This is a genomic window from Trinickia sp. Y13 (genome assembly GCF_029522115.1).
In the GTDB taxonomy this organism is placed as follows: domain Bacteria; phylum Pseudomonadota; class Gammaproteobacteria; order Burkholderiales; family Burkholderiaceae; genus Trinickia.
The window spans coordinates 1-55668 of the sequence record NZ_JAKWFK010000018.1 but is presented as its reverse complement, the minus strand read 5'-3'; the positions used below and the strand labels follow the sequence as shown (position 1 = coordinate 55668).

The window sequence follows — 55668 nt, the reverse complement described above, 5'->3', positions numbered from 1 at the left end:
GGATGTCATGCTGAGCTTACGTGCGAGTTGCCGTTGATAGCCGGTTTCGAGGGCCACCTGCCAAACCTCGTCGATAACCAGCATCTCTTGCGCGTGCCGTAGCACCGCGGCAGCGTCGCGCCACTGGGCCTGCAATGCCGAAAACGCCCGGCGAGCATTCGAGGCCCCTTTGCTTTCGAGCAAGATCACGCCCCAAGCCAGGCGAATGGCCAGCAAGTCCCGCAAATGCGGGTCGGTTTCGCCGGCCAACTTGGCCTGCCAGCCAAGATAGGCGCACCATGAAGCCCAACCGTTGACGGTGAGCAGGACGGCTTCCAAATAATCGGCCCACACCTCGGGCGGCAAGCCCACGCGCTGCAAGACCCACGTTTCAGCTTGGCGGCGGTCGACGGGAATCTTGTCTAGCCACTTGCCGAGCTCGGGTATTCCCATCAGTGTTCCGATGCCATGATCGTGCGTGATCGTGTTGCGCCAAAAGGCATAGAGCCCGCCAGATCGATCGGGCTGCCACTCCGCCTGGCTGTCATCGAAGTAGGCGGCGCACGTTTGACCGATCTGATGCGTCACCGCCTGCCTGTAAGTTAAGCAATTGTCGCGCGTGGGGGCGTCATCCAGCACGTCGATTAGAAGCGGCAAACGCGGCGGATTGTCGTCGCAGTCCAATGCGTCGATGCACTGTTTTGCCGTCAACGCGTTCGCGCGCGCAGCCGGCAGCGAAGCGAGGGCATAGGCAAGATCCGCGTGTGCGATGCGCTCTTTGCTCCACGCATCCGCAATGTAGCGGCGAGACGGAAACAACCGAATGCCCCCCAGGACGGCCATGCGTGCCGCGACGAGCCGCACCGGCCGACCTGTCCGTGCCCAATGCGGATTGACGGCAATGGCGCGATCTAGCGGCCACGCAGGCGCAATCGACCCGCATGCGCGTTCGCAAGCGGCCTCGATTTGAGCAGTCAATTCGTGTCCGGGCACGCCCGCGGGCGCATGACGGTCGACCCACGATTCTTCCGGGTTGTGGCGCGAAAGGTCATCGCGCAATCCCAAGGCTTCCATATGATTTCCCAATGCTCAATGTCGTCTTTCACTCGGCCGCCACCGCGACCATCGAACCTTTCATCGTGTGCTCGCGCGCTGCTGCTATCGGGCCGGAAGCCCAACGCGTCGGCCAAAAGCGCAGAGCGAGGCGCGTGCAGAATTCGTCGATGTAGAACCCCGCATAGCTCCAGCGTCGCCAGGTATTCAGCCGTCCGGGGCACACCTGCAAGGCAACGAGAGACAGGTACATGACCGCCACGCCTCCCAACGCGACGACGCCTGCAGCATCGTTTGGCGCATCGGAGACGCCAAGCGGCAGCGCATGTCCAATAGCGGTGATCGTCGTCAGGGCGGCGGCGATACTCCATCCGAACAGTGCGCGCCATAAGGCCGCGGTCGCGCCGTCTTGGCGCAGGGCGGGTAGCCAAAAGAGGGGAGCCCAGGCCAGCGCCAGCGCGCCGCTCCACCACCACGGCCACGCAAGATGCCCGACGAAGAACTGGACCGCGGCGACGCTCGATGCGGCGAAGGCGGGCGCCGCCATCAAGCTCGTCCGCGAGAACGACGTCTTGCCACGCATCGTCTTCAGTTTGCTCTCGCGCACGATCGTCGAAGCGGAGAGGAAAGCGTGAGCCTTGTACAGCGAGTGGCCGATGAGATGGAGCGCCGCCATCGTGTAGAGGCCCAATCCGCATTCGAGCAACATGAATCCCATCTGCGCCACGGTCGACCAAGCGAGCCGAACTTTGATGCTGGTTCGGGTGAGGAGCACCAGCCCCGCTAGCACGGCGGTCCCGAGCCCGAGGGCCACCAGGAGCCAACACGCTGTCGGTGCATGTTGAAGCAGCGGAGCGAACCTGATCAGCACATAGCCGCCCAGATTGACGACACCCGCGTGTAGTAGTGCGGACACTGGGGTCGGCGCTTCCATGACCTGAATCAGCCACCCGTGCATCGGTAGCAAGGCTGTCCGGAAAACGGCCGCCAATGCGAGGCAGACCGCGCTCATTTGCAGTGGGAGCGAAGCGCCGTCGCGCGCAAGATGCAGCCACAGATCCGAGAAGGAACCGCTGCCTACCGTCGACCATGCGAGCGTGGCCGCGGCTAGCAGGAACATGTCGGCGAGCCGGTCTGCCACGCGCTTCTTGTGTGCTGCCAGCATCGCAAGCGGCCGATCGCGATAAAAACATAGCAGGCGCCGCAAAGCAGAACCGGCGAGCGACCACGAGACGATAAGCACCAGCCAGTGGTTTGCAAGCAGCAGGAGATGAACGCAGGCCAGCACACTGGCGAGCGCTGCGATATAGCGCTGCTGATCGTCTTCGCCGTCCAGGTAGCGCGACGAGAACACGCCAATGACGGTGGCGAGGAGTTGAACCAGGAGGGCCACGCAGGCGCCGAACGGTTCAACGGCAACCCAGCGCGACAGTTGAGCCGGCACGACGTGTGGCGATAGAAACTGCAGCACGACGGTCGACAGCGCTGCCAATAGTCCCAACTGGGCGAGGAAAGCAAATCGCTTCCACTGCGTGGTTGGGTTTCGCACCCCGACGAGAGCGGAGAGGGCGGCCATCGACATCAGGCCAATTGGCGTAAGCGCGCACGCGAGCGCCATCAGGTTCGCAATCTTCATGATCCAGTGGAGGGTGACGGAGTGTCACGATGTTGCGCTTCATTGTACGTTCTGTAAAATTCATTGATTGGAACCATTTGATCTATAAAACAGAATGATTGACTTGGACCAACTGAACTTTCGCCACCTCTTCTATTTCTGGAGAGTGGCGAAGACGGGCCATCTGACGCGTGCGGCCAACGAGTTGCACGTATCTCAGTCCGCTCTGTCCGCGCAGATCAGGCAATTGGAGGATCGGCTGGGCGAGCCGCTGTTCGAACGAGAACGCCGGCGCCTCAGCCCAACGCATACCGGACAACTCGTTTTTTCGTATGCCGAAGACATCTTCGGGCTCGGGCAGGAGATGCTCGGACACGTTCATGGGCAACGCGAGGGGATGGTGCGGATGCGAGTGGGTAGCGTCGCCACCATGTCGCGCAACTACCAGGAGAACTGGATTCGCCCGCTGCTCATGGACCCCGGGGTGCTGTTGACGTTGGAGTCGGGTTTGCTCGAAGGATTGCTGGACCGCCTGCTTGAGCACAAACTCGACGTGGTTCTCGCCAATCAGCCGGTGCCGTCCGACCCTGACCGCCCTTTGCAATCTCGCTTTTTAGGCAGCCAAGCGATCTCGCTCGTCGGCCCGGCCAAGGCGTGGTCGCAACGCACCCTGCGTGTTCCCTACGACCTCGATGGCGCCGATATTGCGCTGCCTGGTCCTCGGAACGTCTTTAGAGCTCAGTTCGATGCCATGTGTCTTTCCGCCGGAGTGAAACCGCGGGTGCGGGCCGAAGTCGACGATATGGCGATGCTGCGGCTCATCGCGCGCGACAGCGGCTGGCTCGCCGTGTTGCCTGAGGTCGTGGTACAGGACGAGATTCGGTCCGGGAGCCTGGTGATAGTGGGGCAATCCGCAGACTTGCAAGAACGCTTCTACGCGATTACGACACCGCGCCGCCAGCGAACCGAATGGCTGGACCGTCTGATTGCGGGGGCAGCCCCGGCGCGTTGACCGTCCCGCTCAGGGGCAACGACTGTGAAGTCTTGAGCCCATCGAACCGTTCGAAGGCTTGTTTGTTTCCCGCGGCGAACAATTGGACGATTGCATTTAGACGGCGCGAGGTGACGCGTCGTCATCATGTACGCGATGAAGCGCCTGGGCGTGAGTCGGTCCGGAAACAGATCGCCGTTTCAGCGATCGCGGTGTTGGCGGCGCAATGTCTCGAAGGCATCGAGCGCGCGTGTGCGAGCTTGCTGATGATCGACGATCGGCCGCGGATAGGTCTCGCCCAATCGTACCGAGGCGGCCGCAAGCTGGTCGGGCGCCGCCTGCCACGGCGCGTGTATCGAAGCGGCGGGCAAGCGGTGAATCTCGGGCAACCAGTGCCGCACGTAGTTCCCTTGCGGATCGAACTTCCGGCCTTGCAACACCGGATTGAAGATTCGGAAGTACGGCGCCGCATCGGCTCCGCTGCCGGCGACCCATTGCCAGCCAGCCGGATTGTTGGCTTCGTCTGCGTCGACGAGCGTGTCCCAGAACCATGACTCGCCTTCGCGCCAGTCGATCAGCAAATGTTTGACGAGAAACGAAGCGGTCACCATGCGCGCTCGGTTATGCATCCAGCCGGTGCGCCACAACTGGCGCATGCCCGCGTCGACGATCGGGTACCCCGTCATGCCGCGCTGCCATGCGCGAAGCGCTTGCTTATCGGCTCGCCACGGCATCGCGTCGAACTGCCGTCTGAAGTTCTCTTGATGCAGCGGCGGGAAATGGTAGAGCAGATGGTAGGAAAACTCGCGCCAGCCGAGTTCGTCTTGAAACTTGCGCAAGTGCTCGCTGGCGAGGGGCTCCGCCTGCGCGGCCGCCAGTGCGGCATACCAAATTTGCCGCACCGACAGGTTGCCGAAGCGAAGGTAAGGCGACATCTTGCTCGTTGCGTCGCGCGCCATCGCATCCCGATTCGTTGCGTAGCCGTCCAATTCCTGGGCAACAAAGTGCCGCAACCTTTCCTGTGCGCCGTTTTCCCCACATTTCCAGGTTTCTCGCAATCCGGCTGCCCAGTCTGGCGTATCGGGCTGAAGCTTCAGATCGGCAAGGCCTACCGCTTGCGCGCGGGCGCTTTCGGGCACGCGAAAGAATCGTAGGGCGTCGGGCGAAGGACGAGGCGGCTCGGGACAGATGTCTTGACGCGCCGCGCGCCAGTAGGCGCCGAACACCTGAAAAGGCTCGCCATTTCGCGTGGCGACTTTCCATGGCTCGCGCAGCAGGTGTCCATTGAACGTCGATACCGAAACTGCCCTTGCTTCGAGAGCTGATTTGATCGAAGCATCGGTCTGCCGCTGAGCGAGGGAGTAGCGGCGGTTCCAACAAACCTCGACGGGTCGGATCGCCTTCACGAACGCTAGGATTGCTTCTTGTTCTTCCCCGCGAAGCAAGACGAGCCCCCCGCCAAGCGATCGCAGCGTACCGTCCAGTTCACGCAGTGACTCGTGAAGCCACCAGCGCACGGCCGCGCCGAGGGTGCGGCCGTGCCGCGGCTCCGGGTCGTGAACGTACACGCAGACAACGGGGTATCCGCTCGATGCCGCGCGAGCAAGAGCGGGATTATCGGCCAGCCGTTGGTCGTCGCGGAACCAAACGACGATCGGTTGGTTCGGATGGGGTGGTGGGCGATCTCTCATTGTCTTGAATCTATGGCGATGAAACGAAAGTGTACCGCGTTTGTGCCTGAATTCGCATTTATGATGCCTTAATGAAACGATGTTGGTGGCGAATGCTGTGATGCGCACTACGCCGTACGCCGTACGTCATGCGACAGGGGAGGTCTTTATTTTGCACTCGGTTCTGATGGGCTGTGAACCGAAACCAGGAGCCTGGCGAGCGCTGCTATTGTACGATGGCGCTTGTGGTGAATCAGGAAGTCGATACAATGTCGTTTCGTGGTTCGCGTCAAACCCATTGACAAGAGGAAGCGCATGAAGAAAAACGCCGCCAGGGCGGCAGCCGAGCCGAGAGGTCTGAAGGTGCAGCCGAGCGACGAGCATCGCTATCGAAGCGGCGAGGCTGCGCGGCGGGCGAAAATGCCGCCCACCACGCTGCGCATGTGGGAGCGACGCTACGACGTCATCAGTCCCATGAAAAGCGAGGCGGGCCAGCGGCTCTACTCTGAGGAGGATGTGCGCCGGCTGGTCCTGCTCAAGGCGCTGGTCAGGCAAGGACACTCGATCGGCTCGATCGCGCGTCTGCCGCGCGAGCAGCTCGAGTCACTGTTGCAGGTGCGTTCGGAACCCATTGCATCGGAACCGCGAGCAAAAGATGGCGCGACCGAGCGAGTCGTCCGGATCGCAGCGGTGGGAGCCGGGGTGCAGCGTCGGCTCGCGCTCTCGTTTGCGCAAACTGGGCGCGCCGAGCACGTCGACTTGCTCGAATTGGCGAGTCTCGGCGAGGCAGGGGCCGCGGCCGACAGAGGCGAGGAGGTCGATGCTTTGGTGGTCGACGTGCTTGCGCTAACGCGCGATGTGGCGGCGCAAATGCTCGAGATGCGAGGCCGTCTGCATGCGCGAATCGCGGCTGTATCGTATGCCTACGGCAACGCCGAACCCACGGAGACACTGCTTTTGGCGGGGGTGCGGCTGTACCGGGCGCCGCTCACCGCGGTGGAGAGCCGGCAACTCGCGGAGGACTTGCAGGCGGGTGTCGCAGCGATGGATGCGACTGGCGCCGATGCGATCGGCGCTCGCGTCCCTCGCCGCTTTGGCGACGAGGAGTTGGAGCGCTTGATGTCGCGTTCGGCGATTGTTCAGTGCGAGTGTCCCCAGCACCTGGGCGAGTTGATCATGCGACTCGACGCGTTCGAGCGTTACAGCAACGATTGCATGTCGAGATCGGTCGATGATGCCGCGCTTCATCGACATCTGGGCGATGTCACGAACCGCGCCAGAGCCATGCTCGAATCTGCGCTGGTACGCGTGTTGGGCGCGCAAGAGCACGAGTAGAGGTTGCGTCGACGCAGAATTCCTTGGGGGTCCTATGCATTGGTCGGTGCTGAATCGTGCGCTGGTGATCGTATCTGGCGCGCTAGCGGTTTGCGCTTTGTTGGGCGGTTGCGCTTATTTGGCCGGTGGTAAGGTGGGAAATTCGAGCGTTCCCCAGCCGGCAAAGCCTGTCGACATTGCCCGTTACTCGGGCAAGTGGTACGAATTTGCTCGCTACGAAAACCGCTTCGAGCGCGGATGCGAGGCGGTGACCGCCGAATACGCTGTCGCCGAGGATGGACTCATCTCCGTGCGCAATACATGCCACGAACGGGGAGTTGGCGGGCGCGAACGCGCCTCGGTCGGCCGCGCAAAGGTGGTGTCGGGCACCGAAGGAGCCAAGCTGAAGGTCTCGTTTTTCGGTCCTTTTTTCATTGGCAACTACTGGGTGCTTGATCATGCCGACGATTACTCTTGGTCGATCGTGGGTGAGCCGTCGGGGCGCTTCCTTTGGATTTTGACGCGTGCCGCGCGGCCGACGGATGCGCAAGCGCAGGCGCTCTACGACCGGGCTCGGGCGCTTGGGTACGACGTGACCATGTTGCGGCGTACGGTGCAATGAGACAGCGCATGGGCGCTGCCGGCTTCAATGTTCCTGCGGTGCCGGGCGAAGCTTTCTCGAGGTCGTACGCGGCAGCGCTTAGTCAACTACAGCTTCCAATACCTCGCGCGCGGGCAGCCCCTCTTCTCATCGGTCGCGATATAAGGCGGCGAATGCGAAACCGGCCGGCTGTCACCAACTCTCGGTGAAAAAGAGCGAAGGCCACTACTTCACATATACGCGCGAGCTCGGTGAATGGATGTGTGCTGCTGTGCTGCGGGAAGTTCGTTGACGTGCGTCAACGCGTTCGCACTCGTTGGGCGTAGCGTTAGCGCGAGGCTGCGACGAATCGCATTCAGCCTAAGCGCGCGTTGGTCGGCGATCGGCTCCGGCACACCCGCAAACTCGATTGAGGTGGCGCCATGGGTAGCAGTCTTCGCTGTATGGTGGTCTTTACGGCATTTGCGTCTGCCTTCGTCTTGAGTGGGTGCGTGCTCGGAACTCGCAACCCGACTCTTAGCTATCCGCCCGCGAGCAGTGCCGATCGGACGTCGGTCGCTCATGCGGCCGAAACGCCGCCCTCGCGCAATGTGCAAATCTTTCTCAAACCTTTTGCGGACGAGCGATCGAACACAAAGACCGTCGGCACGACAAGAAATGCGTTTGGAATGCGGATGGCCGACGTGATACCGAGCAACAGCGTATCGAACTGGGTGACTCGCGCGGTGCGGGCGGAACTAGAGAGCAACGGGTATAGCGTCATCGAAGCGAAACCAGGCGAAAATGCGCCGAGCGCAAGCGTGATCGTGTCGGGAGAGGTACTAAACGTCTTTTGCGATATGTATATGAGCTACACCGGGCAGGTTTCGCTCGTCATTCGCTTGAATAGAGACGGAAAAGAGTTGCTCAATAGGCACTATGCGGGGGAAGGGTCTGCCGGCTTGGCCGTTGCGGCGACGAGCGAATCGTATTCCCGATCTTTGGCGCTGGCCTTGCAGGCTTCCCTGCAGAAATTTATTTCGGATTTGAATAAGACCCTTGCTGCCGAAAAATAGGTTCGCCGATTCGAAGCGTGATGCCCGAGGGCGCCAGCAAAATGCCACCAAGATTCGAGTGAACGGACGGGACAGTCGCTTATGCTCACGCAGATTGATGTCGTGGTGATCGGGGGTGGTCAGGCTGGGCTCGCCACCGCGTACTTCCTTCGCCGTGCGGCGATCGCGTATGTCGTATTGGATGACCAGAGCGCACCGGGGGGCGCATGGCGGCATACGTGGGACTCACTGCACCTGTTCTCGCCGGCGCAATGGAGTTCGCTGCCGGGCTGGCAGATGCCAGCGTCGAAGGACGAGTACCCTTCGCGCAATGAGGTAATCGACTATCTGGCGAAGTATGAAGCGCGCTATCAGATTCCGATCGAGCGTCCCGTACACGTTGAATCGGTTTCACGTGTAGAGGAAGGACTAGTTGTCACGACCGACCGCGGACAATGGCTAGCCAAGGCCGTCGTTAGCGCAACCGGCACCTGGAGTGAGCCGTACATCCCCAGCTACCCCGGCCGCGAACTCTTTCGTGGTCGCCAGATTCACTCGGCGGAATATCGGAATGCAGAGGAGCTGCGCGGGCAGGAGGTGCTGGTGGTCGGTGGCGGCAACTCCGGTGCGCAAATCTTGGCGGAAATTTCCAAGGTGTGCAACGCTACATGGGTGACGATGCATGAGCCCGTGTTTCTTCCGGACGACGTGGATGGTCAAGTACTGTTCGAGCGCGCGACGCAGAGGTGGAAGGCGTTGCGCGACGGACGGACGCCACCGGTTCCGGTAGGCGGTTTGGGTGACATCGTCATGGTGCCGCCCGTGCAAGAGGCGCGTACGCGAGACGTGTTGCATGCCAGGCGCCCGTTTGTCAGTTTCGATGTAGACGGTGTGGTGTGGGATGACGGTGGACATTCCCGCGTGGACGTTGTGATCTGGTGTACCGGGTTTCGCCCCGCACTGCACCACCTTGAGCCGCTGCAAATCCGAAACGTCGATGGCGTGCCGACGACCGATGGAACCCGGGCCAGGGACGAGCCGCGCTTGTGGCTCGTGGGCTACGGCGAATGGTGTGGCGCCGCGTCGGCCACCCTAATCGGCGTGATGCGCGGTGCCCGAGACACGGCGCAGGAGATCGCGCAACTGCTGGGGGCAGCCCGCATGGGCGCTGCCCCTGCGTTGCCTATGTCGGGCCGCTCAACGCCGTGATCGCAGGCGCACGGTAGATCGCTTCGGCCCGACGCACCGTGCCCCGTACGGGTATCTACCGCATCTGCAGCGCTAGCGCGATACCCGAGGCGTGGCGGGCGTCGTGACGGCGTGAGTCGGAGGATGGAAGCGAAGGACGGCGAAATTCATAGAAGCGGCCCCGATCTTCCAGCGCGCCGTTCACGCTTGATATGTCGGTACTCGTGCCACGTGAGCACGATAACGAGGACATCCAATGCCGTGATGAGCAGGAGCCAAACCGAGTGTGTAAACGTGTATCGATAAAGCTGGTAGACGATAAACAAGCCGAAGATAGACATTGCCGCGGGGTAAAGCCAAAGCCTCTTTTGCAGCAGGCCCGCGATCAACCACAGCTTTATCACGCCATGCCCCAGCAGATAGATCGCTGCGAACTTTTCGGCGCTGGCGGGAAGGTGTTGAACCGTGCTCAGGAGAAGATTGGCGACGAGATCCCGCGGATCCTCGACGAATTCGTCCTTGGTGACCCAAAGGACAAGCGTCAGCAATCGCTGCGGCGGCACGAAGTACGCGGCCAACCCAGCGATGATTTCCAACAGCGCAAAAGCCCCCTTGCACCACAAGCTCAACTCGAACGCAAGGTGAAGCGTCTTTTCGTCGAGAAACGTTTTAGCACTATTCACGGACGGATAAGCGTTCCGATGAGATACGTCGATAGCATTTGATCGGCACGGGAAGAGTGCGGCCGACCCTTGGTCTTCGTATGGTAAGCCTCGGTCGCTTCCTTGCCGCACCACGGCAAGATGACGGCGGGATTGGACGGGTGCTCCGGCAGGTAAGCGGTGAGGTTGTACACGGCTCCGTCAATTGCCATCCAGCAGTCCTCGGCTGTGTCGTGCTGGGAAATCTCAACGAGTGTCCACGTTTTATTCGCCGCCACCGAGTCGGGGCGGGGCGCTTCGTCAGGAAGCCAGACGTCGGCGGCCCAAAACACCGCGACGGCGAGCCAAAACGTGACCGTCGAAAAAATGAAGAAATTGCGCATCATCAGCGGAAGTCGAAATGCTCGTAGTGAATGGACCGGGGCGAGACTCTGAGCTCCAGGAGCTTCTGCACCAGCGTGTCGACCATCGCCGGCGGTCCGCAAAGATAAACCCGACGGTCGGGCAGGTGCGTCACCTTCGCCAGGAGCGGTTCCGGGTTTGGAGGGAGATCGCCTGTCGCTTGGGCTAGGAGTTCGAACTTCGAATCGTTCGCGGCGAGCTGGGAGAGTTCGTCGAGAAAGGCCGCGTCTGCGGCAGCTCGGTAAAGGTAGATCAGCGTCGTGGGCTGGTTGCGCGGCTGCGCGCGCAGCGTTGCGATGAACGGCGTGACCCCGATACCGCCTGCGATCCACAACTCGGGACCGTCCGCGATGTCAGACAGAAAACTGCCGAAGGGCCCCTGCAAGCGGACCAGCACCCCCGGTTCGAGCGTTTGCAGGCGTTGTGAACACTGGCCAAGTGCCTTGACGGTGAGCCGCAGCTGGTGTGCTGCTTCGATTCGGCTCACAGTGAACGGATGGTACTCGCCGCAGCCATGGAAGTGTGGGCCGTCACCAAAGGCCGCAAGCACGAACTGGCCGGGTGCGACGGCAAGCGGGGTGGCGCAAGGCGAGACGGTGGCTTCGATCGTCGCCCCTGTCGGATGTGTCACAGCCGTCACTCGATAGGGTCGCGCGGCGAGGCCGAGATTGCTTACTACTACGCGCCAAGCGAGGGCAAACACGCCAAGGCCCAGTATGCCAAGTGACGGCGCAGTATGTCCGAGGAGTACGCCGACGTGAGAAAAGGCGAGCAAGGTCCCGACCCCCAGCAACGTGTGGAGGCCACGCCAGCGACGGTATGACAACTGCGGAGCGAAAGTGGTAGCCAGGCCGATCATCAACAGAACGAGCGCGCACCAACCGAGCCAAACAGGCCACGCCTGCAGCCAGGGAGCAAGCGACTCCCACGCTACATGCGGCGATTCCGCAACGCCGTCCATGGCTAGGGCGAGCGGGTGCGCCAGCAGCGCGAAATAGGCGGCGACACCGGCGCGATGATGCCAGCGGTAGCAGTGCTCGAGTCCGCCCAGCGCATGGGTGAGATGCGGCTCGCGCACCATGAGAACCGTGGTGGTGGTGAGCAGGCCGGTGCCGATCCAGGCGCTGACGATGCCGATGCTGCGCCACGGGGGCAGGCCGCCTGGAAACGCCCACCACGCAAGCAGTAGGGTTGACGCCACAAGAACCGCGGGTACCGTCACGCGCCGTTGCCAGTGTTCGATAGCGTGCGAGCTCATTGGAATCGGCCTTGCGCGCGCAACCGTTCGCAGCCGGAGTCCGCGTGAGGCTTGAGCGGCACGCCTGCCTGTCGCGCGCGCTCGGCCATGAGGGCGTGATGCTCGGCTTGATAGGCCTTGCACGCCTCGTACGAGCTGAAGCTGCGCATGCGGCGCTGATGTTCCTCTCGTTCTTCCGGCGTCATGAGCCGCCAGCCATAGGTGTTGGGCGACGCTGCGTGCCAGGGTCCCGCCATTGTGGTGGAAAGCGTGGCGCCAAGCAGAATGACGAATAAGATGCGGGCGAGGAGGCGCTTCTTCATGCGATGGACTCGATACGGCACGGGTTGCCGGACACGCCTTTGGTGCCGGCGATTTCGTGTGGGTGGCGGCCGGACGCGACTCTCAGGCTAGCTCATCGAGCCCTGCACTACGTTGATTCAAATCAGGGTCTGCGCGCGTTTCGGCGGTGGGGCGCCCTTCTTGCGCCACAGTAGGAAATATCGGTTCTATCTTTAAGAGGAAGCCCGCCGAATGAGGGCGCTGACGCTGTGCTCCGAGCCGGGAACTACACCGCCAGCAGCCCCAAATCGATCGCTGCGGGTTCGAACTCGAACACGATAGCGGGATCGGGCCGCACGAGCGTCTCATCCTTATCGCTATAGTCGAGCCGAGACAGGATGTCGCGGATCAAATTCAGGCGCGCGAGCCTTTTATCGTCGGCACGCACGATCCGCCACGGCGCAACAGGTGTGTGAGTCCGCAAGAACATCGTGTTCCTGGCCTTCGAGTAGGCGCGCCAGTGCCGAACGGCGACTTCGTCGATGGGACTGATCTTCCACTGTTTGAGCGGGTCGCGTCGGCGAGCCTCCAACCGTTCCGATTGCTCGCGGCGAGAGATGTCAAGGTAGTACTTCAGTAGCCGAATACCGGAGTCGACCAGCATCGCTTCGAATCGTGGTGCGGATTGAAAGAACTCTTCGACTTGCTCCGGCGTGCAGAACCCCATGACGTGTTCCACGCCGGCCCGGTTGTACCAACTTCGGTTGAAGAGAACGAGTTCCTCGGCGACGGGAAGATGCGGAACGAAGCGCTGAAAGTACCATGCGCCGAGATCCCTGTCCGACGGCCGCCCGAGTGCGACGACGCGCGTGTCGCGTGGACTCAGGTGTTCGACGATGCGTTTGATCGCGCCGTCTTTTCCCGCCGCGTCTCGTCCTTCCAATAGCACGAGTATCTTGTTCTCGCAGCGGATGAAATGGCGCTGTAGTTTGACGAGTTCGATTTGAAGATCGTGCAGTTGGCTTTCGTATTCTTCACGCGAGATCGATTTTTGAACGGGCGGCGCACTATCCTTCGGCAAGCGGCGTGGGCGCTTTGATAGCCGGACCTCTTCTTGTTTGTGGCTCATCGCGATACCTGCCTGTTCCGTGAAGAATATGCCGCGCTTGTCCATCGATCGCCGGAATCAGCACCCGCTGTGGCGCTTGTGCGATCGGATATGAGAATAACGCTTACGATCCCGGTTGAATGCGGCTCGCGTTTGCTCAGATTCCAAATAGTAGGTCTGTCCATCGAATGTCGCGGTGAACGCGTGATTCGTATCCACCGAGTGTCCGTTGACCGGGTCGCGCGGCGGTTCGTTTTCTCGTGCCCGGTGTTCGTCGGGACGACGACGATGCCCTCCCATGCCGCAACCCATTCCGCCGCGGCAGCTCTAATACCGGTTGCGCAATATCACGCTGTTAGCCGGCTAAACCTTCCATTTGGATCGTAGAACAGGCCTCGGAGCACGCGTTGATTGAGATCAATTGGATCCACGGCCGGGCCAGCAAGACGCAAATTGCGCACGCGCACTCAGATCCAATAGGGGTGCGAGTGCGTGGCAAGCGATCGGCGACGGCGTGCGACAGCCCGCTTCGTGCGTCCATGCGAGCGGTGTTTGAGTTGGGTCAAAGTTCGAGAGACGGAACCGTGCATGATCGAATTGCATTCTTCGTGAACATTGTTCGCAACGATTGGGCGCGTGGCATGTCATCGATGCGGATAATCGGCCGTCCAGGGCCACTCCTCGGCCGACCAGCACTGGAGACACGAATGGAATTCTGCAACCACAATCACAAGACGGAGGGCTTCAGGCCGTCGCGCGCAAATATCGTCTTGGTCGCGTTCATTGCGATCGGGGGTCTCTACCTCGTGACCGAGCATCGTGCGCATCTGCTGGGTTGGCTGCCGTTTCTGCTCATCCTTTCGTGTCCTTTGATGTACCTGTCCATGCATCACGGACACGAACACGGGGAATCCGATGAGGCTGAGGATCTCCTGGCGAAAAAGCATGCCGTCGAGAAGGACGGCGTAGCCGAAGCCGGCAGCGGGGCTATCGCCGAGTGACCACGGGAATGAGGAAACGCGATGAAATATCTGATTCTGTTGATTGCGCTATTGGCGACGACGGCTGTTGCCGCCCAAGGCAATGCCACTAGCCAGCACCTGCTGATTGGCGATACTGACGTCTATTACGGCCTCGCCGCACCGGCCACGCTGGGCGGTCGTCAACCGTCTCACGCAGGGTCGACGATGCATGGCGCCATTCCCGGCAGTCGGCACAAATACCACCTTGTTGTCGCGCTTTTCGATCATGCGACGCACAGACGGATTGACGACGCGAGGGTAACGGCCGCGGTGCAGGAGATTGGCATGGGCGAAACGCGCCGCAAGCTCGAACTGATGGGCAAGGACGACACCGTCACGTACGGAGCCTACTTCGATATGAGCGGCCCCGGGCCCTATCGAGTCAAACTCGAAGTGCGGCGGCGGGATCGGCCCGGAATAGTTTCGGGCCAGTTTGAATACCGGGTGCGGTGACGCGTCGGTGCGCCGGCTGAACGTGGCCGGCGCTTCGAATTGCAGCAGCGCCATCGCGCCGTTGGTTGAAGATCAGCCGGAGACGTCCGAGCTTCCCCGAGGCCATGCCATGAATGCGAGTATCCAAAGCCCGAGCACGTTCAGTAGCGGAACGAACGCAAGAACCGCCCAAAACGGCGATAGCCCCATCCGCATGAGGATTCGCCCAGTCGGGTAAATCAACAGCACTGCCACGACGGCGAACATGATCCAATGGGCGAACCCGTATCCGGCGGCGCCGGTCCAGTGGTACATCATGATGAACCTCCCATGTGCAGGTGGATTGCGTCGGTCGACGCGTCAGCCAACGCAGAGATTGAATTCACTCGACCACGAGCCGCCCGCGAAACATCCCCATCGGGCAGCCGAATGCGTACTCGCCGGGCTTCTCGGGCATCAATTCCACGGATACGAGCTGGCCGGTCGGCAACTCCGCGCTCTTGTCGAAATCGGCGAAGATGACCTTGTCCGAGCAGCCGGCGGTTTCCTCGCGCCGGAAAGTCAGCCGGACGGGTCTGCCATGCCGGACGACGATCGTATCCGGCGTGTAGCCGCCTTTGACGACGATCATCGCTTCCTGGTAGCCGCTTCCGGCCTGCGCGGCCAGCGTCCCCTTCGAGCGCTTCAACCAGAAGAACCAAACGATGAAACCGACCAGCGCGAGTCCGGTAAGAAGGACGATCCAGCGATCGGGTGTCATGACGCGATCCTCCGTGATTTGAACAAGCGCAAGCGATTGGCGTTGGTCACGACGGTCACGGAACTGAACGCCATCGCAGCGGCGGCGATGATGGGGGATAACAGAATGCCGAAGAAGGGGTAGAGCACCCCCATGGCTACGGGTAGTCCAAGGCCGTTATAGCCGAATGCGCCGAGCAGATTCTGACGAACATTGCGCATGGTCGCCCGGCTAATTTCGATAGCGGTCGCGACACCCGTCAGGCTTCCCTTGATCAACGTGACGTCGCTGGCTTCGATTGCGACATCGGTGCCCGTTCCGATCGCAAAGCCCACATCGGCCTGCGCAAGCGCCGGCGCGTCGTTGATGCCGTCGCCCACCATGCCCACCTTTTTGCCTTCGAGTTGGAGCCTTTGGATTTCGTGCGCTTTGTCGTCCGGAAGCACTTCGGACAACACACGGTCGATACCGACTTGCCGTGCGATGGCATCTGCGGTGCGCTTGTTGTCGCCGGTCAGCATGATCACTTCGATGCCAAGCTGCCGAAGGGCCTCGATGGCGACCTTCGAATCGGGCTTGACAGTGTCGGCTACCGCGACAAGTCCGGCAGGCTGCGCGTCGATCGACACGTACATCGGCGTCTTTCCTTCCGAGGCAAGCCGTTCCCATGCGCCTTCGAGGCTTTTCACCGCGATGCCTCGATCGGCCATGAGCCTCGCGTTTCCAAGCAATACGTCATGACCGTCAATGCGCCCACTCACCCCGAGACCGGGGATGGCCGCGAAGCCGGCCGTCGACGCAAGCGCGATGCCTCTTGCCTCCGCGCCCTTGACGATCGCCTCGCCGAGCGGGTGTTCCGAACCCTGCTCGAGCGAGGCGGCCAGGCGCAGCACGTCGCCTTCGCTTTGCTCGCCCGCCACGACGACGTCGGTCAGTGCGGGCTCGCCGCGCGTGATGGTGCCGGTCTTGTCCAGAACGACGGCGTCGAGCTGTTGCGCGCTTTGCAGCGCGTCGCCCGATCGGATCAAGATGCCGTTTTCGGCGCCTTTGCCGATGCCGACCGTCAGCGACGTCGGCGTCGCGAGCCCTAGCGCGCACGGGCAGGCGATGATCAGCGTCGTCACGAAGACGATGGTCGCGTAGACGAACCTCGGTTCCGGGCCGACGAGGTACCAGACGACAAAGGCCAGCACGGCAAGGATCATCACAGCTGGAACGAAGTATCCTGAGACGGCATCCACCACGCGTTGGATCGGCGCCTTCGAGCCCTGAGCGTCCTTGACCATCCGTACGATGTTCGCCAGCGCCGTATCCTTTCCGACCTTGGTTGCGCGGAACCGGAAGCTGCCCGTCTTGTTCAGTGTCGCGCCGATGACTTCGTCGCCTACGCGCTTCTCTACCGGAATCGATTCGCCGGTAATCATCGATTCGTCCACCGCGCTTGCGCCGTCGGTCACCGCGCCGTCGACGGGAATCTTCTCTCCTGGTCGCACGATGACGGTATCGTTCACCAGCACCTCTTCCACCGGCAGGTCGAGTTCCTTACCGTCACGGATGACGCGCGCTGTTTTTGCCTGCAAGCCGATGAGCTTCTTGATCGCTTCCGAGGTGCGGCCCTTGGCTTTCAATTCGAGTGCGAGTCCCAGCACAACCAGCGCGATGACTACGTCGCTGACGTCCCAAAAGACCTCCGCGAGCGACATGCGAGGAAACAGCTCCGGCCAAGCCACCGCGACGATCGAATAGAGAAAAGCCGCGCTGATACCGATCGCGATCAGCGTATGCATATTGGCGGAGCGATGCTTGAGCGCGTCCCACATGCCGGTGTAAAACTGCCAGCCGGACCAGAACATGACCGGCAGGCTCAGTACGCCCAGCAACGCCCATACGATGCGCCGCATATCGCTGCCGGGCGGGATCCAGTCGCGAAGTGCCGGAACGAGTTCCGGGTAGCTCAGCCCCATGACCGGTATCGAGATCGCCGCGGCAAACCAGAACTTGCGCATCAGCGTGCGATATTCGGCTTGCTGCAACGCGTCTTCGGGACTGGCCTGCACCTCGTCCTTGGTTGCAGGTGGTTTGGCTTCGGCGATTCGATATCCTGCCGATCCGATCGATCGACGGATCTCGGCGAACGACGTTTTTTCGGGCAGATATTCGACATCCGCGGCACCGGGCACGAGGCTGACATGTGCCGCAATGACACCGGGCGTTGTTTCAAGCGCTCGCTCGACGCGGGTCGTGCAGGAGCCGCAGTGCATGTTCGCGATCGGGATGCGTGCTTGTGCGGTCCCGGCCGTATAGCCGGCGCTACGGATTATCCGCAGCAGATCGGCGATCCCGACTTGTGAGGGATCGAAATCGATCCTGGCGATGCGGCTGGCGAGGTTGACCTGTGTGTGCTGCACCCCCGTCGTAGCGCGCAATGCCTTTTCGATTGCGACGGGGCAGTGTGGGCACGTCATCCCGCCGATGGAGAGTTCGATGTGCTCCAGCCGATGGCCTGGGGCGGTCACGACAATCGCAGCGGGGGCGACACGAAGCGGCTTTGCCGTCGAGACTTGCTCATTCATGGAGGCCCCTTTCCGCTGCGCTTGATTGGACCAGTTCCGCACCATTATTTCGAACTGTGGCGCTAACTTAAGGCGAACCAATTGATCTGGGTTAACGTTTGCCTCTTTGACACCGACGAGCCACAGATCACGGCAGTCGATGTCTGTGCTGCCCAAGGCTTGTCCGATGCACAGCGCTAATCGAAAACGGCAACGCGTCGTGCACGGACACGCCGAAGTGCCCGCGCTGACCGCGGATTTGTCTGCGGGATTTGTCTGTCGACGCCTGCATTGTCGACATTCCCGCGGTGGGAAGGTCAAGGCCCGCGTGACGCGAATGCGAACGGCCGACCTGCAGGTTACGCGGCGATACCTTCTCGATCTTTTATACGGCGTAGTCGCATGCTAGACTCCGCCTCTATGTCGATTTGCCGCAGATTCCTGATCGTCCTATTGCTGGCGCTGAGCCTTCCGGTTCAGTCGTTCGCGGCTATCTCGGCGAAATACACCGCCGTGCACGCCCCAAGGATGGAGATGGGCGCGTCCCATCAGGAGCAGGTCGAGGCGGATCAGCACGTCCTCCATGTCGGCCAGGACGCCACGCTTGCAGGCGATCACCACGATCGACATTGCGCCAATGCGCATCACACCCACTACACCCATCACGCGCATCTCTGTTCGACATGTGCGTCCTGCTGTTTAGGCGTGGCATTGCCGTCTACGCCTGCGGTCGCGGTATGCGCTGACGTGAGCCGTGCAATCGTTCCCCTTCCGCCCGCTGCCGGTGTCGTGTCGTTCCTGACCGACGGCATCGAACGTCCTCCTCGCCACCTATCCGTCTGATGCTCGCTCGCGACAGACATGTCGTGGCCTGAAATTCACACTGGCTGTTCCGCTCGGGATCGCCAGTCGACTCACGACGAGAAAATAAATGCGATCGATTACTGCGGCGCTGTTCGTCGCGGCGGCTACTTTGCCGTCGCTCGCGCGCGCCACGACTACGCTTGCCGACCCGGCGGATCCGTCTGCGTCCGTGCCTGCGCTCACCGCGCCGTCCGCCTTCGACGGTTACCAGCCCTATCGCGATGGCGAGGGGCCTAGCTGGCAACAACTCAATCGTGCCGTGACGGCGAAGCCCATGCGGGGCGCAAGCAAGAACGGAATGCAGAACGGGATGACGGGCGGCATGAAGCACGGTACGCTTCCCGCCGAGCCCACGACCGACGGCCGCGAGAGCCCCTCGATGCATGAGGCGTCCCCGAAATGAAGAAACGATTCATCTTGACTCGGATCAGCGCCGGCATCGCCGCGATGGTTTTCCTCGCAGGCTGCACGACGTTCTCGAAAGACGGCGGATTCAATGCCGTCTCGTCCACCGCCTCGGAGCGAATCGGAAAGGATGCCGTCATTGTCAAGACCGACGCCGATCGCGAATCGGTCGCCAAACGGACGCAAACGTTACTGGCAAAACCGCTATCGATGGACGCCGCCGTTCAGGTTGCGCTGCTGAACAACCGCGGGCTCCAGGTTTCCTATGCGGAGTTGGGGCTGTCGGAAGCAGATCTGGTACAGGCCGGCCGACTGCCCAATCCGGGTTTCACCTTCAGCCGGACGCGCGCGAGCAATGGCGACCTGAGCATCGGCCGCATGTTTTCGGCGAACGTGCTCGCGATTCTGACGCTTCCCGTTGCCGCTCATATCGAAGCGCGCCGGTTCGAGCAAACGAAGCTCGAAACCGCCGATGCGATGCTCAAGGTGGCGGCCAATGCGCGCCGCGCATACGTCGAGGCGGTCGCCTCCGAGCAGGCTGCGAAATATGCGGAGCAAGTCAGGGACTCCGCGGAAGCGAGCGCCGAATTGGCCCTGCGCATGCGCCAGGCGGGCAATTTCAGCAAGCTCGACCAAGCACGCGAGCAGGCCTTTTATGCCGATGCCGTTGCGCAGCAGGCGAGGGCGCGTCAGCAAGCCGTCGCTGCACGCGAGAAGCTCACCCGCATGATGGGCCTGTGGGGCGCGCAAACCGAATACCGGCTTCCGGATCGCCTACCCGACCTACCGAAGGACCGGCCGGACCTGAAGGGCCTGGAAAGCTACGCCATGCGCAATCGCTTGGACATTCAGGCGGCAAAGCTGCGAACGCAAGGCGTAGCGTCCTCGTTGGGCTTGAGTCAAGCGACGCGATTCATCAATGCGCTCGATGTCGGCTACCTCGACAACTACGAGACCGACAAAGGACACGAGCATGGCTATGAAATCAGCGTGGAAGTTCCGATTTTCGATTTCGGTAACGTCAAGGTCGCCCGCGCGCGAGCAACCTATATGCGTTCGGTGAATCAATTGGCGCAGACGGCCATCGACGCTCGTTCGGAGGTGCGCGAATCGTACTCGGCGTACGCGACCAGCTACGACGTGGCGAAGCACTATCGGGACGAGGTCGTTCCTCTGCGAAAGACCATCTCCGACGAACTTTTGCTTCGATACAACGGCATGCTGGCCAGCGTGTTCGAGTTGCTGGCCGATTCGCGCGATCAGATAGCCGCGGTCAACGCCTACATCGATGCGCTGAAGGACTACTGGCTGGCGGAAACGAATCTTCAGCAAGCGCTGGGCGGACGCCTGCCGCAGGCGGGCGAGGCTCAAGCATTGAAAGCCGAACGTCCGCTCAACGAGGCCGAGCCCACCGCACAAGCTGCATCGGTGCCCGTGAAGCAACCATCGGCGCCGACAACGACTTCAGAAGGTAATTGACATGGTTTCCCGTCGACAATTTCTAAGCGGCTCCGGGGCTGCGCTCGTTGGCGCCGCGATGGTCAGCAAAGCCGGCGCGGCATCGCTGCCTGAAGCGCCGACAATGGCGAAGGCCGCGACGCAACCGCCGCTGGCACCGCACGACGGACGTCCGTACACGCCCGTCACGACGCTCAACGGCTGGACCTTGCCGTGGCGAATGAAAAACGGTTGGAAAGAATTTCATTTGACGGCCGAACCGGTCGTGCGCGAAATGGCACCAGGCATGAAAGCGAACCTGTGGGGCTACAACGGTCAATCGCCTGGTCCGACCATCGAAGCCGTCGAGGGCGACAAGGTGCGCATCTTCGTGACAAACAAGCTTCCCGAGCACACGACGGTGCACTGGCACGGCATGCCGCTGCCGAGCGGGATGGACGGCGTAGGCGGCCTCACGCAGCCGCAGATTCCACCGGGCAAGACGTTCGTCTACGAATTCCAGCTCGAGCGGCATGGAACGTTCATGTATCACCCGCATGCCGATGAAATGGTGCAGATGGCGATGGGGATGATGGGCAGCTTCATCGTTCATCCGAGGGAGCCCAGCGTCATGCCGTTCGACCGCGATTTCGTTTTTCTACTGGCCGCGTACGACATCGACCCGGGCAGTTACACGCCGCGCGTGAACGAGATGACGGATTTCAACATGTGGACGTTCAACTCGCGCGTGTTCCCCGGCATCGATCCGTTGCCCGTGCGTGCAGGCGATCGCGTCCGGATTCGATTCGGCAATTTGACGATGACAAATCACCCCATTCATCTGCACGGCTACAGCTTCGAAGTGGCCGGCACCGACGGTGGATGGATTCCGCCCGGGGCGCGCTGGCCTGAAGTGACGACGGACGTGGCCGTGGGCCAGATGCGGGCCATTGAGTTCACCGCGAACCGGCCGGGCGACTGGGCGTTCCATTGCCACAAGTCGCACCACACGATGAATGCGATGGGGCATAAGGTTCCGAATTTGATCGGCGTGCAGCAGCAGGATCTGGCCAAGCGCATCAACAAACTAGTGCCCGACTACATGGCGATGGGCAGCACGGGCGGCGCGATGGGCGAGATGGAGATGCCGCTGCCCGACAACACCTTGCCGATGATGGCCGGCACCGGCCCGTTCGGCCCGTTGGAAATGGGCGGCATGTTTACGGTCGTGAAAGTTCGCGAGGGCTTGGGCCGTCACGACTACCGTGACCCGGGCTGGTTCAAGCACCCGAAGGGGACGGTGGCCTATGAATATACGGGCGAGCTGTCCGATAGCTGAATTTCACTATGGATCGCGATTTCCGCGATCATCGATTTCATTCCTTCAGACTTGGAGAAAGCATGATGAAGAGAACATATGTTTCGATTGCGATGGGTTGCGCGCTGGCGTTTTCCGCTGCTTCTTATGCAGCGGACGATATGAGCAACATGGACATGAGCGGCGGTACGAAGCAAAGCGCCGATGCAAAGAACGCAATGTCGCACGGCGAAATCAGGAAGGTCGACACCGCGAACGGCAAGCTCACGATCAAGCATGGCCCGCTGGAGAACCTTGGCATGGGCGCCATGACGATGGTGTTCAAGGTCGAGGATCCGGCGATGATTTCCCAGGTCAAGGTCGGCGACAAGATCGATTTTGTGGCCGAGAACATTGACGGCGCGCTCACGGTCGTCAAGCTGCAGAAACACTGACGAGATTTGGTGGGACATGATCGCGCCGGCATGGGCTTTGGAGCGCTATTCATGCTCGCCGTCTCGGGAGCGCTTGGGCTGCGTTGTCTTTGACGCGAATCAAGGAAGACGGGGCAATGCGCGCTTGATTGCGGTCAGGCGCACACATGCAAGAGACCATGCCGCAGGCGGCGCGAGACCGTGGCGCAAACGGCATTTTCTGGAGCGTTCCCGGAAATTTCGCCGGGTTCTCGCGCTCGCGTGGACTTGCACCTGCGCCCCCGCGATGACCGTGCGAAAATGGCCGTTCGCATCGCATACCCTGACAACAAGGAGAGCCCGATGACCGCATCAGCCGCCGTTTTCGCCATTCTTGCCGCTTTATGGCTAGGCGCCATGATTCCGGGGCCGAGCTTCGTGCTCGTCGCCCGCAACGCCATCGGGTTGTCTCGCAGGGATGGCTTGGCTACCGCACTCGGAATGGGCGCGGGAGGCATCCTGTTCGGCGGCGTTGCGCTGGCTGGGCTCTACACGCTTTTGCAGGCGGTCGAATGGCTTTACATCGGTTTGAAGATTGCCGGCGGGGCCTATCTAATTTTCATGGCGTCTAAAATATGGCGCGGCGCGGACCAGCCAATCACGGTCGATAACACGCTTGCAAGTCAAGCTCACAGTGGGCGCAAATCTTTCTGGATAGGCTTGACTACGCAATTGAGCAACCCTAAGACGGCCATCTGGTATGGCAGTATCTTTGCCGCATTGCTGCCTCAGCATCCGCCGCTGTGGTGCTATTTTGCCTTGCCGCCGATGGTGTTCGCGGTCGAATGCGGGTGGTACACGATCGTCGCGCTGTGTTTCTCGAGCAAGGCGCCTCGCGAGATGTACCTGCGCGCGAAAAAATGGGTGGATCGGATTGCTGCCGTTGCCATTACGGGGCTTGGCGTACGATTGATTCTTACCGCGCCCAAAGCCGGCATTTGATTTGGCGCGAGGATGGCATTCAGTGCGCGCCTCTGTCGCTCGCGCGAGCGACAGAGCAAGTCCCGCACCAACGACGAGACTTGAACGTGGACACTAGGCGCGCGGCGTCAAGTGCGCGTGGATACCTTTGGCCGCAGGCGGCTGGGCAACGGGCTGATTCGCGGCAGGACGTTCTCGGAGTTCGACAGCCAATGAACGATGGCCGCTAGTGCATGCACGCCGATCAGCAACGCCAGTCCATATGCGGTCAACGCATGAAGCTGGCCAAGCAGGTTCGACAGCTCGCGGCTCTTGTGCACGAGTGTCGGGAGTGAGAATACGCCGAAGCAGTTGGCGACGTGGCCTGCCGCATTCGTCTTCAGCCAGCCCAGGATAGGAATGGCAAGCATGAGAACGAGGAGCAGGTAATGGACGGCTTTCTCTGCAAAGTAGCTCGGCGAGCCGGCCACGTTGATCGATGGCGGCAGTCGGCGTCGCATGCGCAGCCGATTCGCGATACGGAGCAATGCGAGGCCGAGAATGGCGACGCCGATCGACTTGTGCACGGCGATCAGCTCCTCGTGATCATCGAGCAGCCATCCGATGATCAGATTGCCGATCAGCGCGACGGCGAGCAGCCAGTGGAGGAGGCTGATCGAAAGCGGATAGCGGAACGCGTGCCTCATCGGCGGTACTCCAAAGGGTAAGGGGCTGACAGCCTAGTTCAGCAGATCGTGGTAGTGCTTTTTCGTGGCGTTGATCTTGCGCAGATCCTGCTTGGCCTCGTTCATGTCGTTCGCGCGAATGGCTTCGTCGACAGCAGCCAGTTGCAGCTTCAGTTTCCGCATTCCTTCGTCGTAGGTTGCCTGATCGCTACGGTAGGGCTGGCGGCTCGCCTGATCGGCGTCTTTTTCCAACTGCGCCACGTAGCGGCTTAGCTCAGGCATCGTGGTACTGGCCATTGCGCCTCGCATTGCGCGTTTCATATCTTTCATCGCGATCTTGATCTCGCCGGCGTACGTCGTCTGCGCGCCGATCACGAGTTGTGCGCAGACCAGTAGCGCCAGGAGGTAAATCCGGGGTAGGAGCTTGGACATCGGCAATCATTGAGTGGTGGATGAATGCCGCAAGACTAGTCCAGAGACGCTTAACCGCAGCTTAAGCGATGGGGCTAGCCCTCATTCCCGTGATCGATTGGGGGCGCGCCGGTATTCGCGGGAGGGGGGCGTTCGCGTGCGAAGCGCAGCCCCATGCGACGCTTGGCTCACGAAACGAAACGTTGGGGCCGCAATCCGCGCCTATTGAATGCAAATGCGGCTCAGGTCCACTGTTCTGCGAAACACGCTTCGATTCAACGACGGTACGAACGTGTACTCGTAATAAGCGTGAGTGGAAACATGGATCCAGTGACTCAAGACCTTCGGCATAGTCCTCACCCGTCGATTGACCCGCCTCGTCGAGCGCGTTCTGCTTCGGGATGCCGAGGTCGCCCTCGGCCACGTTGCGCAAACTGTCGATCCGTCGTTGAGGCATCGCGGCCGGCCTGCGCCGCACTTGCCGTCCATGGCGTCGCGGCGCATCGGCCATGATTCAAAGATAGGGTTGCCGAACCTTTCGCGCCATCCTACGAACGAGTCCCTTCGCTAGTGCATCGGCATGGCGCTGTCATACGTCGGTATATCCGGGCCGCGCCGGTGCTCATCGCTTACCCACGGAAATGCGATCGGCCGCGCGGCCGTTGTACAGCGAGCACATGAGCGGGACATAGACGATGCGGGTGCCCAACTTCGCGAGCGCGACGGGCCGGGCTCGACCACGCAGGTCGATGATCGGAAAACGGCGCCGGTTTCGATCATGACGGGCGCGACCCCGCTGAGGTTGGGTCGACATGAGGCGTTCCGAGCTATACGCTCTATTCGAGCAAGGGCGCGACACACACCTGCGTGTTTCGTCGCTGACGAGTGAGTGGAGTGAATGCCGCCTTCCGGTTTTCATGGTCGGGCTCCGTCGGTCGCCGTTGAGCTGCGACCTTTTCACGATATAGGAGCGGCATGCAAGTTACAAACCTACGAACAAGTGGTTCTGCATGAACGAGAGGGTGAGCCGATCATCCTTTGGTATAGGTCGCCGACCGATACTTTCGTATGATGTCCGTTCCGTCGCTCGCGGCCTAGACTGGTTTCGAGAGCGTGTCCCAGATATCAAGCTGATGATGACGCTGCGTTCGTTGGCGCGGCGAGGAGCGCCGTATGGGTGCGGGCCGAACCGTTTCGATCGTCGACGATGACGAAGCCGTCCGGCTTGCCGTCGCGAGCCTCGTTCGTTCGCTGGGATGGGCGACGCAGCTGTTCGCGTCGGCCGAGGAATTCCTCGCTTCCGCGCATTTGAGCGATACGACTTGCGTGATATCCGACGAGCGCATGCCGGGCATGTCCGGCGCGGCCATGCACGATCGTTTGGTGCAACTGGGGTATGCGCCCCCCATGATTTTCGTGACGGCGTTTCCGACGCCCGAGCTATGCGCCAAGGTCGGCGCGCACGGCGTGCTCGCCGTCATCGAGAAGCCCCTCGACGCGCAAACGATCGAACATTGGCTCAACGTTGCGCTGAGCCTGCCATGACGTTCGGTTTGACTTGCCGCGGCTTAACGTGAAGCGCCTCCGCCATTCTGACGAGTTCGGCCAGCGAGCGGGCGCCCATCTTCCTCATGAGCTGACCGCGGTGAATCTTCACGGTGATCTCGCTCAGGCCGAGCGCCGAGGCGATCTGCTTGTTCAGCATGCCGGACACCACGTATTCCATGACTTCCCGTTCACGCGGTGTGAGCGATTCGTAAGCGGCGCGCATCGAAGCGGTCGATCGTTCGGCGGCAAGACGTTCGCCGTCTCGCGTCAACGCATTCGACACAGCATCGAGCATATCCTGATCGCGAAACGGCTTGGGTAGGAAGTCGATTGCGCCGGCCTTCATCGCCTTCACCGTCATGGCGATATCGCCATGCCCCGTCATGAACACGATCGGCATGCGCAGCGCGCTTTTCGCCAGTTCGTCCTGAAATGCGAGACCGCTCTCGCCGCGCAACCTCACGTCGAGTACGAGGCAACTCGGTGCATCGTATTTGGGGAAGGCTAAAAACGCCTGCGACGAATCAAACGTCTCCACGCGCAAGCCAACGGAGCGAAACAGACTGCTGAGCGCTAGTCGCATCGCTTCGTCATCGTCGAGGATATAGACGACCGACAGCGCATTGCCCGCCGCGCTGCCGGCCGGCGTCGGATCGGTACCCAAGTTCATCGAACGCCCCTTGCGAGTGGGATCGTGGCTCACGATGGCGGCGCTCGTTCAGGGCGGCGCGAGGCCGCGAGCCGATGCGCGTGCGACGGGCCTACCCGCCGAATCGCATCACGGTCGATGCTTTCGTCTGATGTTTGCGCTGTAGCCGAGCCTACATTGCAGGTCATTCTACGCCCAAGAAATGTGCGGAAGCAGTGTCTTTCGGGGCGGCCGCTGGATTAGTATTTATCGGCGGGGCAGTCCACCGACGTCGTTTGGACGCGCCGTTCGATCGTAGTCAATCGACCCCGATGGGGTAGCTGGGGATCGCATGAAGGGCTGGTTTTCGGGACCGATATGGGCATGCGCGTTCTTTGCCTTGTGCGCAGCCATGCACGGCGTGTCCGCGGCTTCGGCGCCGAAGGCGCAGGCCGTCTCGGGGCGCGGCGATCTGGAGCAAGCCCAACGCATCGTCGACGCTGCGGCCCAAACGGCCGCGCCATGGAGCGGTCCGCGCACCGGGCCGCCGGGGCAGCCCGGCAAATACATCGCGGTCGTTGCCGAGGACCTGCGCAACGGCGGCATTCTCGGTGTCGTCGACGGCGTGGTGCAGGCGGCGAACGTCATCGGCTGGAGCGTCAAGATATTCGACGCCGACGGCGCGCGGGCGCTGCGGTTCAAGATGCTGTCCAATGCGCTGGCAAGCCGCCCGGACGGCCTGATTCTGGTCGGTGGCGACGCCCACGCGCTGCTGCCGGGCCTCGAGCCCTTCGCCCGGCGCGGCATCCCGATCGTCGGCTGGCACGTCGCGGCGAAGGCCGGGCCGGTGCCCGGCACTCCCGTGGCAATGAACGTGTCGACGGATCCGTTCGAAGTCGCGCGGGTGACCGCGTTGGCGGCCATCGTTCAGTCGGGCGGGCACGCGGGCGTGGTCATCTTTACCGATTCGAATTTTCAGGTCGCGCAGGACAAAGCCAATGAAATGGCTGCCGTCGTGCGCGCGTGCGAGGGGTGCACGTTGCTCGGCATCCGTGACGTGGCCATTTCCCAGTGCGAGGCGTTGATGCCCGGCGTGACACGCTCGCTGCTCGCGCAATACGGCAAGCGTTGGACGTATGCGCTGACGATCAACGACATCTACTTCGACTACGCGGTGCCGGTGCTCACCGAAGCCGGGATTCCGAACGGCGCGATGGCCATGTTGTCCGCCGGCGACGGGAGCGAATCCGCCTTCCTGCGTATTCGAAGCGGCACCTTTCAGACGGGCACGGTAGCCGAGCCGCTCAACTTGCACGGCTGGCAGCTGATCGACGAGATGAACCGGCTCGTAGCCGGGGAAGGCGTGACAGGCTACGTGTTTCCGGTGCATCTCGTGACGGCGGAGAACGTTCGCAAGGACGGCGGCGAGCGCCTGATTTACGATCCCTCCAACGGTTATCGCGACGTTTATCGGCATATCTGGCAACGCCCGTGAAACTTCAGCTTCCTCAGTCGTTGACCGCGCAATTCACGCTGGTCGCGTCATGCCTCGCGGCCCTGGTGGTCGCGGCGGGCGCGACGACCCTTTACTCGCTGACCGACTCGTCGCGCCAGCTGCGTCAGTTGGCCGAAGATCGGCTCGAGCGCCTGCAGGATGCACAGGATCTGGCGCGGCAGACGCTCACGATCGAACGCATGGCGTTGCAGCTATCAACCGACTCGACGGTCGATGCCGTACGCGATACGCAACGACACATGATCGAACACCTGACGTCGTTCGACCGCCTGGTCGACCGGCTCGCATCGGCTTCCCCCACGAGAAAGGACGTGGGCGTCGATACGCTTGCGCTGCATCGCTCGAGTCAGCGCTTTCGCAACACGATCAACACCGAGGCGCAGATACGCGAACGGGCGTTGGCGGACGCTGTCTCGCGCGGGGCCGCCGCGCCGATGCCTCGCTTGGGCGAGGATTTACCTAGCCAGGCCGAGGCCCTTGCAATGGCGGCGCGCGCGCAGTCGGATCGCTTCACGCGCGAATACCGCGAAGCGGTCCAGCTTCTGGCTCGTCGCGCCGATCGCACGCGCGCGTGGGTTGCCGGCGAGGTGGCGGTGAGCTTGCTGCTTGCTTGGTTGATCGCTCGCATCTTCCTCGGCCGACGCGTGATGGGGCGGCTGGGTCAGGTGAGCCACGCCTTGCGGCACGGTCAACTCGGCGACGCGCGAACCGGCGTGCCGGTGCACGGCCGTGATGAGATCGCCGACATGGCCCGCGCGGTCGAGCAGTTTCTCGAAGACCGGCATCGGCGCAAGCAAGCCGAGGACGCGCTCAAAGTGCTGAACGCCGAACTCGAGGCGCGCGTCGCGCAGCGCACGGCCGAGCTCAGTAAGGCGCTGGCGGGTCAAACGGCGGAGATCGTCGAACGACAGCACGCGGAAGAGGCTCTCCGTGCGAGCGAGCACTTCCTAAACAGCATCATCGAAAACATTCCGGACACGATCTTCGTCAAGGATGCGGCGACGCTACGCTTCGTGCGTTTGAACAAGGCGGGCGAGCAACTGCTCGGCTGCCGGCGCGAAGAGCTTCTCGGCAAATCCGTCCACGATTTGTTTCCGGCAAGGGAGGCAGGTTTTTTTGCCATGAAGGATCGGGACGTGTTGCGGTCGCGCCAGATGGTCGACATTGCCGAGGAGCCGGTGCTCACGCGTCGCGGATCGCGCTTGTTGCATACGATGAAGATTCCGATCCTCGACTCGCGCGGCGAGCCGCAGTTTCTGCTCGGCATCTCGCGCGACATCACGGAATCCAAGCGCGCGGAAGCCGAATTGCGCGAGAGCGAGCGGCGCTACCGGGAAGTGCAGATGGCCCTGGCTCACGCGAATCGCGTCATGACGATGGGTCAGCTGACGGCTTCCATCAGTCATGAAATCAAGCAGCCGATCGCGGCGAGTGCGACCAATGCCCAGGCCGGGCTGCTGTGGCTGCGGGCTCAGCCGCCCAATCTGGAGGAGGTTCGCCAAGCGTTCGAGCGCATCAACAAGGATATGAAGCGCGCGAGCGAAGTGATGAATCGGATTCACGGCCTCGTCAAGAAGGCGCCGCCGTCGATGGAGACGCTGCGGATCAATGCCGCGATCGACGAGGTGATCGCGCTCATGCGCAGCGAATTCGTGAGGAACGGCGTCGGTGTTCGGTTGGCGCTTGCGCAGGCATTGCCGCTCGTAGAAGGCGATCGCGTCGCGCTGCAGCAGGTGATGCTCAACTTACTCATGAACGCCGTGGAAGCGATGAGCGCCGTCGACGGCGAGGCGAGAGCCATGACGATCGGTACGCGGCGACACGAGACGGGCGAGGTGCTCGTGTCGGTATCCGATTCGGGGCCCGGCGTGGCGGCGGACGATGCCGAGCGATTGTTCGAGCCGTTCTTCACGTCGAAGGCCGGCGGGATGGGCATGGGGTTGGCGATTTGTCGATCGATTGTGGAGATGCATGGGGGACGATTGTGGGCGGGCCCCAACGTGCCTCGCGGCGCGGTGTTTCAGTTCACCGTGCCGGCATCGCCCGCGGGCGGCGTGGAGTGATGCTCTCTCGACGAGAACGCATGGCGCCCGTCGACGAACCTTTGATTTAGCTCATCGATATGATCCATTCAAATGCTCAAGATAGCTGTGTGTAGACCTAATCCGACGGCCATCGTGCGCCTGTGCCTGGACCTGATGAGGCACGAGGCGGATCTCAGCGCTTCTTGCACAGAAGGTTCGTCTCTAGCCTTGCTCGCTCGAAGGATTCTGGGTTCGAGAAGAAGGGGAACGGGAGAGGGATTCAAAACGTTGCAAGAAAATCAGCGGGTCCAGTTTGAAGTGCGCATGGGCCCCAAGGGCAAGCAAGCGGCGAGTGTGTCGCCGCTCTGATTTGTATGCCTACGTTTGGGCCTTGCGTGCTGCGCGCGTCGCCCGAACGCGATCCGTTCGCTAACGCCGGCGGCTCGGCCCTCCGGTAAGACGTTGGGGTTCTGCGCCCTGTTCGGTTGCAGCCAGAGCCGGGGCAACGAAGCGAGATGCCTGCTTATGTCTGCGGGGGCGTCGACCGGTTGTTCCCGGTGCGCGCTTCGCGGAGTTCTCGAGATGTCCCCTTCACGGCGCTCTATGAGGTGCTGACGCTTGGCGCCAGCGCCGGACGAAGACGGCATCAAGGAGGTAAACCATGCGGGTCAAGGATGTCATGCACCGAGCCGTCTGCGTCGATCCGCAGGCGAGTGTTGCCGCTGCGGCGCGCAAGCTCAGAGACGAGAAAGTCGCCTGCCTGCCGGTTTGTCGGGGCACGCGGCTGATCGGCATGCTGACCGACCGCGATATCGCGGTGCGTACGGTCGCGCAGGGTCGTGCTCCAGAAGAGATGACGGTGCGCGAGGCAATGAGCGCCGACGCCCTCAGTTGTGGACTGGACGACACGCTGGAGCAGGCCGCTTGCTTGATGCGCGAGGGCCACGTCAGGCGACTCGTCGTGCTCGATCATCACGCGTGCGTCGTAGGCATTGTCTCGGCGAACGATATCGGTGCCGAGGATATCGGCGCAGGCGAGTCGCACGCTGTGCCGTTCGAAGTCGTTTTTTACAAAGACGTGCTCGATCATTTCGGGCGAACGCACCGCAGCGAGGTCATGCGTGTGCAGGTAGCCCGAGGCACGCGCGATGAGGCGATCCGCACAGCGATGCGCGAATTCGAGCAAGTGCGGCAGGTTGGTCGATGGGATGCGCTCGCGGATGGCTATGAAGTGGTCTGTGCTTTCGGCGAACTATGACTGGACTGCCTTCGCCGCTCGGTGTACAGGACTGTCGCGATGGTTTCTGCGTCGCGGTATTTAGCCGTCACGCTGAGCAAAAAGCGCCTAGCCGAGTGCAGGGCTAGGCGAAACCGCCGATGATCGGCGGCGGAGGTATCGATGTGAAAGCGGCTTGCCTCTTTGACGATGAAGCAAGCCGTATTCCCTGCGAATCAGCGAGATGACTGTTATGTCGCGGGGCTGCCCGTTCGGGGCGCCCACTGGCTTTCATGTGGCGAGATTAATTGCCGAAGAAGATCGGCTTGACGCCATCGGCTCGGGCGGGAGCACCCGACGCAGACGAGCCGGCTTGCACGCCGCCGAAACCTTGATTGTTGCCGTTTTGGGCATTGACCCTTGCTTGCGCGATTTGCGCGTCTTCCGGGTAGCGCGGATCGTTGCTGAAACTGCGCAGGCCACCCGCTTGCTCGAACTGCACAAGCTCAGCCTTCACTTGGGCGCGGGTCACAGGCGCGCCCGATTGCGCGAAAGCGGCGACAGGAGCGGCGAAGGCGGCGGCGATGGCGACGGCTTGAATGAGCGATTTCATGATTACTACCTCCAAGAGTTGTTTATGTTTGCTGTTGCATCGTGTTCGTTGCGTTGAACCGATGACTGCAGTGTAGTGACTTGAAGGCCTAGGGTTAATACCTATCTTGATAACTTATCGTTGCAGATTTGTTCATAATCGCGAACGGCGAATGGCGCCGACATCAACTAGCGGCGCCTTCCTCTTGCTCGCGCACCAAGCCATCGGCGCTCTGCGGGGCCCGCGTCGTCACGGTTCGTGGTTGTGCTTGCCGAGCCGAGAGCACGCGCCGCAGCCACTTCCTGCCGGGCAGTTCGATGAGCCGATGCGTCCAGTGGCTCACCACGAGCAGCGTCGCGAGCAACACGAGCAATTGCACGAGCGGTGAGCCTGCGAGCGCGGCGCTGGCCTTGCGCGCGAGCGATAGGCCCTCCATCGGAAAGCGTTGCACCATGTACAGGCAGTACGAAATCTCGCCCAAGTAAACGATTGGGCGAAACGCGAGCAGGGGTGCGACGAGATCGGCATCCGACGACAACGCGAAGATCAGGAGGCCCAAGCCGACGACGGTCAGCGTATCGCGCTGCACGACGATGCCGAGCGCGATAACGCCGAGTGCCGCGAGACCCAGACCGCGCGGCAGCGAGGCGAATCCCGAACTGCGGCGCAGCCGAAACAGCAAGACGCCGGCATAGAACTCCGGGATCAATCGCGCGAGTCCGCCGGGCAATGACAATGCGGTGGAGGAGCGCCACTCGAGTATGGCTAGCGCGCCGGCCGGGACGAGCAGCAGCACTGCGCCAAAGAGCCGGTTACGTGCGGGCGCCAGTGCTACGAAGAGCGGGAAGAAGACGTAGGCGAACCATTCCGCGCTAACCGACCAGGCGACGTCGTTCCAACCGGTCACGAATTTGAATGACCAGGCGTTGAGCAAAACGAAATTGGCCGCCAGTGCCGGATAAGTGTTTTGCTCGGTACCGATCAGGTGTTTGTGCAATATGAACTGCTTGACGAACACGAGGCCGATAGCGCCTAGCAACGTCACGAAATGGATCGGATAGATGCGCGCGAACCGGGCGCCGATGAAAGCCCGATAGTCGAGCGGCTTGCCGTTGGCATAGTTATACGCGAGGATGAAGCCGCTCAGGATGAAGAAGCCGTCGACGCCGAGATAGCCGTGGTCGAACGCCGCGAAGCGGGTACCGAAATCGATGAAAGCGCCGCTCTCGAACGGGTAGAACAGGTGGCGAGTGACCACCCATAAAGCAAGGAAAGCACGCAGCCCCGTCAGTTGATCGATTTGCCCAACGGTGTTGCCTTGATTCATTCGCGGATCCCTGTTCGATGTGTTGTCGATTCGAGCGCCGCTTCCGACGACGCAAGTCAGCGTCGCGTCGCGCCTTGCGCGCCTACCCTCGATCGTTTCGATATCGGTCAATGATGGCCGATGAGTTCCGTGCGTGCTCAGGAGAATGGCGGCGCGATCTCGCCAATCGTTCGTCAATATCGGTCGCCAAGGGGCGTACGCCGTCGAATGAAAGAAAAGCGAAAGGAAATCGGCGGCGTGTAGCGTTCGGTTCGGGGCGTTTGCTTCGTCAATCGATGCGGCCACATGCGAGACGCACTATTTCCTCGATTGACGCGATACCCACGCACCATTTACCGGGGCCGTTCCCTTTCTCGCTGCGGCCGGCGCAATGTAAGCCGCGAGGGCGGTCACCGCCCGCCCAAACAACCCGCGGCTCAGCCCCCTCGGTCCTGCTTGCGCCACACACTGGCAAGCCACGGCTGTCGCTCGCGCGGCAAGCCCGCGGGCCGATAATAATGCTCGAGTTCGACGAATCCCGCCTCGGTCATGTATCGGCGCCATGCTTCGAGATCGTGAAATGCGCCATAACGCCCATTGGTCCAACCTTCCTGGTTCGCGCCGCGTGGATTGGAACTGAATAGCACGCCACCGGGCTTGAGCGTCGCGTGCAACTGCCGCAGCACGCGCGCCAAATCCCGACTCGGGACATGGAACAGCGAGGCGTTGGCGAAGACGCCGTCAAAGTGGGCAGCAGGCAAATCGAGGTGGAGGAAATCCTGCTGCCATACCTCGCAGCCGGTCGCCTCGCGTGCCATCGCGACGAAGCGTTCGGCGCCGTCCAGGCCCACCGCGCGATGGCCCAGCGAAGTTAGTGCTTTGAGATCCCGCCCTGGCCCGCAGCCGAAATCGAGGATCGTAAATGGCGGCTCGCCGACGATATGACGCAGCAGCGCATCGATATTCTGCGAGACGTCGTGGTCGCGCGTGCCTTCTCGGAAATCTTCCGCATGTGCGTTGTAATGCTGCAGCGTGACGGTACTGATTGGTTCAAGCTCGCGATGTGTGCGTGTCATACGGGCGAGGCTCCAATGCGTGGCGGAAAAAGTTCGCGATTGTCGCTGTGTTTCCGCGCAACGCCATTTTGCCGATCGAAGGCTATCGATCGTATGGGGGAGCGTGCGCAGTGGCACACCGTCGTGCTGCCCGTTGCGCACGTCGTTCCTTGCGGGCAGGGCAGCAGTGCCCGGTATTGCGATCATCGGCTCGCGGCAATCGTGTGCAAGTTGCGTCGTTGCACAGCCAACATGTTCGGCGCTACTTTAACGCTTTATTTGGATCTATTGTCATGCCACGCTTCGCCGCGAATCTCACGATGATGTACAACGAGCATGCGTTTGTCGATCGCTTCGCTGCCGCCGCTCGCGACGGCTTCAAAGCGGTCGAGTACCTGTTTCCGTACGATTTTCCCGCTGTGCAGTTGAAGACGCGCTTGGACGAGCAGGGGCTCACTCAGGCGCTCTTCAACGCGCCACCCGGCGATTGGGCCGCGGGCGAGCGCGGTATCGCGTCGCTTCCGGGACGCGAAGACGAGTTCCGCCGCGGCATCGATACGGCGCTCGCCTACGCACGAACGCTTGGCAACGACAAACTGCACGTGATGGCGGGGCTGTTGCCCGCGCAAGCCGATCATGCTCAACATCGTGACGTGTATCTGCGCAATCTCGCGCATGCGGCGCAAGCAGCGCGCGCGGACGGCGTCACGATTCTGATCGAGCCGATCAATCCGCGCGACATGCCTGGCTTTTTTCTCAACCGGCAGGACGATGCCCAGGCGATCTGCCGCGAGGTCGGTGCGCCGAATCTGAAGGTGCAGTTCGATTGCTACCACTGTCAAATCGTCGAAGGCGACCTTGCCAAGAAACTCGAGCGCGACATCGCCGGTATTGGCCACATACAAATCGCGGGCGTGCCCGAGCGCCACGAGCCCGATACCGGCGAAGTGAACTACCCGTACCTGTTCGAGCGAATCGACGCACTTGGATATGACGGCTGGATCGGATGCGAATATCGTCCCCAAGCCGGCACGTCGGAGGGTCTCGGCTGGCTCAGATCCTATTTGTGATTTCCGTACTTTCGCGAGGCGATATCCCATGAAGGTGCTCATCACCGGCGGCGCTGGCTTCCTTGGCCGGCGATCTCGTCGAACGCGGTGGCGTTCGCGTCACGCAGATTGAAACGACGCGGAGGGTGAAGGCGCTGGTACCGTTCCACCAACATGCGCCACATGTCGTGAGCATGCGATTCCGCAGATATGCTATGCTAACGATAGCATTTCATTCAATGGCAAGAGGTAATTTCATGCCCGCACCCTATAAAGTTGCCGTGTTGGTCGGAAGTTTGCGCAAGAAATCCTTCAACCGGATGTTGGCCAATGCGCTATCGGAACTCGCGCGCCCCGAGCTTTCGTTGGACATCGTCGAAATCGGCGCGCTACCGTTCTACAACGACGATTTGGAGGCGGACGCGCCCGCTCCTTGGCTCGCGGTGCGCGAGCGATTGGCAGCCGCGGATGCGGTGCTGTTCGTGACGCCTGAATACAACCGTTCGGTGCCTGCGGTGTTGAAGAACGCGGTGGACGTTCTTTCGCGACCGTTCGGATCGAGCGTTCTTCGCGGTAAGCCGGCTGCGGTCGTGAGCGCGTCTCCGGGCGCCATGGGCGGGTTCGGCGCCAGTCATCACTTGAGGCAGTCTTTGGTTTGTCTCGGAGTGAACGTGATGGCAAGCCCGGAGGCATACGTTGGCAACGTGACCGCACTCTTCGACGATAACGGTGCGCTGAACCATGCCGCTACGACCGAATTCCTGAAGCGATTCGTGGGCGCATTCCACGCGTGGATCGCGCGACTTTCAAAGAGCTAAACAATGTCGTGATTCGGTTGGAGGGGAGGGTGACACGACGGTGACACGGGGCCCGAAGAACGCTCGCCGAACGCGGACCGCAAAATTGCCATGGATACACTTCACTGTATGCGCGTCTTTGCGAAGGTCGCTTCGGAGGGCGGCTTTGCAGCGGCAGCGCGCAAGCTCAACCTCACCACGTCCGTGACGTCGCGCGCCGTCTCGGCGCTCGAAAATCATCTGGGCTCCCGATTGCTGTATCGAACCACGAGACACACGGCGCTGACCGAAGCGGGCGAACGATATTTGCACCGATGCAGACAGATCTTGGCCAACATCGACGAGGCCGAAGCAGAAGCGAATGCGGCTCGCCAGCATCCGTCAGGCTGTTTACGCGTGCATGCGCTGTCGAGCTTCGGACATCATCTCGTCGTCCCCGCCGTGCTGCGATATCAGGAGCAGTTTCCTTCGCTGCGCATCGAGCTCACATTGTCCGGCGCGGTGCCCGATATTCTGACCGAGGGGTATGACGTATCGATCGTGGTTGCGCCCGGCTTGCCGGATTCGGGGCTGATCAGCGTTCGGCTTGGAAGCACTTCGGGCATCGTCTGCGCGGCGCCGCGCTACCTTGCCTCGCATGGCGAGCCCGAGACGCCCGCCGACTTGCGTCGTCATTCGTGCCTGCAACTCGCCACGCCGGTATTTCCGTTCAACAAGTGGATCTTCGAAGGCGCGGACGCACCCGTTGCCGTGGAGATCGGCGCGCCGCGCTATGCCGTCAACGTGATCGAGGCGCTCGAACCGGCGGTCAGGAGCGCCCTCGGGATCGGCATTTTGCCCGCCGCCGTCGCGCTGCCCGGCCTGACTTCCGGCGCGCTCGTCAGGGTTCTGCGCGGCTATGACGTGCAGCCCGTGGTCGTCCACGCGCTGTACCAATCGCGGCATTTCGTCGACGCGAAGATCCGCACGTGGATCGCTTTCCTGCGCGAGGAACTCCCCGCGGCGTTCGAGGCCGATCATCGGGCGTTGGCGGCGATAGACCGCCCGCGCTGACGGTTGCGCCATGCTTTGCCCTCGTGCATGGCACGCATCTCGCGCTGACGATCCCCGGGCCATGACCTATTGTGATCCTAGTCGCCTACGTACAGCGAGCCGGCGTTGCCGAGATAAAGCGATTTCGCGGGTGCGGCGGCGCGCGAACCCGCTTCGGTCGATCCTCCCGGCTTGCCGCCATAGGTCGTCGCCTCTGCGTCGTTCGCCTGAGCGCCGGCGCGCGCCTCGGCCGACTGCAGGTCGCCCGGATAGTCGATGTTGCTGCCGAGCGGCGAGTAGCCGGATCGCTCCAACTGAACGAGTGCGCTCTTGATCTGGGCGCGCGTGACCGGGGCCGGGCCCTGCGTTTGCGCGAGCGCAACGATCGGCGCCGTTGCTGCGATTGCAATGACGATGGTCTGCATCAGCGTGTTCTTCATGGCTACCTCTGTATTGGACTGCGACATCCGTTGTCGATCTCGATCGATTGCTTCCAACCGATGTAAGCAGTGTAGTGAGGCGATCGATTAGGGTGAATACCTACGGCGGGGAACGCACCGTTGCCGGCCATGCGCGTAATGCGGGCAACCGGAGATCGAGCGACACATGATGGGCGCCCATGACGCGCCCATAAAAAAAGGCCAGCTCGAACGAGCTGGCCAACGGGCGCATCGTCACCCGGAGCGGGAACTGCTGCGCCTTAGCGGTGCGCGCAGGATACGAGGTTAAGGAAGGACGACGTAGTTGCTGAAGCCGCCGTCGCGATCCTTGAGGCCGGAGATCGCCTCGTTGACGCGCGAGAGCGGGAATTTGCGGTGCTCGAGATACGAGAGGTCGAGGGCGCCCGTGCCGACCATATCCGCCATCTCTTGGCCTTGAGCCGTCGTGAACCAGTTCGAGCCGATCAAATGCACCTGCTCGTCCATCAGCCATTTGACATCGATGGGAAGGTCTTCCGCCACGCCACCGACGTTGACGACCTTGCCGCCGCGTCTGACGCCTTTCATCGAATCGAGCATCGTTGAGGCCGGCGCCTTTGCACCGAGCGCGCTGACGACGAAGTCGACGCCTTCGCCGCCCGTCAGCGATTTGGCCCAATCGCCCACCGATCCATCACCGAGTCTCATGACTTCGATGCGATCGGGTGCGAGCGCCTTGATGCGCTGGAGCAGATGCTCGTCGCGCCCCGTGCCGAGAATACGCGTGAGGCCCATCGCGAGTCCGAGCATCGTCGAGGCGACGCCGAGCGTGCCCGTGATGCCGTCGATCAGCGCGACTTGCCCCGAGCCGGCGCCTGCATTCTTCAACGCGCCGTACGATGTGCCCAGATAGCCGAAGCGCCCCGCCTGCTCGAAACTGAGGTTGTCCGGGATGTTGACGAGCGCATATTCGGGCGCGGTCATGTACTCGCTGAAGCCGCCGTACGGATACAAATCGAAAATGCGTTGACCGTCTCGGCTCGTACTGAAGTAGCCGTTGAGCGTGTAATAGCGGCACTCGCTGCGCCGGCCTGCCCGACACGCCTTGCATGAACCGCAGGAGCGCAGCGGGCTCACATAGACGCGGTCGCCGGGTTTCGCATTGATGACGGCTTCGCCGACTTCTTCGACGATACCGGCCGGGTCGAGCCCGAAAATCGCGGGAAACTTCGGCAGCGGCTGATGGGGAAACCACGTCGGCCAATTGTTGATGACGTTGGCCATGTTCGGCACGATGCCGCATGCCTTGACGCGCACGAGCACATCCGTCGGCCGCGGCTTCGGGATAGGAATCGTGTCGAGCGTCATCGGCGTCCCGAGAGCGTGCAGCCGCGCTGCAACCATTGTTCTGTCCATATCTACCTCATTGCTTGTCAAATCGCGGCGCTGCTTGATCGCCTCGGGTTGTACCGTGATTCAGGCCCGTCAGGTAGCGCCGCACTACGCACCGCTATAGCCTCATCAGCGATAGCTTTCTTCGAGTTCGATGCCGAGCGCGCCCATGATGCGCACGCCCGAGTTGTACCATGCGACGTTCAACGCCAACTCCACGAGTTGGCGCTCGTTCAGAAACGCCGCGACGCGCTGCCACGCCGCCTCGCTCACAGCGACTTTCAACGTCGATTCCTTGGCCACCGCCATGATCGCGCGCTCTTCCTCGCTGAAAAGCGGGGACGTTTCGAAATCGGGGATCGCCTTCAGTTGCTCGGCGCTGATCCCCGCCTTTAATCCATGCGACTGATGATGCGCGATTTCGTACTCGGACCCGGTGCAGTGACCGACGGTTAGGATTGCCAGTTCGCGCAGCTTGGGGCTGATCGACGATGCCCGGATCGCATTCGCGTACGAGAGGAATTGATCGAGGATATCGGGGGCGTGCGCAAGCGCGCGGAAGATATTCGCGGTCGGTACTTTGCGTTCGCGCTCGAGCCGGTCGAAGAGGGTGTCGTGAGTGCCGGCGAGGTCCGAGCGTTGAAGATATTTGACGCGTGCCATGTGAGAGTTACCGTTTCGAGTGGTCAGTCGAGAGCCGATTGCTTTTTGACGTAAGTTTCGAGCGTTTCGGGGTTGGGTTTGCTAGGCGTTGCCACGAGTTCGGCCCCTTCGAAGCGAGATGCCTCGAAGTACCAGCGATGGGATGCCGGTAGGCCCCAACGCACGCTCGTGTTGAGCGAGGCAGCATCCCAGCGCACCGGCTCGACTTCGATGTCGATCGTTTGATAGTGGCCGTCGCACAGCTCCACCCGATGGCCGTCCGGATCGCGCATATAGACGAACAGCATGCCCCCCGGGCCGTGGCGCCCGGGCCCGCGCTCCACTTCGTGCGCATAGCCGTAGATGCCGGCCAAATCGCAGGCCGTGAAGATGTTGTGCGATTCGGGCACGATGTACGCGAAGTGATGCATGCACGGCCCATCGTTCTGCACGATCGCCAAATCCAGGCACGTGCCTTTGCGATACATGAACGCGCCCAGGAGCGTTTCGCCATGAGCGAGATACTCCGAATTGCGAAAGCCGAGCCGGCTGTAGAACGCGCACGATGCGTACGTGTCGGGCGAGAAGATTTGATAGTGATCGATGCGCTGGGCGTGCGCGCCCTTGAACTTGTCGCGCTCGAGGTACAGGCGCGGTCGCGTTTCCATCTTCGCGCAAAGCTCGATCTTCGTGCCGAACGGATCCTCGACGTGCAGCGTTCGGTCTTGGTGCGCGACTTCGACCCATTGCGCCGGCAGTCCTTGCTCCTTGAAGAAGGCGTACGCGGCGTCGAGGTCTTCGTCGAGGAAGACGCGAAAGCCGATGCGCTTGCAGGTGCTGGCCGCGTTCTTCGACTGAACGAGCACGAGGCTGTGGTGGCAGGCCTCGGCCAGGCCCCGCAAGTAGCAAGTGTCGCCGGTTTCCTCGGTGACGATCAGCCCGACGATGTCGACGTAAAACGCTCGGCTCTTCGCCAGGTCCGCGACGTTCAATACGATATGGCTAGCGCGTGTGATGTTGAACGGCGGCTTGAAATTGACTGGGGGCAGCATGAGGGACCTCGCAAAAATGAGCGGGAAAGCGAATCGTGCAATCGATGGCTAACGTTAGCACGGTGAATTCGTGCGGCTGGATGCGGACGCGGCCGAGTGATCGAAGGGCAGCGCAGCCCAGCCGCTGAAGCGCGCTTGGGCGCCGAGCGCTTCTTCGATGCGCAAGACTTCGTTCCATTTCGCCATGCGTTCCGAGCGCGAGAACGATCCGACCTTCAACTGCCCAGCGTTCCAGCCGACGGCCAGGTGCGCGATCGTCACATCTTCCGTTTCGCCGGAGCGCGCCGAGACGATCGTCCCGAATCCTGCTTCCTTGCCCGCGAGCAGAGCGGCGCGCGCTTCGCTGACGGTGCCGGCCTGATTGGGCTTGATCAACACTGCGTTGACCGCGTGCGAGGATGCGGCGGCTTCGACGCGGGCGGCGTTCGTCACGAGGAAATCGTCACCGATGATTTGGCAGCGCGAGCCATAAGCTTGTGTGAACTGCCGAAAACCGGCCTCGTCGTCTTCGGCCAGCGGGTCTTCGATCGAGATGATCGGATAGGCGTCGAGCCACCGTCCTAACATGTCGCTCAACTGGGCCGTGTCGAGCGTGCGCCCGTCGAGCGCAAGCGTGTAACGTCCGTCGCGACCGAATTCCGACGCCGCGATGTCGAGCGAAATGCCCACATCCTCGCCGGGCCGCAGGCCGCTGTCCATAATCGCCTGCGTGAGCGCTTCGAGCGCTTCTTCATTGCTGTCGAAGGCGGGCCAGTATCCGCCTTCATCCGCGACGCCTTGCAATTTGCCGGCGCGCTTCATGATGGCGCCCGCCGCGCGATACACCTCGGCTGTCCATTCGAGCGCTTCGCTGAAGCTGCCGGCGGACGGGCACATGATCATGAAATCTTGAACGTCGACGCGCCGAGCAGCATGCGCGCCGCCGCCGAAGATCTGGATTTCGGGCAGCGGCATGCGCACGGTGTCGTCGCCCGCCAGATAGTGCCAGAGCGGTTGCCGGCTGCTGGCTGCCGCGGCGTGCAGGACTGCCATGGACGTCGCGACGAGCGCATTGCCGCCGAGCCGGCTCAAGTTGGGCGTGCCGTCTAGCTGCACCAGCAGCCGGTCGATTCCCGATTGATCGTAGGCATCGAGAGAGCGCAGCGCGCTCGCGATCGGGCCGTTGACGCCGGCCAGTGCGTTGGTGACGTCTTGGCCGCCGAACGCATCGCCGCCGTCGCGCAGGTCGACTGCTTCGCCGCTGCCCATCGATGCGCCGGCCGGCGCGATGGCGCGACCGCTCGCGCCGTTGGCCAGCGCGACCTCGACTTCGACGGTCGGACGCCCACGTGAATCCCATACGCGGCGCCCGCGCACGGTTGCGATCGTTGCATCAGTCGCATCAGTCATATGTCTTCTCTTTCTCTATGTCGTCGTGAACCCGCGAATGTTGGGCGGGGTGGCATACGCAAGGCGTGTTCTCGCGCGACCGTTGATGTCATGAGGCCGGACCGGGCTCGCCGCTCGCCTTCAGCGCGCTCGCGCGGCGCCGATCAAGACGAACGCGAGTGTGGCCGGACGTTCGCCCCTGTTGCGCCACGCGTGGCGCGTTCCGTTCTGAACCACCACGTCGTGCCGACGCAGTAGCTCGGCGCGGCCGTTCTCGAGTTCCAGCCAGATCTCGCCGTCGAGCACGATGCCGTAGTCGATCGTCGGCGTGGTATGCATGCCGTCGGGCTCGAATAGCTCGGCAAGGCCTGGGCTGATCGCGAGGTTTTCCGCGGCCGCGGCGGCCGGATCGAAATCCGGTGCAAAAAACACGCTGTCGGGCGGAAACGTCACGACGAGAAAGCGCGTGCCCGATTGCGGTGGGACGATGCTCGCGACGGACAACGTAGGGTCCGAATGATCGACCGGCAGCGCGGGCGCGGGCTCCGTAGCCCAAACGAGCCGCGACATCATCCCCGGAATGTGCCGGTAGGCGTCGGAGCGAGGTGTCGCGCCGTCGTGCGCCACCATCGACGCACCGGATTCATCATGTCCCGTGACGACGCGGCGTATGGCCAAGGGCACGCCATCGGGTAGAAGCGGATTCGATGCGCTCATCGCGAGTCTCCTGAGGAAAGCAGGGGACGCCCCGAGGGCAAGGCGGCGGGCGCGTCCGGGCCGCTTCGTGCTGCGCGACGGGTAGGATGCATGGCCGTTGTCTCCTGAATTGCTAACGTTTGCACAAATTTTGGCAGACGCCGATTCGATCTGTCAATAGCGTCGTACACGTAGGGTTCGCGCAGGGTGCATTGACCCGAGCATCACATAGTGCTAACGTTAGCAAATCCATTTTCTGGAGATTAACCGTGTCCTCCGATCACATTGTTCGATACGCACACAACGGAGCCGCGCACTACGGCGTGATGGCCGGCGATGGAACGATCGCTCGCTTGGCGGGCTCGCCGTTCGACGGATTGCGTCGCAGCGGTGAGCGCGATGCACTCGGCGACGTGCGCATTCTCGCGCCTGTCGATGGGCCGCGGATCTTCGGTCTCGGCTACAACTACAAAGCGCATTCGAACGAAGTCGGCAAGCCGGTTCCGGATTTGCCCGTGCTCTTCATGAAGCCGAGCACGGCCGTGATCGGCCCGAATGAGTCGATCGTCTACCCCGTCGATGGTGAGATCATTCACTTCGAGGGCGAACTGTGCGCCGTCATCGGCAAGACCGCGCGGCACGTGCCCGAAGCGCGCGCCCTCGACTATGTGCTCGGGTACACGTGCGGCAACGATGTCAGCGACCGGGTCCTGCAGCGGCGCGAGAGCGCTTTTGGATGTCTCTTCGCAGGCAAGGGCTATGACACGTTCGCGCCGCTCGGGCCCGCGATCGTCACGGGGCTCGATCCGTCGAATCTTTCGATCATCACGCGCGTGAACGGCCAGGTCCGGCAAAACGGCAACACGGCAGATCTGTTGTTTCCGGTGCCTTACCTGATTGCTTACCTGAGCCGATACCTGACGTTGTTGCCCGGCGACGTCATCATGACCGGCACGCCGGCAGGTGTGGGACCCATCAGCGTGGGCGATTCGATTGAGATCGAGATCGGGTCAATCGGCGTGTTGCGCAATGACGTGGTCGCCGAGGCGCCGGTGGGCGCTCGTCGCGCGTGAGTGGCGCGCATCACGGCGCGTCGGTCAACACTCGACGCGTCCTGGTGCAAAAAGAGGGCGCAGTTCGATCTGCTATGCGTTAGGTGGAAATACCTAGCAACATCCGCATGGTTTGGCGGTAGTATGCGCTAACGATAGCATTAAACATGCGCGATTGAATTGGAGTGTGATCGTTGCGCCATTCGCATAAAACGGACAAAGCCGTCGACTGCTGAAATACGGAAATTCATTTAGCGGTTCATTCTATAGACGGAGAAGGGAAACATTTTCATGGTATGGGCGATCGAGGGCATTCGTTCGCTGCAACAAAATAATTCGTAAGGAGACGCATCATGAATGGTGCTGGTCACGACATTCGCTATGAGCGAAAAACGCTGGTGTTGCTCAGCCTCGGCTTCGGTTTGGTCGGCTTCGATCGTTGGCTGATGGCGCCGATGTTTCCCTACATGATGGGAGACCTGCACTTGAACTACGCGCAGCTGGGCAGTCTCATCGGCATACTCAGCGTTGCTTGGGGGGTATGGTCGATCGTGATGGGCCCCGTGTCGGACCGTTTTGGCCGCAAGCGCATCCTTGTCGCCACGATGGTCGCGTTTTCACTGCTCTCTAGCTTGTCCGGCGTGGTCGCGGGTTTTATGAGCCTCATGGCGATGCGTGCGGTCATGGGCATCGCGGAAGGCACGTTTACGCCGGCGAGCCTTGCCGCGAACAGCGACGCATCGTCGCCGGCCCGCCGCGGCCTCAATCAAGGGCTGCAGTTGAGCGCGATGCCGTTGTTCGGGATGGGAATCGCGCCGGTTTTCGCGACGCAATTGATGCGCATGGTGCCGTCATGGCACTGGGTGTTCGCCGTTTCCGCCGTACCCGGTTTGATCCTATCGGCACTGATTTGGCGGTTCCTGCGCGACGACAAGCCTGCAGCCTCGCCCATGGCCGAGGCTGACGCACCGAAGCCCAGGTGGACCGAACTGCTGAAGTCTCGCAACATTCTCGTTGGCACGGTTTCGATGTTCTGCGCGATGGGTGGGATCTTCGTCATTACCGCAATGATGCCGACCTATCTGGTCGATGTGCTTCACCTCGATTCGCGAAGCATGGGTTTGGTCTCATCGGCGGTCGGCTTCGGCGGCTTCATCGGCTGCTTTGCTTTGCCGGGCATCTCGGACTACGTGGGCCGGCGCCCGATGGCTTTGATCGGCTTTTTTGCTGCAGCGGTGCTGCTGTACTTCTTCGCTCATGCCGGCGTCGATCCGATCGTGCTGTTCGTGCTGCTCTTTTGCATTGCGGTGTTCGCGATCGGGTTGCTCTCGTTGCTCAGTGGTCCCGTGACGATCGATTCCGCGCCGGTAGGGCTGGTCGCCTCCGCCATCGGCCTCGTATCGGGGGTGGGCGAAACCGTCGGAGGCGGTATCGCACCGGCAGTTGCGGGCTTCGTCGCGCAGCACTTCGGTCTTGCACGGGTTCTCGACTTTGCGCTGTGCAGCTTGATCGTTGGCGGGTGCGCCGCCGTATTCCTCATCGAAACCGCGCCGCGCCGGCGCGCTGTCGTCGCAACCGGCCAAAGCGCCATCTGAGCTGCCGCCGCAAGCCCCGTTGGGCGCTATGCGCCCCTGAATCGGCGAGATGACGCGCTGAAAGATCCTGCCTCGTCCCCGCTGTCGTCAATCAGAATCAAGAAATAGCCCCGTGGCGATTACGCAGCTCCATCGAGCATGCATGCTCGATGGAGCTGTTTGTCACGTTCAGTGAAGATCTGGCTCGCACTCAAGTCATTACATTGGATTGCCTCATGAAGCGCATGTTTTGCGTTGCATGAGTCATTCAACGTGTCTTGTCGAATTTAATTTTTCGACGTCGCTAATTGTTAATGGCGATTTTTTAAGATGTTAATTAAAGAGAGGAAGACAAGTGAGACCGAAATGCTTAGCTGCCGTTGTTTGCGGAAGTTTTGCGCTGACTGCACACGCGCAAAGCAGCGTTACGTTGTACGGTCGTATCGACAACGGGGTCTTGTACGAGAGTGGCTTGCCGGCCGGCCGCCTTTTCAGCGCAAGCAGCGGGGATTGGGGCTGCTCATGGTTTGGACTGCGCGGCGTCGAGGAGTTGGGCGGCGGAAGCAGGGCGATATTCAATCTCGAGGGGCAGCTCGACACCATGACGGGCGCATCCGAAGGCGCTTTGTTCGGCCGCCATGCGACGGTGGGGCTCGACAACGATCGCTTCGGCACATTCAGGCTTGGCAATCTCGGTGCGGGGGAGCTGTCCCAAGATAGCTGGCCTGTCGATCCGCAGATGATGCAACGCTACTCGATCGAGACGTTGGTGCGGGCTCGCAATTGGGCCAATGCATCGAACGGGTTCGAGTATCAGACGCCGTCATGGGGTGGCTTTGCGCTGAAGGGCCAGTATGACCTGACGAACAACACCAGTTGGAACAGTGCATCGTCGGCAACAGGGCAAGGCCGATCGGACGGGATCGAAATGCGCTATCAGTTCGCGAACGGCGGAGCGCGCGTGATCTACGACGAGGTGCGCGGGGCGAACGGCGCATTCGACGACGTTTATGCGCACTCGCGCTCTCTTCTGGCGGCCGGCTCATATGCGATCGGCGCGGTGCGAATGTATGCGGGCTATCAGCACTTGAGCGCGCCCAGTGCAACCGATGCGAGCGTGGGGCAGGCTGCGGGCGCTCAGCCCGCTGGCGTCTCGGTCCCCACCCGAGTCGACCACGAATGGCTCGGCGCCGCTTGGAGCGTGACCGCGGCGGCGGGGATAACGGCGGCTATTTACCACGCGAACGCCAACCACGGCAATGGCAGTGCGACGCTCTACACGCTTGGCGGTATGTATGACCTGTCCAAACGCACGTTTCTCTACGCGGAGCTGGGCTATCTCCATAACAGCGCAACGTCGAACATCGGTTTGAGCGATGGTCCGTACGGCAGCAATCATTACGACCCCGCGACCAATACGGCATCGAACAGCAATCCCGACTATGGCCATGGGCAGGCCGGCGCCTTCATGGGCATCATGACGTCCTTCTGAGGCAGCACCCGTGTGCGCTCGCCGCGGTTCGCACCGAGCGAGCGCCAAGGTGCAGCCCCGCACGACGAGCGTCGTGCGGGCATAGCGAGAGCTGTTCGCGGCGGCGCTGAGCGCGCCCTTACGATGTGCGTGCGGTTCGCTCGACGCTCGACAGCGTGAACGCTTCGACCAGTTTCGCCAATTTGTGCGCCTCTTCCTGCATGCGGCGAGACTCGAGCCCGGCCTGTTCGACGAGTCCCGCGTTGCGCTCGGTCGTATGCTCGACTTGAGCTAGCGCTTCATTGACCTGCGTAATGCCGTCGCTCTGCAGGCGGCTTGCGTTGGAAATGTCGCCGAGCACGATCGCGACGCGCTCGACGGCCATCACGATATCCGTCATCGTTTCGCCCGCATCGCTCACGAGTCGTGCGCCTGCCTCGACGCGCTCGGTGGAATCGCCGATCAGCGTTTTGATCTCTTTCGCGGCGTCGGCGCAACGCCGAGCCAGGTTGCGCACTTCTCCTGCGACGACCGCGAAACCGCGGCCCTGCGCACCGGCGCGCGCGGCCTCCACCGCAGCGTTCAAGGCGAGGATATTGGTCTGGAACGCAATGCCGTCTATGACGCCGATGATGTCGACGATCCTGTGCGAGCTGTCTTCGATCGACTTCATGGTGCCGATCACATCCCCCACGGCCTGCCGGCCTTTGGCCGCGACGCTCGATGTCGTCGTCGACAACGCGTTCGCTTCGCGCGCGCTTTCCGAATTTTTTGCGACCATGGCGGTGAGCGTGGCCATCGATCCGGCAATCTGCCCCAAGGCCGCGGCTTGGGCTTGGGTGCGCGAGGACAGGTCGGCGTTGCCCGATGCGATTTGCGCGACGCCGCTGCCCACGAGCGCGGTGGTTTCCTTGATCTGCGATACGAGCAGGCGCAGATTGATTTGAAGTATGCGCAACGCGTGGCGGATGCGTGCGGTTTCGTCGTCCCCGTAGGCTTCGATGGCGTGCGACAAGTTGCCCTCGGCTAGATCGTCGATGTGCGTTTTGACCCGCGCGAGCGGCTCGGTCACGCGGCGACTGAAGAGCCGCGATGTCGCCAGGCAGCACGCAAGGCCGGCGGCCGACGATGCCAAGAGCCATCGGCCGGGGAGGCTATGCGCGGGCGCGAGCGCGGCCAGGTTGCTGGCGAACAGGCCCGCTACCAGCGACAGCAATGCATTCATTCTGGCGGTGACCGAAAGCCGTTGCACCGCGCGCCAACGCAGCAGCAGGGGACGTCGTCCGACGATCCTGCCTTCGTCCATGCCGATCGCGGCAGCGCGGCGTTTCATCGCCGAGTAGGCTTCGCTCGCCACGCGAATCTTTTGCGCATCGGCTTTGGCGCGGATCGTGATGTAGCCGACGATGTGCCGATGCGCATAGATCGGCGCGGCGGTCATCTCCACCCAGAAATGATCGCCGTTTTTGCGCAGGCCTTGGGCAATGCCCGTCCACGTTTTGCCGGAGCGCACCGTGCGCAGGAAGTCCTCGAACACTTGACGCGGCGTATCCGGGTGCGCAAGCAGGCTTTGCGGCGCGCCGAGCAATTCCTTTTCGCTGTAACCGCTCACGCGTAGGAAGTCCCGATTCGCGTAGGTGATCTTGCCGTCGAGATCGCCTTTCGAAATCATGGCGGTCGAATCGTCCAGCACGTATTCGACGCCGCTGGGCGTTCTGTCAGCGTCCATGGCTGCTGGTCTCCGAGTTTGGTTGTAGTCGATTGCCCGTTGGGGGCGGGTCTTCGTCAGCGCTGTGGCGTATGTTGCGCGATGCCCTCGATCCAAGCCGCCGCGATTTGATAGAGGTGCTCGGCCGGTTCGTGCAAGAGCGGAACGGCGATCCAGCGGACATGGTCGCGCAGCCGCTCGTCGGTCAAGTATTCCACGGGCGATTTGCCGTCCACCCTGGCCAGCAACAACGCCGGCAGCAACGCCGCCGCGCGCGCTTCGAGGCTCGCGCGCAGTTCCCAATCGGCTTCGTCGAAATACGCTTCCGTCAGCGCCTTGAACGACATGATCAGGGCGTCGGCATGGTCCGGGCGAACCAGGCACTTGAGCAGCAGATGGTTCAAGCAGAAGGCGAGATCGAAGGCGGGATCGCCGAACCAGGCGCACTCCGCGTCGAGCAGCACAGGGCCCTTCGGGCCGATGAGTATGTTCTTGGGGCTCACGTCGCCGTGGACGAGCGCCGTGCGGACCGAGGCAGTGCGCTGCGCGAGGGTGTGCAGCCTGCTCGCGAGCGCGGGATGCCGCGCAGACATCGCCATGAGGTAGGGGTCCAGGCGCAGTGCATTGAAGTTCTCCCCGGTATCGAAGGCCTGGGCGAGCTCGCTGCTGTCCGCGCTTGCCGCATGCAAGCTGCCGATCAGATGACCGACGGCTCGTGCCGTGCCAATTTCCACCGGACCTGTCATGAGCTGCTGCTTCCACACCGGGTGGTCGGCCGGCGCGAGGAAAGACATCGCGAATACGCCGAGTCGCGGGTCGTGCGCAAGCGGCGTGGGCACGTTCTCGGGCCGATGCTGCGCCGCGAATTGCATCCAAGCCCATTCATAGGCGTTGCGCGAAACGGGGGCCTCCCAGCGTGCGGACACCTTCAAAGTGGAGAGCGCTCGCTTGACGCACAGCGATCGTCCGGGCAGATCGACGCGCCAAATGTCGGAAGATACGCCGCCCGTCAGTGCTTGCCAGGACATCGGTTCGTTCGGGGCAGCAAGCCGATGCTCGATCAGAAAGGCGTCGAGCCGCGGGTCCGGGCTATGGTGTTCGTTCATCATGGGTTGCAAAGGTGAGTTCCTGAAAAACAGTGTTGCCGTTACGCTTTGCGCAAGTTGCACGGGTTGCGAGGCGCCTCGCCGCGCAATACGCGTACGACTTCCTGCGCGGCGCGCTCACGCAACTCGAACAACGAGGCATCGGAAGAAAACGCCACATGCGGCGTCAACATCGCGCCCGGCTGGTCGATCAAAGCGGTGGGAACCGTGGGCTCCGACTCGAGGACATCGAGCGCCGCCCCGGACAAGCGCCCGCTTTGCAACGCTTCGACGACGGCGTCGGTATCGACGATGGCCCCTCGGCTCACGTTGATGAGCAAGCCGCCAGGCGCCATACGCGCGATCCGCTCGCGATTGACGAGGTGATGCGTGCTCTCGGTCAGTGGCGCGTGCACGACGACGATGTCGCTGCGGGAAAATAGGTCGTCCAAGCCGACTGCCTGCACGCCGTCGGCATCCGCAGACATGAAAGGATCGTGCGCGAGCACGCGGCAGCCGAACGCGGAGAACTTGCACGCGGTCGCGCGTCCAATGCGTCCGTAACCGATCAGCCCGCATGTGAGCGACGCGAGACGACGCAGCCTCGCATCGGAAGGCATCCACCTTCCCGCGCGAACCTCCCGGTCGAACTGGATGAGACCACGCGTCCACGCCAGCGCAAAACCGATTGCGTGATCGGAGACTTCTTCGACACAGTAGTCCGGCACGTTCGTGACCAGGACGTTTTGGGCCGTTGCCGCTTCGACGGCGATGTTGTCCAGGCCGACACCGAGCCTCGCGACGATCTTCAGGTTCGGGGCCGCAGCTATCGCCGCAGCCGAGACAGATGCCCAACAAGTCAGGATGCCGGCAGGGCGGTACTCGCGCACGAGGGCTTCGATCGCGCTGGCCGGCGCCGGCGACGCCGGGCCGCTCACCAATCGAAACCCGGCGGATTCAATGATCGTGCGCTCCACGCTATCGTCGGGCCACGCGTAGTCGGTAAGAAGAATGGTCTCGCTCATCTGGAACCTTGCTCGTCGAAACGGATGAAATGTGTTCAAACGTTAGCACGAGAATCGCCCCATGCCAAGCAAGGGCGAACGCGGTGAAGAGGGCGCATTTCTCAATGGCGCTTCAGGGATGGGTTCAATAACGGCTATCGAAAACCCCAATGTTACGCGGCCGAATCCCGCAATATGCTTCGTCATAGTGCTAACGTTAGCGCAAAAGGACACGCTTGATGCGACGCGCGGAGTTCGCACTCGGGCGACAAACACAACCAGGAGACAAGCAATGAAGCGGCAATTCGCACTCGCGATCGGAAGTTGTCTTTGCGTGGCGGCCCACGCTCAGAGTTCGGTCACGCTGTATGGGCTCATCGACAACGGCATCTCGTATGTAAGCAATCAACGAGGACATAGCGCCGTGTTCGCATCGACCGGCAACATCGTCGGCGATCGATGGGGCGTGACCGGCAGCGAGGACTTAGGCGGCGGATTGCATGCCATTTTCAAGCTGGAAAACGGCTTCACGGGCACGAACGGCACCCTGCAGCAGGGCGGGCGCCTGTTCGGCCGGCAAGCATGGGTGGGCCTGTCCAACGACTACGGCTCGGTGACTTTGGGGCGCCAATACGACTCCGTGGTCGACTTCCTGGCACCACGAAGCCTCGCGCAAAGCTTCGTCGGCGGCCTCGAGTTCATGCATCCGATGGACAACGACAACTTCGGCGATTTCTTCCGGCTCGACAATGCGGTCAAGTTCGCAAGTGCGGACTTCAGCGGGTTGAAATTCGGCGGCTTGTACGCGTTCTCGAACAAGGCTGGCGATTTCTCCGACAATCGCGCAGTGAGTGCTGGGGCTACCTACAACCGCGGCCCGTTGACCGTCAGCGCGGCATACATGCGCATCGACAACCCAGGCGACGGCGCCGCGGGCGCGCTCGACGGCTCGTCGACCTCGGGCGATGCCACCTTCCACGCCGCCACGCAGCAGGTGTGGGGCCTCGGTGCGGGTTATACGATCGGCGCTGCCACGCTGGGGTTGGTCTGGAGCCATTCGCACTATGGCGCGGCGAGCGCGGTCTATCGCGGCAGCACGCTCGCGCCGGCGACGACGGGTTCGCCCACCGATCTCACGTTCGACAACTACGAAGCGAACATCCGGTATCTGATCAACCCGGCATGGGTCGTGGCGGCATCCTATACGTTCACGGACGGCAGCTATTCGAACGCTTCCGTGCATGCGAAGCCCCGTTGGAATCAGTTCAACTTGATGACCGCGTATTCATTGTCCAAGCGCACCGATCTTTATTTGATGGCCGAATATCAAACGGTCAGCGGCGCGGGACCAACGATCTTCAACGGCGCGTTCATCGGCGGCAGCGGAGGGCCGTCGGCTACGAACCACCAATTCCTCACGAGCGTCGGGCTTCGCCACAAGTTCTAAACCGGCACGGCGGCTGAGCCGGCGATCATGCCGGCTTGCGCCGCAATCCAATCGCGAAAGCGGCCCAGCGCGGCGTTTTCCGCTTTTTCCTCGGGAAAGATCAGGTAGTACGAGCGGCTGCTCAGGTGCTCGTGCGACGAGACCTGAACGAGCGCGCCGCGCTTCAATTCGTCTTCCACGAGCAGGCGGGGCATCAGCGCGATGCCCATGCCTTGTTTCGCGGCTTCGGCCAGCATCGAAAAGAGCTCGAGCCGCGGCCCCGCCATATCCCCTTCGATTTCCATTCCGCGAGAGGCGAACCACTCGCGCCATGCGTAAGGCCGCGTGCTCTGTTGCAGCAGGGGGTAGCGGATCCAGTCGCCACGGCTCACCGACTTGCGCGCGCCAAGCAGAGCTGGGCTGCAGACGGCAATGAGGCTTTCTCCCATGAGCCGCACGCCATCCGTTCCGGGCCAAATTCCGGGCCCGGCGTGAATCGCGGCATCGAACTCCGTCCCTTCGAACAGGAACGGGCGCGTTTGCGAAGTGAGATTCACCGTGATGTCGGGATGCGCTTCGTAAAACATCGGCAAGCGGGGCAGAAGCCATTTCGTGGCGAACGTCGGCACCACCGCGAGTTCGAGCGTTGCGCCTTGCCCGCCTTTCGCCATGAGTTCCAGCGTATCGCGTTCGAAATCGTCCAGGCGCGCGACGACTTTTCGGCTATACGCCGTGCCGGCTTCCGTCAGCGCCACGCCGCGGCGGCTTCTGCGAAACAGCTTGACGCCCAAGAATGCTTCCAAGGCGCCGATCTGGCGGCATATCGCGCTTTGCGTCACGGCAAGCTCGTCCGCCGCTTTGGTGAAGCTTTGGTGGCGAGCGGCCGATTCGAAGGCGCAGAGCGCACCTGTGGAAGGAATTTTCCGGCGCATGAAGGTTGGTCTCCGTAACCTCAAGGAGTGAGATTTTCGCACAAGTCAGTGAAAACAAAGCGTTTGCCCGGGCGAGCATTCGTGAATAAAGTTGCAGGCACCTCTTCCATATTGCGAGTTCGAAATGCAAGTACAGCACAAGTCGGTCAGTTTCAAATGGGATGACCCGTTGCTGCTCGATCAGCAATTGACGGACGAAGAACGGTTAGTGCAAGAGTCGGCGCGCGCCTACTGCCAAGAAAGGCTGGGGCCCCGCGTGCTCGATGCGTTTCGTCGCGAGCAGACCGACGTCGCGATCTTTCGCGAGATGGGCGAGCTCGGGTTGCTTGGCGTGACCATTCCCGAGGCGTACGGCGGCTCGGGGTTGAACTATGTCAGCTATGGGCTCGTCGCGCGCGAGGTCGAACGCGTGGATTCCGGTTATCGGTCGATGATGAGCGTGCAGTCCTCGCTCGTGATGGTCCCGATTCATGCGTTCGGCAGCGAGGCGGTCAAACAGAAGTATTTGCCCAAGCTCGCTAGCGGAGAATGGATCGGATGTTTCGGCCTGACCGAGCCCAATCATGGCTCCGATCCGGGCGCGATGGCCACGCGGGCCAAGAAGGTCAACGGCGGGTATCGCTTGAGCGGCAGCAAGATGTGGATCACCAACAGCCCGATCGCCGATGTCTTCGTCGTCTGGGCGAAGGATGAGGAGGGCGCGATTCGCGGCTTCGCGCTCGAAAAGGGTTGGAAAGGGTTATCCGCACCCGCGATCCACGGCAAGGTCGGGTTGCGCGCCTCGATCACGGGCGAGATCGTCATGGACGAGGTCTTTTGTCCTGAAGAAAATGCGTTCGCAGACGTGCGCGGGTTGAAGGGGCCGTTCACCTGCCTGAACAGCGCGCGCTATGGCATAGCCTGGGGCGCGCTCGGCGCGGCCGAGGACTGCTGGTATCGGGCGCGCCAGTACGTGCTCGATCGCAATCAGTTCGGCAAGCCCCTCGCGGCCAATCAATTGATTCAGAAGAAGCTCGCGGACATGCAAACGGAAATCACGCTCGGCTTGCAAGGGTGCCTGCGTCTTGGTCGAATGAAAGACGAGGGCACCGCCGCCGTCGAAATCACGTCGATCATGAAACGCAATTCCTGCGGCAAGGCGCTCGACATCGCGCGCCAGGCGCGCGACATGTTGGGCGGCAATGGGATCAGCGACGAGTTCGGCATCGCGCGCCATCTGGTGAACCTCGAAGTCGTCAATACCTACGAAGGCACGCACGACATTCATGCGCTCATTCTCGGGCGAGCGATTACCGGCATCGCGGCGTTCTGAGCGGATATGGACGAATTCATGCGACAAGGCGCGCTCTCGGGCCTGCGGGTGCTCGATCTCTCGCGCGTCCTGGCGGGCCCGTGGGCGAGTCAATTGCTTGCGGATTTGGGCGCGGACGTGGTCAAGGTCGAACGTCCTCGCGCGGGCGACGATACGCGCGCATGGGGGCCACCGTGGCTGAGCGACGCCGAGGGCAAGCCGACTAGCGAGTCGGCCTACTATCTGAGCGCAAACCGAAACAAGCGGTCTGTGACGATCGACATGGCGCAGGCCGAGGGACAAGCGTTGATACGTCAACTCGCAAGCCAGGCCGACATTGTCCTCGAGAACTTCAAGGTTGGCGGCTTGGCGCGTTACGGGCTCGACTATGCGAGCCTGTGCGCGATCAATCCCCGGCTCATCTACTGTTCGATTACGGGCTTCGGCCAGACGGGGCCCTACGCTGCTCGCGCCGGCTATGACTTTCTCATCCAAGGCATGGGCGGGTTGATGAGCTTGACGGGGCGGCCCGACGGGTCGCCCGGCGAGGGCCCCGTGAAAGTGGGCGTGGCGCTGACCGATATCATGACGGGCTTGTATTCGACGGTGGCGGTGCTGGCCGCCGTGGCGCATCGCGAGCGATCGGGGCGGGGCCAACATATCGATCTGGCTTTGCTCGACGTGCAAATCGCAGCGCTCGCCAATCAAGCCGCGAACTATCTGATCGGCGGCGAAGTGCCGCGGCGCATGGGAAACGCGCACCCGAACATCGTGCCGTATCAGGATTTCCCCACGGCTGACGGCTACATGATCATCGCGGTCGGCAACGATTCGCAGTTCGCGAATCTCTGCGAGGCGCTCGACCGGCCGCAGTGGGCGCGCGATGCGCGCTTTCGCACCAACCCGCAGCGAGTGAAGCATCGCGATGAACTCGTCGAAGCGTTGCGCGGCGTCACGCTCACGCGCACGACCGCACAATGGGTGTCCATGCTGGAAGCGCGCGGCGTGCCGTGCGGCCCCATCAATCGAATGGACCAAGTGTTCGCCGATCCGCAAGTGCAAGCTCGCACGATGCGCTTGGAGATGAGCCATCCCGTCGCGGGAAAGGTGCCGCTCGTCGCCAATCCGATACGAATGTCGGAGACGCCCGTTCAGTACCGGCATGCGCCGCCGACGCTTGGCGAGCATACCGAGGCCGTGCTCGGCGAATGGCTCGCGCTCGATGCGCCGCAGGTCGCCGCCTTGCGCGGCAGAGGCGTCGTTTAACCGACATTGCATCAGGGAAAAGCAACCATGAAGATCCTCGTACCGATCAAGCGCGTGGTCGACTACAACGTCAAGGTCCGGGTGAAGTCGGACGGCACGGGCGTCGACATTGCAAACGTGAAGATGTCGATGAACCCCTTCGACGAAATCGCCGTGGAAGAGGCGGTGCGTCT

At 62.0% G+C, this 55668-nt stretch carries 54 protein-coding genes and 2 pseudogenes (1 of these 56 only partly in view); 27 read left to right on the top strand and 29 right to left on the bottom strand.

Annotated elements, in window-relative coordinates; translation table 11 throughout:
- Nucleotides 1-1053 carry the start of a DUF2309 domain-containing protein gene (locus tag MMB74_RS24115; protein ID WP_277431181.1) on the bottom strand. Its footprint begins 1521 nt before the window's first position, so the window shows 1053 of its 2574 coding nt (coding positions 1-1053); the start codon lies at nt 1051-1053; its stop codon lies off the left edge, out of view.
- A 28-nt stretch (nt 1054-1081) separates the two neighbouring features.
- Nucleotides 1082-2668, bottom strand: coding sequence for an NADH-quinone oxidoreductase subunit L (locus MMB74_RS24110; protein ID WP_277431180.1), 1587 nt, complete (start codon nt 2666-2668; stop codon nt 1082-1084).
- Nucleotides 2669-2765: 97 nt separating this feature from the next.
- On the opposite strand from MMB74_RS24110, the gene MMB74_RS24105 reads away from it, so the two are divergent.
- Nucleotides 2766-3659, top strand: a complete 894-nt coding sequence (locus tag MMB74_RS24105) for a LysR substrate-binding domain-containing protein (RefSeq protein WP_277431203.1) — start codon at nt 2766-2768, stop codon at nt 3657-3659.
- 179 nt (nt 3660-3838) lie between these two features.
- Here the strand turns inward: MMB74_RS24105 and MMB74_RS24100 are convergent, their stop codons facing one another.
- Nucleotides 3839-5329 (bottom strand): deoxyribodipyrimidine photo-lyase, encoded by a 1491-nt coding sequence (locus MMB74_RS24100; RefSeq protein ID WP_277431179.1) that lies wholly within the window; start codon nt 5327-5329, stop codon nt 3839-3841.
- A 294-nt stretch (nt 5330-5623) separates the two neighbouring features.
- On the opposite strand from MMB74_RS24100, the gene MMB74_RS24095 reads away from it, so the two are divergent.
- From MMB74_RS24095 to MMB74_RS24080, 4 genes are all read left to right on the top strand, one after another.
- Nucleotides 5624-6643 carry a MerR family transcriptional regulator gene (locus MMB74_RS24095; RefSeq protein WP_277431178.1) on the top strand — a complete coding sequence of 340 codons (1020 nt, stop codon included), beginning with the start codon at nt 5624-5626 and terminating at the stop codon, nt 6641-6643.
- Nucleotides 6644-6677: 34 nt separating this feature from the next.
- Nucleotides 6678-7244: a lipocalin family protein gene (locus MMB74_RS24090; protein WP_277431177.1), complete on the top strand. Its 567-nt coding sequence runs from the start codon at nt 6678-6680 to the stop codon at nt 7242-7244.
- Nucleotides 7245-7666: 422 nt separating this feature from the next.
- Nucleotides 7667-8278: a YajG family lipoprotein gene (locus MMB74_RS24085; RefSeq protein ID WP_277431176.1), complete on the top strand. Its 612-nt coding sequence runs from the start codon at nt 7667-7669 to the stop codon at nt 8276-8278.
- A gap of 81 nt (nt 8279-8359) precedes the next feature.
- The gene (locus MMB74_RS24080; RefSeq protein WP_277431175.1) at nt 8360-9466 is read left to right on the top strand and encodes an ArsO family NAD(P)H-dependent flavin-containing monooxygenase; all 1107 of its coding nucleotides are present in this window, start codon (nt 8360-8362) and stop codon (nt 9464-9466) included.
- Nucleotides 9467-9612: 146 nt separating this feature from the next.
- Here MMB74_RS24080 and MMB74_RS24075 read toward each other — a convergent pair whose 3' ends face one another.
- The 5 genes from MMB74_RS24075 to ppk2 form a co-directional block, all read right to left on the bottom strand.
- On the bottom strand, nt 9613-10128 hold the full coding sequence (locus MMB74_RS24075) for a DUF2127 domain-containing protein (protein ID WP_277431174.1): 516 nt from the start codon (nt 10126-10128) through the stop codon (nt 9613-9615).
- The gene (locus MMB74_RS24070; protein ID WP_277431173.1) at nt 10125-10493 is read right to left on the bottom strand and encodes a cytochrome b5-like heme/steroid binding domain-containing protein; all 369 of its coding nucleotides are present in this window, start codon (nt 10491-10493) and stop codon (nt 10125-10127) included. The genes MMB74_RS24075 and MMB74_RS24070 overlap by 4 nt, the downstream gene beginning before the upstream one ends.
- Nucleotides 10493-11767 carry a ferric reductase-like transmembrane domain-containing protein gene (locus tag MMB74_RS24065; RefSeq protein WP_277431172.1) on the bottom strand — a complete coding sequence of 425 codons (1275 nt, stop codon included), beginning with the start codon at nt 11765-11767 and terminating at the stop codon, nt 10493-10495. Before MMB74_RS24065 ends, MMB74_RS24070 begins: the two co-directional genes overlap by 1 nt.
- Entirely contained in the window at nt 11764-12069 is a 306-nt protein-coding gene (locus MMB74_RS24060) for a hypothetical protein (RefSeq protein ID WP_277431171.1), read from the bottom strand. The genes MMB74_RS24065 and MMB74_RS24060 overlap by 4 nt, the downstream gene beginning before the upstream one ends.
- Before the next feature lie 245 nt (nt 12070-12314).
- Nucleotides 12315-13157: a polyphosphate kinase 2 gene (gene ppk2, locus MMB74_RS24055; protein ID WP_277431170.1), complete on the bottom strand. Its 843-nt coding sequence runs from the start codon at nt 13155-13157 to the stop codon at nt 12315-12317.
- Between the two features lie 686 nt (nt 13158-13843).
- Between ppk2 and MMB74_RS24050 the strand changes: the two genes are divergently transcribed.
- Both MMB74_RS24050 and MMB74_RS24045 read left to right on the top strand, forming a co-directional pair.
- Nucleotides 13844-14137: a DUF2933 domain-containing protein gene (locus tag MMB74_RS24050; protein ID WP_277431169.1), complete on the top strand. Its 294-nt coding sequence runs from the start codon at nt 13844-13846 to the stop codon at nt 14135-14137.
- Nucleotides 14138-14158: 21 nt separating this feature from the next.
- Complete coding sequence (locus tag MMB74_RS24045) at nt 14159-14611, top strand: hypothetical protein (RefSeq protein WP_277431168.1); 453 nt, start codon at nt 14159-14161, stop codon at nt 14609-14611.
- Nucleotides 14612-14683: 72 nt separating this feature from the next.
- Here MMB74_RS24045 and MMB74_RS24040 read toward each other — a convergent pair whose 3' ends face one another.
- The 4 genes from MMB74_RS24040 to MMB74_RS24025 all read right to left on the bottom strand — a co-directional run bounded on the left by MMB74_RS24040 (nt 14684) and on the right by MMB74_RS24025 (nt 18553).
- Nucleotides 14684-14908 (bottom strand): hypothetical protein, encoded by a 225-nt coding sequence (locus tag MMB74_RS24040; protein ID WP_277431167.1) that lies wholly within the window; start codon nt 14906-14908, stop codon nt 14684-14686.
- Between the two features lie 64 nt (nt 14909-14972).
- Nucleotides 14973-15350 (bottom strand): cupredoxin domain-containing protein, encoded by a 378-nt coding sequence (locus tag MMB74_RS24035; protein WP_277431166.1) that lies wholly within the window; start codon nt 15348-15350, stop codon nt 14973-14975.
- A complete protein-coding gene (locus MMB74_RS24030; protein WP_277431165.1) occupies nt 15347-17902 on the bottom strand; it encodes a copper-translocating P-type ATPase in 2556 nt (851 codons plus the stop codon). The genes MMB74_RS24035 and MMB74_RS24030 overlap by 4 nt, the downstream gene beginning before the upstream one ends.
- 429 nt (nt 17903-18331) lie before the next feature.
- The gene (locus MMB74_RS24025) at nt 18332-18553 is read right to left on the bottom strand and encodes a hypothetical protein (RefSeq protein ID WP_277431164.1); all 222 of its coding nucleotides are present in this window, start codon (nt 18551-18553) and stop codon (nt 18332-18334) included.
- 259 nt (nt 18554-18812) lie between these two features.
- On the opposite strand from MMB74_RS24025, the gene MMB74_RS24020 reads away from it, so the two are divergent.
- The 5 genes from MMB74_RS24020 to MMB74_RS24000 all read left to right on the top strand — a co-directional run bounded on the left by MMB74_RS24020 (nt 18813) and on the right by MMB74_RS24000 (nt 23299).
- Entirely contained in the window at nt 18813-19148 is a 336-nt protein-coding gene (locus MMB74_RS24020; protein WP_277431163.1) for a hypothetical protein, read from the top strand.
- A complete protein-coding gene (locus tag MMB74_RS24015) occupies nt 19145-20629 on the top strand; it encodes a TolC family protein (RefSeq protein WP_277431162.1) in 1485 nt (494 codons plus the stop codon). The genes MMB74_RS24020 and MMB74_RS24015 overlap by 4 nt, the downstream gene beginning before the upstream one ends.
- A 1-nt stretch (nt 20630) precedes the next feature.
- The gene (locus MMB74_RS24010) at nt 20631-21926 is read left to right on the top strand and encodes a copper oxidase (RefSeq protein WP_277431161.1); all 1296 of its coding nucleotides are present in this window, start codon (nt 20631-20633) and stop codon (nt 21924-21926) included.
- 65 nt (nt 21927-21991) lie between these two features.
- A complete protein-coding gene (locus MMB74_RS24005; protein ID WP_277431202.1) occupies nt 21992-22339 on the top strand; it encodes a copper-binding protein in 348 nt (115 codons plus the stop codon).
- Between the two features lie 321 nt (nt 22340-22660).
- Nucleotides 22661-23299, top strand: coding sequence for a LysE family transporter (locus tag MMB74_RS24000; RefSeq protein WP_277431201.1), 639 nt, complete (start codon nt 22661-22663; stop codon nt 23297-23299).
- 107 nt (nt 23300-23406) lie between these two features.
- On the opposite strand, the gene MMB74_RS23995 is transcribed toward MMB74_RS24000, so the two are convergent.
- The 3 genes from MMB74_RS23995 to MMB74_RS23985 all read right to left on the bottom strand — a co-directional run bounded on the left by MMB74_RS23995 (nt 23407) and on the right by MMB74_RS23985 (nt 25168).
- Nucleotides 23407-23964, bottom strand: a complete 558-nt coding sequence (locus MMB74_RS23995) for a cytochrome b/b6 domain-containing protein (protein WP_277431160.1) — start codon at nt 23962-23964, stop codon at nt 23407-23409.
- A 33-nt stretch (nt 23965-23997) separates the two neighbouring features.
- A complete protein-coding gene (locus MMB74_RS23990; RefSeq protein WP_277431159.1) occupies nt 23998-24375 on the bottom strand; it encodes a cytochrome b562 in 378 nt (125 codons plus the stop codon).
- Between the two features lie 601 nt (nt 24376-24976).
- Complete coding sequence (locus MMB74_RS23985; RefSeq protein WP_277431158.1) at nt 24977-25168, bottom strand: hypothetical protein; 192 nt, start codon at nt 25166-25168, stop codon at nt 24977-24979.
- Nucleotides 25169-25527: 359 nt separating this feature from the next.
- Here MMB74_RS23985 and MMB74_RS23980 point away from each other — a divergent pair, with 359 nt between their 5' ends.
- Nucleotides 25528-25899, top strand: coding sequence for a response regulator (locus tag MMB74_RS23980; protein ID WP_277431157.1), 372 nt, complete (start codon nt 25528-25530; stop codon nt 25897-25899).
- Here MMB74_RS23980 and MMB74_RS23975 read toward each other — a convergent pair.
- The gene (locus MMB74_RS23975; protein WP_277431156.1) at nt 25874-26572 is read right to left on the bottom strand and encodes a response regulator transcription factor; all 699 of its coding nucleotides are present in this window, start codon (nt 26570-26572) and stop codon (nt 25874-25876) included. The two genes, MMB74_RS23980 and MMB74_RS23975, sit on opposite strands and share 26 nt — an antisense overlap.
- Nucleotides 26573-26882: 310 nt before the next feature.
- On the opposite strand from MMB74_RS23975, the gene MMB74_RS23970 reads away from it, so the two are divergent.
- The 4 genes and pseudogenes from MMB74_RS23970 to MMB74_RS23955 all read left to right on the top strand — a co-directional run bounded on the left by MMB74_RS23970 (nt 26883) and on the right by MMB74_RS23955 (nt 31328).
- Entirely contained in the window at nt 26883-28025 is a 1143-nt protein-coding gene (locus tag MMB74_RS23970; RefSeq protein ID WP_277431155.1) for a substrate-binding domain-containing protein, read from the top strand.
- The gene (locus MMB74_RS23965; protein ID WP_277431154.1) at nt 28022-30109 is read left to right on the top strand and encodes a sensor histidine kinase; all 2088 of its coding nucleotides are present in this window, start codon (nt 28022-28024) and stop codon (nt 30107-30109) included. The genes MMB74_RS23970 and MMB74_RS23965 overlap by 4 nt, the downstream gene beginning before the upstream one ends.
- 234 nt (nt 30110-30343) lie before the next feature.
- Nucleotides 30344-30439: pseudogene (locus tag MMB74_RS23960) on the top strand (cold shock domain-containing protein); the annotation flags it as partial.
- A 292-nt stretch (nt 30440-30731) separates the two neighbouring features.
- Nucleotides 30732-31328, top strand: coding sequence for a CBS domain-containing protein (locus MMB74_RS23955; protein ID WP_277431153.1), 597 nt, complete (start codon nt 30732-30734; stop codon nt 31326-31328).
- Between the two features lie 262 nt (nt 31329-31590).
- On the opposite strand, the gene MMB74_RS23950 is transcribed toward MMB74_RS23955, so the two are convergent.
- The 3 genes from MMB74_RS23950 to MMB74_RS23940 all read right to left on the bottom strand — a co-directional run bounded on the left by MMB74_RS23950 (nt 31591) and on the right by MMB74_RS23940 (nt 34260).
- Nucleotides 31591-31899: a DUF4148 domain-containing protein gene (locus tag MMB74_RS23950; RefSeq protein WP_277431152.1), complete on the bottom strand. Its 309-nt coding sequence runs from the start codon at nt 31897-31899 to the stop codon at nt 31591-31593.
- A 163-nt stretch (nt 31900-32062) separates the two neighbouring features.
- Complete coding sequence (locus MMB74_RS23945) at nt 32063-33205, bottom strand: acyltransferase (RefSeq protein WP_277431151.1); 1143 nt, start codon at nt 33203-33205, stop codon at nt 32063-32065.
- A 416-nt stretch (nt 33206-33621) separates the two neighbouring features.
- Entirely contained in the window at nt 33622-34260 is a 639-nt protein-coding gene (locus tag MMB74_RS23940; protein ID WP_277431150.1) for a class I SAM-dependent methyltransferase, read from the bottom strand.
- 272 nt (nt 34261-34532) lie between these two features.
- On the opposite strand from MMB74_RS23940, the gene otnI reads away from it, so the two are divergent.
- From otnI to MMB74_RS23925, 3 genes are all read left to right on the top strand, one after another.
- A complete protein-coding gene (gene otnI / locus MMB74_RS23935) occupies nt 34533-35309 on the top strand; it encodes a 2-oxo-tetronate isomerase (RefSeq protein WP_277431149.1) in 777 nt (258 codons plus the stop codon).
- 62 nt (nt 35310-35371) lie between these two features.
- Nucleotides 35372-36106 carry an NAD(P)H-dependent oxidoreductase gene (locus MMB74_RS23930; protein WP_346780705.1) on the top strand — a complete coding sequence of 245 codons (735 nt, stop codon included), beginning with the start codon at nt 35372-35374 and terminating at the stop codon, nt 36104-36106.
- Nucleotides 36107-36196: 90 nt separating this feature from the next.
- Nucleotides 36197-37138, top strand: coding sequence for a LysR family transcriptional regulator (locus MMB74_RS23925; protein ID WP_277431148.1), 942 nt, complete (start codon nt 36197-36199; stop codon nt 37136-37138).
- Nucleotides 37139-37215: 77 nt separating this feature from the next.
- Here MMB74_RS23925 and MMB74_RS23920 read toward each other — a convergent pair whose 3' ends face one another.
- The 6 genes from MMB74_RS23920 to MMB74_RS23895 form a co-directional block, all read right to left on the bottom strand.
- Nucleotides 37216-37557, bottom strand: a complete 342-nt coding sequence (locus MMB74_RS23920) for a DUF4148 domain-containing protein (protein WP_277431147.1) — start codon at nt 37555-37557, stop codon at nt 37216-37218.
- A gap of 285 nt (nt 37558-37842) precedes the next feature.
- The gene (locus MMB74_RS23915; protein WP_277431146.1) at nt 37843-38952 is read right to left on the bottom strand and encodes an alcohol dehydrogenase catalytic domain-containing protein; all 1110 of its coding nucleotides are present in this window, start codon (nt 38950-38952) and stop codon (nt 37843-37845) included.
- Nucleotides 38953-39057: 105 nt separating this feature from the next.
- Nucleotides 39058-39591: a carboxymuconolactone decarboxylase family protein gene (locus MMB74_RS23910; protein WP_277431145.1), complete on the bottom strand. Its 534-nt coding sequence runs from the start codon at nt 39589-39591 to the stop codon at nt 39058-39060.
- Between the two features lie 23 nt (nt 39592-39614).
- Nucleotides 39615-40622 carry a VOC family protein gene (locus MMB74_RS23905; RefSeq protein ID WP_277431144.1) on the bottom strand — a complete coding sequence of 336 codons (1008 nt, stop codon included), beginning with the start codon at nt 40620-40622 and terminating at the stop codon, nt 39615-39617.
- Between the two features lie 54 nt (nt 40623-40676).
- A complete protein-coding gene (eno, locus tag MMB74_RS23900) occupies nt 40677-42011 on the bottom strand; it encodes a phosphopyruvate hydratase (protein WP_277431143.1) in 1335 nt (444 codons plus the stop codon).
- 120 nt (nt 42012-42131) lie between these two features.
- Complete coding sequence (locus tag MMB74_RS23895) at nt 42132-42707, bottom strand: cupin domain-containing protein (protein ID WP_277431142.1); 576 nt, start codon at nt 42705-42707, stop codon at nt 42132-42134.
- A 248-nt stretch (nt 42708-42955) separates the two neighbouring features.
- On the opposite strand from MMB74_RS23895, the gene MMB74_RS23890 reads away from it, so the two are divergent.
- From MMB74_RS23890 to MMB74_RS23880, 3 genes are all read left to right on the top strand, one after another.
- Nucleotides 42956-43759: a fumarylacetoacetate hydrolase family protein gene (locus MMB74_RS23890; protein ID WP_277431141.1), complete on the top strand. Its 804-nt coding sequence runs from the start codon at nt 42956-42958 to the stop codon at nt 43757-43759.
- Nucleotides 43760-44091: 332 nt separating this feature from the next.
- Nucleotides 44092-45333 (top strand): MFS transporter, encoded by a 1242-nt coding sequence (locus tag MMB74_RS23885; RefSeq protein WP_277431140.1) that lies wholly within the window; start codon nt 44092-44094, stop codon nt 45331-45333.
- Nucleotides 45334-45667: 334 nt separating this feature from the next.
- Nucleotides 45668-46804 carry a porin gene (locus tag MMB74_RS23880; RefSeq protein ID WP_277431139.1) on the top strand — a complete coding sequence of 379 codons (1137 nt, stop codon included), beginning with the start codon at nt 45668-45670 and terminating at the stop codon, nt 46802-46804.
- A 118-nt stretch (nt 46805-46922) separates the two neighbouring features.
- On the opposite strand, the gene MMB74_RS23875 is transcribed toward MMB74_RS23880, so the two are convergent.
- Genes MMB74_RS23875 through MMB74_RS23865 form a run of 3 tightly spaced genes read right to left on the bottom strand, consistent with a single transcriptional unit; the run spans nt 46923 to nt 50601 of the window.
- Nucleotides 46923-48512 carry a methyl-accepting chemotaxis protein gene (locus tag MMB74_RS23875; protein ID WP_277431138.1) on the bottom strand — a complete coding sequence of 530 codons (1590 nt, stop codon included), beginning with the start codon at nt 48510-48512 and terminating at the stop codon, nt 46923-46925.
- 56 nt (nt 48513-48568) lie between these two features.
- Nucleotides 48569-49600 carry an aminoglycoside phosphotransferase family protein gene (locus tag MMB74_RS23870; protein ID WP_277431199.1) on the bottom strand — a complete coding sequence of 344 codons (1032 nt, stop codon included), beginning with the start codon at nt 49598-49600 and terminating at the stop codon, nt 48569-48571.
- A 38-nt stretch (nt 49601-49638) separates the two neighbouring features.
- A complete protein-coding gene (locus tag MMB74_RS23865; RefSeq protein WP_277431137.1) occupies nt 49639-50601 on the bottom strand; it encodes a C-terminal binding protein in 963 nt (320 codons plus the stop codon).
- A gap of 271 nt (nt 50602-50872) precedes the next feature.
- On the opposite strand from MMB74_RS23865, the gene MMB74_RS23860 reads away from it, so the two are divergent.
- Nucleotides 50873-52027, top strand: a complete 1155-nt coding sequence (locus MMB74_RS23860; protein ID WP_277431136.1) for a porin — start codon at nt 50873-50875, stop codon at nt 52025-52027.
- On the opposite strand, the gene MMB74_RS23855 is transcribed toward MMB74_RS23860, so the two are convergent.
- A complete protein-coding gene (locus MMB74_RS23855; RefSeq protein WP_277431135.1) occupies nt 52024-52938 on the bottom strand; it encodes a LysR family transcriptional regulator in 915 nt (304 codons plus the stop codon). The two genes, MMB74_RS23860 and MMB74_RS23855, sit on opposite strands and share 4 nt — an antisense overlap.
- Nucleotides 52939-53062: 124 nt before the next feature.
- On the opposite strand from MMB74_RS23855, the gene MMB74_RS23850 reads away from it, so the two are divergent.
- From MMB74_RS23850 to MMB74_RS23840, 3 genes and pseudogenes are all read left to right on the top strand, one after another.
- Entirely contained in the window at nt 53063-54250 is a 1188-nt protein-coding gene (locus MMB74_RS23850) for an acyl-CoA dehydrogenase (RefSeq protein ID WP_277431134.1), read from the top strand.
- A gap of 6 nt (nt 54251-54256) precedes the next feature.
- Complete coding sequence (locus MMB74_RS23845) at nt 54257-55495, top strand: CaiB/BaiF CoA-transferase family protein (RefSeq protein ID WP_277431133.1); 1239 nt, start codon at nt 54257-54259, stop codon at nt 55493-55495.
- A 27-nt stretch (nt 55496-55522) separates the two neighbouring features.
- Nucleotides 55523-55668 (top strand): annotated as a pseudogene (locus tag MMB74_RS23840) (electron transfer flavoprotein subunit beta/FixA family protein); the annotation flags it as partial.

Excerpts from the sequence above, each read along its gene's own strand:
- eno (WP_277431143.1), bottom strand. The coding sequence starts at position 42,011 with ATGACTGATGCGACTGATGCAACGATCGCAACCGTGCGCGGGCGCCGC.
- MMB74_RS23995 (WP_277431160.1), bottom strand. The coding sequence starts at position 23,964 with ATGAGGCACGCGTTCCGCTATCCGCTTTCGATCAGCCTCCTCCACTGG.
- MMB74_RS24035 (WP_277431166.1), bottom strand. The coding sequence starts at position 15,350 with ATGACACCCGATCGCTGGATCGTCCTTCTTACCGGACTCGCGCTGGTC.
- MMB74_RS23915 (WP_277431146.1), bottom strand. The coding sequence starts at position 38,952 with ATGGACAGAACAATGGTTGCAGCGCGGCTGCACGCTCTCGGGACGCCG.
- MMB74_RS24050 (WP_277431169.1), top strand. The coding sequence starts at position 13,844 with ATGGAATTCTGCAACCACAATCACAAGACGGAGGGCTTCAGGCCGTCG.
- MMB74_RS23920 (WP_277431147.1), bottom strand. The coding sequence starts at position 37,557 with ATGAAGAACACGCTGATGCAGACCATCGTCATTGCAATCGCAGCAACG.
- MMB74_RS24065 (WP_277431172.1), bottom strand. The coding sequence starts at position 11,767 with ATGAGCTCGCACGCTATCGAACACTGGCAACGGCGCGTGACGGTACCC.
- MMB74_RS23905 (WP_277431144.1), bottom strand. The coding sequence starts at position 40,622 with ATGCTGCCCCCAGTCAATTTCAAGCCGCCGTTCAACATCACACGCGCT.
- MMB74_RS23845 (WP_277431133.1), top strand. The coding sequence starts at position 54,257 with ATGGACGAATTCATGCGACAAGGCGCGCTCTCGGGCCTGCGGGTGCTC.
- MMB74_RS24000 (WP_277431201.1), top strand. The coding sequence starts at position 22,661 with ATGACCGCATCAGCCGCCGTTTTCGCCATTCTTGCCGCTTTATGGCTA.
- MMB74_RS24005 (WP_277431202.1), top strand. The coding sequence starts at position 21,992 with ATGAAGAGAACATATGTTTCGATTGCGATGGGTTGCGCGCTGGCGTTT.
- ppk2 (WP_277431170.1), bottom strand. The coding sequence starts at position 13,157 with ATGAGCCACAAACAAGAAGAGGTCCGGCTATCAAAGCGCCCACGCCGC.
- MMB74_RS24045 (WP_277431168.1), top strand. The coding sequence starts at position 14,159 with ATGAAATATCTGATTCTGTTGATTGCGCTATTGGCGACGACGGCTGTT.
- MMB74_RS24010 (WP_277431161.1), top strand. The coding sequence starts at position 20,631 with ATGGTTTCCCGTCGACAATTTCTAAGCGGCTCCGGGGCTGCGCTCGTT.
- MMB74_RS23980 (WP_277431157.1), top strand. The coding sequence starts at position 25,528 with ATGGGTGCGGGCCGAACCGTTTCGATCGTCGACGATGACGAAGCCGTC.
- MMB74_RS24070 (WP_277431173.1), bottom strand. The coding sequence starts at position 10,493 with ATGATGCGCAATTTCTTCATTTTTTCGACGGTCACGTTTTGGCTCGCC.
- MMB74_RS23955 (WP_277431153.1), top strand. The coding sequence starts at position 30,732 with ATGCGGGTCAAGGATGTCATGCACCGAGCCGTCTGCGTCGATCCGCAG.
- MMB74_RS23875 (WP_277431138.1), bottom strand. The coding sequence starts at position 48,512 with ATGGACGCTGACAGAACGCCCAGCGGCGTCGAATACGTGCTGGACGAT.
- MMB74_RS23910 (WP_277431145.1), bottom strand. The coding sequence starts at position 39,591 with ATGGCACGCGTCAAATATCTTCAACGCTCGGACCTCGCCGGCACTCAC.
- MMB74_RS23885 (WP_277431140.1), top strand. The coding sequence starts at position 44,092 with ATGAATGGTGCTGGTCACGACATTCGCTATGAGCGAAAAACGCTGGTG.
- MMB74_RS23940 (WP_277431150.1), bottom strand. The coding sequence starts at position 34,260 with ATGACACGCACACATCGCGAGCTTGAACCAATCAGTACCGTCACGCTG.
- MMB74_RS24085 (WP_277431176.1), top strand. The coding sequence starts at position 7,667 with ATGGTGGTCTTTACGGCATTTGCGTCTGCCTTCGTCTTGAGTGGGTGC.
- MMB74_RS23950 (WP_277431152.1), bottom strand. The coding sequence starts at position 31,899 with ATGAAATCGCTCATTCAAGCCGTCGCCATCGCCGCCGCCTTCGCCGCT.
- MMB74_RS24060 (WP_277431171.1), bottom strand. The coding sequence starts at position 12,069 with ATGAAGAAGCGCCTCCTCGCCCGCATCTTATTCGTCATTCTGCTTGGC.
- MMB74_RS23970 (WP_277431155.1), top strand. The coding sequence starts at position 26,883 with ATGAAGGGCTGGTTTTCGGGACCGATATGGGCATGCGCGTTCTTTGCC.
- MMB74_RS23975 (WP_277431156.1), bottom strand. The coding sequence starts at position 26,572 with ATGAACTTGGGTACCGATCCGACGCCGGCCGGCAGCGCGGCGGGCAAT.
- MMB74_RS23850 (WP_277431134.1), top strand. The coding sequence starts at position 53,063 with ATGCAAGTACAGCACAAGTCGGTCAGTTTCAAATGGGATGACCCGTTG.
- MMB74_RS23860 (WP_277431136.1), top strand. The coding sequence starts at position 50,873 with ATGAAGCGGCAATTCGCACTCGCGATCGGAAGTTGTCTTTGCGTGGCG.
- MMB74_RS23990 (WP_277431159.1), bottom strand. The coding sequence starts at position 24,375 with ATGTCCAAGCTCCTACCCCGGATTTACCTCCTGGCGCTACTGGTCTGC.
- MMB74_RS24110 (WP_277431180.1), bottom strand. The coding sequence starts at position 2,668 with ATGAAGATTGCGAACCTGATGGCGCTCGCGTGCGCGCTTACGCCAATT.
- MMB74_RS24025 (WP_277431164.1), bottom strand. The coding sequence starts at position 18,553 with ATGCGCGTGATGGGTGTAGTGGGTGTGATGCGCATTGGCGCAATGTCG.
- MMB74_RS24015 (WP_277431162.1), top strand. The coding sequence starts at position 19,145 with ATGAAGAAACGATTCATCTTGACTCGGATCAGCGCCGGCATCGCCGCG.
- MMB74_RS23925 (WP_277431148.1), top strand. The coding sequence starts at position 36,197 with ATGGATACACTTCACTGTATGCGCGTCTTTGCGAAGGTCGCTTCGGAG.
- MMB74_RS24100 (WP_277431179.1), bottom strand. The coding sequence starts at position 5,329 with ATGAGAGATCGCCCACCACCCCATCCGAACCAACCGATCGTCGTTTGG.
- MMB74_RS23855 (WP_277431135.1), bottom strand. The coding sequence starts at position 52,938 with ATGCGCCGGAAAATTCCTTCCACAGGTGCGCTCTGCGCCTTCGAATCG.
- MMB74_RS24095 (WP_277431178.1), top strand. The coding sequence starts at position 5,624 with ATGAAGAAAAACGCCGCCAGGGCGGCAGCCGAGCCGAGAGGTCTGAAG.
- MMB74_RS23985 (WP_277431158.1), bottom strand. The coding sequence starts at position 25,168 with ATGTCGACCCAACCTCAGCGGGGTCGCGCCCGTCATGATCGAAACCGG.
- MMB74_RS24020 (WP_277431163.1), top strand. The coding sequence starts at position 18,813 with ATGCGATCGATTACTGCGGCGCTGTTCGTCGCGGCGGCTACTTTGCCG.
- MMB74_RS23870 (WP_277431199.1), bottom strand. The coding sequence starts at position 49,600 with ATGATGAACGAACACCATAGCCCGGACCCGCGGCTCGACGCCTTTCTG.
- MMB74_RS24090 (WP_277431177.1), top strand. The coding sequence starts at position 6,678 with ATGCATTGGTCGGTGCTGAATCGTGCGCTGGTGATCGTATCTGGCGCG.
- MMB74_RS24080 (WP_277431175.1), top strand. The coding sequence starts at position 8,360 with ATGCTCACGCAGATTGATGTCGTGGTGATCGGGGGTGGTCAGGCTGGG.
- MMB74_RS24040 (WP_277431167.1), bottom strand. The coding sequence starts at position 14,908 with ATGATGTACCACTGGACCGGCGCCGCCGGATACGGGTTCGCCCATTGG.
- otnI (WP_277431149.1), top strand. The coding sequence starts at position 34,533 with ATGCCACGCTTCGCCGCGAATCTCACGATGATGTACAACGAGCATGCG.
- MMB74_RS24030 (WP_277431165.1), bottom strand. The coding sequence starts at position 17,902 with ATGAATGAGCAAGTCTCGACGGCAAAGCCGCTTCGTGTCGCCCCCGCT.
- MMB74_RS23895 (WP_277431142.1), bottom strand. The coding sequence starts at position 42,707 with ATGAGCGCATCGAATCCGCTTCTACCCGATGGCGTGCCCTTGGCCATA.
- MMB74_RS23945 (WP_277431151.1), bottom strand. The coding sequence starts at position 33,205 with ATGAATCAAGGCAACACCGTTGGGCAAATCGATCAACTGACGGGGCTG.
- MMB74_RS23865 (WP_277431137.1), bottom strand. The coding sequence starts at position 50,601 with ATGAGCGAGACCATTCTTCTTACCGACTACGCGTGGCCCGACGATAGC.